The 57,671-nt window shown below is 64.2% G+C and carries 49 protein-coding genes (1 of these 49 only partly in view); 25 read left to right on the forward strand and 24 right to left on the reverse strand.

Translation table 11 applies throughout. The features are described from left to right. From MTR72_RS00535 to MTR72_RS00545, 3 genes are all read right to left on the reverse strand, one after another. Nucleotides 1–795: the 5' portion of a DUF2336 domain-containing protein gene (locus MTR72_RS00535; RefSeq protein WP_280965777.1), read on the reverse strand. The gene continues 330 nt to the left of window position 1, outside the view; only the first 795 of its 1,125 coding nucleotides appear in the window; it begins with the start codon at nucleotides 793–795; the stop codon falls past the left edge of the window. 227 nt (nucleotides 796–1,022) lie between these two features. Next, a complete protein-coding gene (locus MTR72_RS00540) occupies nucleotides 1,023–4,634 on the reverse strand; it encodes an AsmA family protein (RefSeq protein ID WP_341509945.1) in 3,612 nt (1,203 codons plus the stop codon). Between the two features lie 291 nt (nucleotides 4,635–4,925). Next, nucleotides 4,926–6,158, reverse strand: a complete 1,233-nt coding sequence (locus MTR72_RS00545; protein ID WP_341509946.1) for a cytochrome P450 — start codon at nucleotides 6,156–6,158, stop codon at nucleotides 4,926–4,928. Between the two features lie 133 nt (nucleotides 6,159–6,291). Between MTR72_RS00545 and MTR72_RS00550 the strand changes: the two genes are divergently transcribed. Beyond that, the gene (locus tag MTR72_RS00550; protein ID WP_341509947.1) at nucleotides 6,292–6,903 is read left to right on the forward strand and encodes a TetR/AcrR family transcriptional regulator; all 612 of its coding nucleotides are present in this window, start codon (nucleotides 6,292–6,294) and stop codon (nucleotides 6,901–6,903) included. Between the two features lie 81 nt (nucleotides 6,904–6,984). Here MTR72_RS00550 and MTR72_RS00555 read toward each other — a convergent pair whose 3' ends face one another. From MTR72_RS00555 to MTR72_RS00565, 3 genes are all read right to left on the reverse strand, one after another. Next, nucleotides 6,985–7,329, reverse strand: a complete 345-nt coding sequence (locus MTR72_RS00555) for an NIPSNAP family protein (protein WP_341509948.1) — start codon at nucleotides 7,327–7,329, stop codon at nucleotides 6,985–6,987. Nucleotides 7,330–7,505: 176 nt separating this feature from the next. Continuing rightward, nucleotides 7,506–8,945 carry an IS1182 family transposase gene (locus tag MTR72_RS00560; RefSeq protein ID WP_341509949.1) on the reverse strand — a complete coding sequence of 480 codons (1,440 nt, stop codon included), beginning with the start codon at nucleotides 8,943–8,945 and terminating at the stop codon, nucleotides 7,506–7,508. Between the two features lie 143 nt (nucleotides 8,946–9,088). Continuing rightward, nucleotides 9,089–10,660: a winged helix-turn-helix domain-containing tetratricopeptide repeat protein gene (locus tag MTR72_RS00565; protein WP_341510086.1), complete on the reverse strand. Its 1,572-nt coding sequence runs from the start codon at nucleotides 10,658–10,660 to the stop codon at nucleotides 9,089–9,091. Nucleotides 10,661–10,820: 160 nt separating this feature from the next. Here MTR72_RS00565 and MTR72_RS00570 point away from each other — a divergent pair, with 160 nt between their 5' ends. Continuing rightward, on the forward strand, nucleotides 10,821–11,810 hold the full coding sequence (locus MTR72_RS00570; RefSeq protein WP_341509950.1) for a Bug family tripartite tricarboxylate transporter substrate binding protein: 990 nt from the start codon (nucleotides 10,821–10,823) through the stop codon (nucleotides 11,808–11,810). Beyond that, entirely contained in the window at nucleotides 11,811–12,815 is a 1,005-nt protein-coding gene (locus tag MTR72_RS00575; RefSeq protein ID WP_341509951.1) for a methyltransferase, read from the forward strand. Nucleotides 12,816–13,005: 190 nt separating this feature from the next. Here the strand turns inward: MTR72_RS00575 and MTR72_RS00580 are convergent, their stop codons facing one another. The 4 genes from MTR72_RS00580 to MTR72_RS00595 all read right to left on the reverse strand — a co-directional run bounded on the left by MTR72_RS00580 (nucleotide 13,006) and on the right by MTR72_RS00595 (nucleotide 18,273). Next, nucleotides 13,006–14,304, reverse strand: a complete 1,299-nt coding sequence (locus MTR72_RS00580; RefSeq protein WP_341509952.1) for an MFS transporter — start codon at nucleotides 14,302–14,304, stop codon at nucleotides 13,006–13,008. Between the two features lie 86 nt (nucleotides 14,305–14,390). After that, entirely contained in the window at nucleotides 14,391–15,368 is a 978-nt protein-coding gene (locus MTR72_RS00585) for an NAD(P)-dependent oxidoreductase (RefSeq protein ID WP_341509953.1), read from the reverse strand. Between the two features lie 12 nt (nucleotides 15,369–15,380). After that, nucleotides 15,381–17,234, reverse strand: coding sequence for a TRAP transporter large permease (locus MTR72_RS00590; RefSeq protein WP_341509954.1), 1,854 nt, complete (start codon nucleotides 17,232–17,234; stop codon nucleotides 15,381–15,383). A 7-nt stretch (nucleotides 17,235–17,241) separates the two neighbouring features. Beyond that, a complete protein-coding gene (locus MTR72_RS00595; protein ID WP_341509955.1) occupies nucleotides 17,242–18,273 on the reverse strand; it encodes a TRAP transporter substrate-binding protein in 1,032 nt (343 codons plus the stop codon). Between the two features lie 527 nt (nucleotides 18,274–18,800). Here MTR72_RS00595 and MTR72_RS00600 point away from each other — a divergent pair. Beyond that, the gene (locus MTR72_RS00600; protein WP_341509956.1) at nucleotides 18,801–20,498 is read left to right on the forward strand and encodes a SulP family inorganic anion transporter; all 1,698 of its coding nucleotides are present in this window, start codon (nucleotides 18,801–18,803) and stop codon (nucleotides 20,496–20,498) included. On the opposite strand, the gene MTR72_RS00605 is transcribed toward MTR72_RS00600, so the two are convergent. From MTR72_RS00605 to MTR72_RS00615, 3 genes are all read right to left on the reverse strand, one after another. Then, nucleotides 20,477–20,851: a hypothetical protein gene (locus MTR72_RS00605; RefSeq protein ID WP_341509957.1), complete on the reverse strand. Its 375-nt coding sequence runs from the start codon at nucleotides 20,849–20,851 to the stop codon at nucleotides 20,477–20,479. The genes MTR72_RS00600 and MTR72_RS00605 overlap by 22 nt on opposite strands. A gap of 120 nt (nucleotides 20,852–20,971) precedes the next feature. Then, entirely contained in the window at nucleotides 20,972–22,276 is a 1,305-nt protein-coding gene (locus MTR72_RS00610; protein WP_341509958.1) for a Spy/CpxP family protein refolding chaperone, read from the reverse strand. 125 nt (nucleotides 22,277–22,401) lie between these two features. Continuing rightward, nucleotides 22,402–23,826, reverse strand: coding sequence for an FAD-binding oxidoreductase (locus MTR72_RS00615; RefSeq protein ID WP_341509959.1), 1,425 nt, complete (start codon nucleotides 23,824–23,826; stop codon nucleotides 22,402–22,404). A gap of 95 nt (nucleotides 23,827–23,921) precedes the next feature. Here MTR72_RS00615 and MTR72_RS00620 point away from each other — a divergent pair, with 95 nt between their 5' ends. Beyond that, nucleotides 23,922–24,428, forward strand: a complete 507-nt coding sequence (locus MTR72_RS00620; protein ID WP_341509960.1) for a thioesterase family protein — start codon at nucleotides 23,922–23,924, stop codon at nucleotides 24,426–24,428. 131 nt (nucleotides 24,429–24,559) lie between these two features. On the opposite strand, the gene MTR72_RS00625 is transcribed toward MTR72_RS00620, so the two are convergent. Continuing rightward, the gene (locus tag MTR72_RS00625; protein WP_280965793.1) at nucleotides 24,560–24,733 is read right to left on the reverse strand and encodes a DUF1328 domain-containing protein; all 174 of its coding nucleotides are present in this window, start codon (nucleotides 24,731–24,733) and stop codon (nucleotides 24,560–24,562) included. A gap of 236 nt (nucleotides 24,734–24,969) precedes the next feature. On the opposite strand from MTR72_RS00625, the gene MTR72_RS00630 reads away from it, so the two are divergent. The 8 genes from MTR72_RS00630 to MTR72_RS00665 all read left to right on the forward strand — a co-directional run bounded on the left by MTR72_RS00630 (nucleotide 24,970) and on the right by MTR72_RS00665 (nucleotide 33,220). After that, nucleotides 24,970–27,579 carry an ATP-dependent helicase gene (locus MTR72_RS00630; protein ID WP_341509961.1) on the forward strand — a complete coding sequence of 870 codons (2,610 nt, stop codon included), beginning with the start codon at nucleotides 24,970–24,972 and terminating at the stop codon, nucleotides 27,577–27,579. A 95-nt stretch (nucleotides 27,580–27,674) separates the two neighbouring features. Next, nucleotides 27,675–28,091, forward strand: a complete 417-nt coding sequence (locus tag MTR72_RS00635) for a hypothetical protein (RefSeq protein WP_280965797.1) — start codon at nucleotides 27,675–27,677, stop codon at nucleotides 28,089–28,091. Further along, on the forward strand, nucleotides 28,091–28,765 hold the full coding sequence (locus tag MTR72_RS00640; RefSeq protein ID WP_341509962.1) for an OmpA family protein: 675 nt from the start codon (nucleotides 28,091–28,093) through the stop codon (nucleotides 28,763–28,765). The genes MTR72_RS00635 and MTR72_RS00640 overlap by 1 nt, the downstream gene beginning before the upstream one ends. A 169-nt stretch (nucleotides 28,766–28,934) precedes the next feature. Then, nucleotides 28,935–29,453 (forward strand): Mpo1 family 2-hydroxy fatty acid dioxygenase, encoded by a 519-nt coding sequence (locus MTR72_RS00645; protein ID WP_280965799.1) that lies wholly within the window; start codon nucleotides 28,935–28,937, stop codon nucleotides 29,451–29,453. Between the two features lie 30 nt (nucleotides 29,454–29,483). Next, nucleotides 29,484–30,515 (forward strand): NAD-dependent epimerase/dehydratase family protein, encoded by a 1,032-nt coding sequence (locus MTR72_RS00650; protein ID WP_341509963.1) that lies wholly within the window; start codon nucleotides 29,484–29,486, stop codon nucleotides 30,513–30,515. Nucleotides 30,516–30,545: 30 nt separating this feature from the next. Continuing rightward, entirely contained in the window at nucleotides 30,546–31,172 is a 627-nt protein-coding gene (locus MTR72_RS00655) for a methyltransferase family protein (protein ID WP_280965801.1), read from the forward strand. A gap of 338 nt (nucleotides 31,173–31,510) precedes the next feature. Further along, on the forward strand, nucleotides 31,511–31,720 hold the full coding sequence (locus tag MTR72_RS00660) for a hypothetical protein (RefSeq protein WP_280965802.1): 210 nt from the start codon (nucleotides 31,511–31,513) through the stop codon (nucleotides 31,718–31,720). Between the two features lie 198 nt (nucleotides 31,721–31,918). Next, on the forward strand, nucleotides 31,919–33,220 hold the full coding sequence (locus tag MTR72_RS00665; protein WP_341509964.1) for a PQQ-dependent sugar dehydrogenase: 1,302 nt from the start codon (nucleotides 31,919–31,921) through the stop codon (nucleotides 33,218–33,220). A 3-nt stretch (nucleotides 33,221–33,223) separates the two neighbouring features. Here the strand turns inward: MTR72_RS00665 and MTR72_RS00670 are convergent, their stop codons facing one another. Together MTR72_RS00670 and MTR72_RS00675 are read right to left on the reverse strand one after the other, a co-directional pair. Beyond that, nucleotides 33,224–34,048: an aspartate dehydrogenase gene (locus MTR72_RS00670; RefSeq protein ID WP_341509965.1), complete on the reverse strand. Its 825-nt coding sequence runs from the start codon at nucleotides 34,046–34,048 to the stop codon at nucleotides 33,224–33,226. Nucleotides 34,049–34,086: 38 nt separating this feature from the next. Next, entirely contained in the window at nucleotides 34,087–35,004 is a 918-nt protein-coding gene (locus tag MTR72_RS00675) for a LysR family transcriptional regulator (RefSeq protein ID WP_341509966.1), read from the reverse strand. A 166-nt stretch (nucleotides 35,005–35,170) separates the two neighbouring features. On the opposite strand from MTR72_RS00675, the gene MTR72_RS00680 reads away from it, so the two are divergent. Next, complete coding sequence (locus tag MTR72_RS00680) at nucleotides 35,171–36,469, forward strand: MFS transporter (protein ID WP_341509967.1); 1,299 nt, start codon at nucleotides 35,171–35,173, stop codon at nucleotides 36,467–36,469. 21 nt (nucleotides 36,470–36,490) lie between these two features. After that, on the forward strand, nucleotides 36,491–37,564 hold the full coding sequence (locus tag MTR72_RS00685; RefSeq protein WP_341509968.1) for a tartrate dehydrogenase: 1,074 nt from the start codon (nucleotides 36,491–36,493) through the stop codon (nucleotides 37,562–37,564). A gap of 95 nt (nucleotides 37,565–37,659) precedes the next feature. On the opposite strand, the gene MTR72_RS00690 is transcribed toward MTR72_RS00685, so the two are convergent. The 3 genes from MTR72_RS00690 to MTR72_RS00700 form a co-directional block, all read right to left on the reverse strand. Continuing rightward, nucleotides 37,660–37,902 carry a PilZ domain-containing protein gene (locus MTR72_RS00690; protein ID WP_341509969.1) on the reverse strand — a complete coding sequence of 81 codons (243 nt, stop codon included), beginning with the start codon at nucleotides 37,900–37,902 and terminating at the stop codon, nucleotides 37,660–37,662. A 232-nt stretch (nucleotides 37,903–38,134) separates the two neighbouring features. Next, nucleotides 38,135–38,989 carry a tetratricopeptide repeat protein gene (locus MTR72_RS00695; protein ID WP_341509970.1) on the reverse strand — a complete coding sequence of 285 codons (855 nt, stop codon included), beginning with the start codon at nucleotides 38,987–38,989 and terminating at the stop codon, nucleotides 38,135–38,137. 48 nt (nucleotides 38,990–39,037) lie between these two features. After that, on the reverse strand, nucleotides 39,038–39,655 hold the full coding sequence (locus MTR72_RS00700; RefSeq protein WP_341510087.1) for a FecR family protein: 618 nt from the start codon (nucleotides 39,653–39,655) through the stop codon (nucleotides 39,038–39,040). Between the two features lie 452 nt (nucleotides 39,656–40,107). Here MTR72_RS00700 and MTR72_RS00705 point away from each other — a divergent pair, with 452 nt between their 5' ends. Continuing rightward, on the forward strand, nucleotides 40,108–44,193 hold the full coding sequence (locus MTR72_RS00705; RefSeq protein ID WP_341509971.1) for a VCBS domain-containing protein: 4,086 nt from the start codon (nucleotides 40,108–40,110) through the stop codon (nucleotides 44,191–44,193). Here the strand turns inward: MTR72_RS00705 and MTR72_RS00710 are convergent. Continuing rightward, nucleotides 44,183–45,145 (reverse strand): LysM peptidoglycan-binding domain-containing protein, encoded by a 963-nt coding sequence (locus MTR72_RS00710; RefSeq protein WP_341509972.1) that lies wholly within the window; start codon nucleotides 45,143–45,145, stop codon nucleotides 44,183–44,185. The genes MTR72_RS00705 and MTR72_RS00710 overlap by 11 nt on opposite strands. 163 nt (nucleotides 45,146–45,308) lie before the next feature. Then, nucleotides 45,309–45,932: a CGNR zinc finger domain-containing protein gene (locus MTR72_RS00715; RefSeq protein ID WP_341509973.1), complete on the reverse strand. Its 624-nt coding sequence runs from the start codon at nucleotides 45,930–45,932 to the stop codon at nucleotides 45,309–45,311. Between the two features lie 247 nt (nucleotides 45,933–46,179). On the opposite strand from MTR72_RS00715, the gene MTR72_RS00720 reads away from it, so the two are divergent. Both MTR72_RS00720 and MTR72_RS00725 read left to right on the forward strand, forming a co-directional pair. Then, the gene (locus tag MTR72_RS00720) at nucleotides 46,180–47,031 is read left to right on the forward strand and encodes an alpha/beta fold hydrolase (protein WP_341509974.1); all 852 of its coding nucleotides are present in this window, start codon (nucleotides 46,180–46,182) and stop codon (nucleotides 47,029–47,031) included. A 14-nt stretch (nucleotides 47,032–47,045) separates the two neighbouring features. After that, nucleotides 47,046–47,648, forward strand: a complete 603-nt coding sequence (locus MTR72_RS00725; protein ID WP_280965815.1) for a TMEM175 family protein — start codon at nucleotides 47,046–47,048, stop codon at nucleotides 47,646–47,648. A gap of 110 nt (nucleotides 47,649–47,758) precedes the next feature. Here MTR72_RS00725 and MTR72_RS00730 read toward each other — a convergent pair whose 3' ends face one another. Further along, nucleotides 47,759–48,475, reverse strand: coding sequence for a hypothetical protein (locus tag MTR72_RS00730; protein ID WP_280965816.1), 717 nt, complete (start codon nucleotides 48,473–48,475; stop codon nucleotides 47,759–47,761). A gap of 273 nt (nucleotides 48,476–48,748) precedes the next feature. On the opposite strand from MTR72_RS00730, the gene MTR72_RS00735 reads away from it, so the two are divergent. The 4 genes from MTR72_RS00735 (at nucleotide 48,749) to MTR72_RS00750 (ending at nucleotide 52,630) form a co-directional block, all read left to right on the forward strand. Further along, nucleotides 48,749–49,672, forward strand: coding sequence for an ABC transporter ATP-binding protein (locus tag MTR72_RS00735; RefSeq protein ID WP_341509975.1), 924 nt, complete (start codon nucleotides 48,749–48,751; stop codon nucleotides 49,670–49,672). After that, nucleotides 49,669–50,430, forward strand: coding sequence for an ABC transporter permease (locus MTR72_RS00740; RefSeq protein WP_341509976.1), 762 nt, complete (start codon nucleotides 49,669–49,671; stop codon nucleotides 50,428–50,430). The genes MTR72_RS00735 and MTR72_RS00740 overlap by 4 nt, the downstream gene beginning before the upstream one ends. Before the next feature lie 257 nt (nucleotides 50,431–50,687). Continuing rightward, on the forward strand, nucleotides 50,688–51,476 hold the full coding sequence (locus MTR72_RS00745; RefSeq protein WP_341509977.1) for a L,D-transpeptidase: 789 nt from the start codon (nucleotides 50,688–50,690) through the stop codon (nucleotides 51,474–51,476). Between the two features lie 161 nt (nucleotides 51,477–51,637). Next, on the forward strand, nucleotides 51,638–52,630 hold the full coding sequence (locus tag MTR72_RS00750; protein WP_341509978.1) for a glycerophosphodiester phosphodiesterase: 993 nt from the start codon (nucleotides 51,638–51,640) through the stop codon (nucleotides 52,628–52,630). Between the two features lie 174 nt (nucleotides 52,631–52,804). Here MTR72_RS00750 and MTR72_RS00755 read toward each other — a convergent pair whose 3' ends face one another. Next, complete coding sequence (locus tag MTR72_RS00755) at nucleotides 52,805–55,084, reverse strand: fused MFS/spermidine synthase (protein ID WP_341509979.1); 2,280 nt, start codon at nucleotides 55,082–55,084, stop codon at nucleotides 52,805–52,807. Between the two features lie 185 nt (nucleotides 55,085–55,269). On the opposite strand from MTR72_RS00755, the gene MTR72_RS00760 reads away from it, so the two are divergent. The 3 genes from MTR72_RS00760 (at nucleotide 55,270) to MTR72_RS00770 (ending at nucleotide 57,354) form a co-directional block, all read left to right on the forward strand. Beyond that, entirely contained in the window at nucleotides 55,270–56,880 is a 1,611-nt protein-coding gene (locus MTR72_RS00760; protein WP_341509980.1) for a phytoene desaturase family protein, read from the forward strand. Between the two features lie 47 nt (nucleotides 56,881–56,927). Continuing rightward, nucleotides 56,928–57,068: a hypothetical protein gene (locus tag MTR72_RS00765; RefSeq protein ID WP_341509981.1), complete on the forward strand. Its 141-nt coding sequence runs from the start codon at nucleotides 56,928–56,930 to the stop codon at nucleotides 57,066–57,068. A 124-nt stretch (nucleotides 57,069–57,192) separates the two neighbouring features. Beyond that, a complete protein-coding gene (locus MTR72_RS00770) occupies nucleotides 57,193–57,354 on the forward strand; it encodes a hypothetical protein (RefSeq protein WP_341509982.1) in 162 nt (53 codons plus the stop codon). A 2-nt stretch (nucleotides 57,355–57,356) separates the two neighbouring features. Here the strand turns inward: MTR72_RS00770 and MTR72_RS00775 are convergent, their stop codons facing one another. Further along, a complete protein-coding gene (locus MTR72_RS00775) occupies nucleotides 57,357–57,521 on the reverse strand; it encodes a Flp family type IVb pilin (RefSeq protein WP_280965823.1) in 165 nt (54 codons plus the stop codon). Nucleotides 57,522–57,671: the final 150 nt, after the last annotated feature.

Genomic DNA, 57,671 nt, shown 5'->3' on the forward strand with positions numbered 1-57,671 from the left:
CTGGCGCGCATAGCTCGAGATCGAGTCCTGGTTGAGATTGCCCTGCCGGTACTGCGTCGTCACCACGCGCTTGGCGACGAAATAGCTGCGCGAGGACGGACCGAACTTCGATTGCAGGTCGCCGGTGACCTCGGTCACCGAGCTCTGGATCTGCGCCATCATCTCGGGACGCTCGGTCTCGAGCCGACGGCGGACGTCCTCCGACGCCTTGGCGATGAGCTGCTGGAAGATGTGCCGCGGCACGTCCTTGCGCAGGCCAAGTTGTTCAGCAAGAATCGAATCTCCCTCGGCGCGCCTGACCATGTGGAGCAGGCCCGAACCCGAGAAACGCGCGCCCTCGTTCCTGGCGACGGAGGTCACGACCTCCCGATTGCCGCGCTTGACCAGCACGTCGGTCACGGCCTCGCCGATCGACTCGCGCTGCGAGATCGCCAGCAGGTGCGACTGGCCCTTGGTCATGGCGTTCTCGATCAGCATCTTCTCGTCGATGCGTGTCGAGTCGCGCAACACGGGGCCGGCCACCTCGATCTCGTCGTCGAAGGCGAGCTGCTCGATCACGTTGAGCGGCGCGTGATCGCACGCCGCCATCAACTCGGAGAGCTGCGTGCGCGCGGCGACCTCGATCTCGTCGGCGAGCCGTCCGATGACCTCGCCGAACATGCTGATCTCGTCGTCGCTGTAGCGGCCGGTGATCAAAAGATCGGTCGCGTGCCACAGCGCGCGCGCCCGGCTTTCGTCGGTGCCCCGCGCGATCGCGTCGTCCAGATCCTGCAGAAGCGATTTCGCCCCGTTCATTCGATGACCCCAATTCTTGGCGAGCCGTCTTGCCTCTTGGCAAGCCGCCGAATTCCTCTTCGAACGAGGCTAGCCGTCAAACGCGAGAATTCAGTAAAATCGGCAAAGCAGTTTTGCCGACCAATTTTCATTAAAATGCGAGGGAAATTCTTCACCGCCACGCAGGGTTCGTCACTTCTCCCGTAGGGAGAGGTGAACACCGCGGCGCGCGGACTGCACCTAACGCTTCAAGGATTTGACGGTGTCAGGACCAGCGGCGGCTTCGGCTTGGGTCTTGGCGGCGGCGGTCCCGGCGCCGGCCTTATCTCGATCGGCGGCGGCAGCGGCGCGACCTGCTGGCTCGCGAGCGGCGGGTTCGGCGCGGCGGGGGCTGCGTGCGGCACCTTGGGCGTCGGCGCGGCCCTCGCCTTCGGCGCAATGCGGCGCGGATCCGGGCCCGGCATTGGCACGTTGACCGGCGTCTGCTCGGGCGCCGCGTCCGGAGAGACCAGCGTGGGAAGCGCGGCGGTGGCCGGCGGCGGCTCGCCGCGTTCGATGGCATCCAGCCGCCGCGTCTCGCGATCGATCGTGCGTACCGCGAGCCACGAGGATAGTGGCGCGAGATCGACGGTGCGGCTCAGCTTGTCGGGAGGACCTGCCGCAAATAGCTGGATCTCCGGCGGAGCGCCGGAGAGCCCAATCATGATCGGTGTCAGGCTGGCGCGAATGTCGGCCTGGTCGGCCGGAATGTCGTAGCCGCCCGAGACGATGGCGCGGGCGTTCTTCGCCTCCAACGTCGTCGCACCGACGCGCAGGCGGCCATCGCGGATCGTGAACGGAATTTGCGCCGAGGCGACCGCGATCGGGCCGGCCGACAGCGCGGGCTCGACGAGCTGCCGGAGCCGGTTGTCATCGGTGACCTGGCCGCCGTCGCTGGCGCGGATGGCGATCTCGAAGGCGCGCGGATCGAGGCCGGTGATCTCGGCCGAGTTCAGCGTCACCGTGCCGTTGCCGGCCAGCGCGCCGGTCAGCGCCCCCACGCTGCGGCCCTGGCTCGTCAACGCCACCTGCACCGAGGCGCGCCCCTTCGGCAGCGCGAGGTTGCGATAGCGCAGCATCGTCGCATCGACATTGGTGAGCTCGAGCCGCGCGTTCACCGCAAGACCGTTGGGGCCGTTCCTGGCATCAAGGTTTGCAGACATCTCGCCGCCGCCGATGCTGCCCTTGAGGGCATCGAGCGAGAGCGCCTGGCCGTCGTGCCTGATCGTGCCACTGAACGGGCGCACCTCGATGCCGCCCGGCAAGCTCCCACGCAAGGCCTGGAAGGCAATGCGGCCGCGCCAGTTGCCGAGAAGCCCCGGGCTCAGCGGCTCGCCCGCATCATGAGCGGACGCGCCGAGGGCGACCGCGAGCGCGGGCACGAGATCGAGCGTATCGAGGCCGACCTCGCCGTCGAGGCTTCTGTCCTGGTCCAGCGTCATCGCCAGATGGCCGCGCAGGCGCGAGCCTCCGGCCGTGCTGTCGAGATCGTCGAAGGTCAGCTTGTTGCCGGACAGGCTGACGTGCGAGGACAGGGTGACGTTCTGCGCCGATTTTTCGGCCGGGCTGATCCCGAACAGCGGCGCCAGATTGGCGTTACGCACGCGCAGGCTCGCACTGCCGTTGGATGCCGACCAGTCGAAGCTGCCCTGCGCGTCCGCGTCCAGCCCGCCCGAGAGTTTTGCGCTGAATTGCAGCGGCTTCTGCCAGACGCCACTCAGGCGCCCCTCGAACTGCGATGCCCCGTCGCCCGCGGCCACAGCGCGATCGAGGCCGATCAGCGCGAGCAGCGTCGCGGCCTGCGGCGTCGACACTTTCGAGTCCAGCGTGAAATCGCTGTTGCGCAGCCTGTCGATGTCGATGCCGCTGACCGCCGCCGCCGGAGTCTGCGCGGCAAGCGTCGCGGTGGCCTTGAGTTGCGGCGCATCGAGGTCCAACACCGCGCGCGCGTCGGTCCGGTCGGCATGTTCGGCGTTCTTGTCGAGGCTGAGATTGAGCTTCAGCCGTGTGGCGCCCGGCAAGCCCTCGATGGCATCGAATCGCGCACGGACCACCGGCGCGACCGGCTCGACCAGCGCCGCGAGTTCGCGCAGCGAGTTGGCCGATGATGTCAGCGCAAGGCGGCCAGTCGCATGCGCGCGATCGAAATTGCCGCTCGCCTCCGTGGTCACGCCGCTGGCCTGGCCGAACCGGAGCTGCTCAAGCGTCAGCGAAGTCGGGCTGTAGCCGAGCTTCGCCGTGAACGGGCGCAGCTCCTGGCCGGCCGAGACGGCACGGCCGACATCGAGCGAAAGCCTGGCTTCCTCCGGCCATTCGCCTTGCGGGCCGGCCATCGCACGCACGAAGGCGGATGCCGCGTCGAGATCGAGCCGGTCGGCCTTGAGCTCCGCCTCGATCCGCGATCCCTTGTTCGCGCCGACTTGCGCGAAGGCGATCCGGCCCTCGACGGCGCCGCCTTCGATCTCGGCTTTCAGCTTTTCGATCGCGAGATGGTTGGCGGCGATCGTCACGTCGCCGTTAAGGCGCAGCGGCCTCGTGCTGCGCCGGTTGACGTCGCTGCGGCCCTGGAGCCAGGCCACCAGCACGTCGGGATCTGTGGATTCGACGCTGAGGCGGCCGCTGAAGCGATCGGAGCCCGGAGCGGCACCGTTCAGAGAAAGCTGCGTCATTCCGGGCGCGCGCAGGTCGAGCCGCCGGAAGGTCCAGGATTTTCCGTCGGTCTGCAGCTCGGCCGTGATGTTCTGGAGCGGACGTCCGCCCAGCGTGATCTGCTCGGAGTTGAATTCGATCTGCGCCGGGATCGGCGTCTGCGGGATCGCCGCGAGGCCGGCGCGCAGGACCGGGAGGATGCGCAGCGGCTCGGCATCGTCTTTCCCGGCCAGCTTGTCGGCATCGAGCTGGCGCGCCGAAAGCACCGCGCGCAGCAGTGGCGCCGCACCGAACCTGATATCGCCGACGCCGCCCATCTTCAGCGCATTGTCCTCTGCGCCGAAGCTTGCGTCGATCTGATCGAACTTCGCACCGGCCGGATCGGCCTTGAGCTTGGCGGTGAGCTTCCACGGCGTCGGCCCCGCCTCGCCCGGCTTCTTGGGCGCCGGCACGGCCAGCGTCAGCGCGCCGTCGAATTTCGGCAGCCGGTTCTCGAAGGCGAGCACGCCCTCGAGATCGGCCAGGATGGCGCGCTCGCCGGGATCAATGTTGAGATGGAGGCGGGTGGCGCTGCCGTCGGCACTCGGGCCTGAGGAGACGCGAAACGGATAGCGGGTGCGCCCGATTGTGAAATTGCCGTCGCCGCGCACCGAGCCTGCGAGCGAACGCACATCGCCGGAGAATGCGATGTCGTTCAATTCCAGGGTCGAGCGGCTGGCGGCATCATGCAGGGCGATGCGACCGGTGAGGTTGAGTCGCTCGATCGCGAGCGAAGCGAGGTTGAAGCTGCCGCTCGCGGTGGATGGCAGGTCGACCCGCCCCTTGGCATCGAGGCCGAGATCGACCGCCATGCCGTTGACCGTGAGCTCGGTGGCGCGCCATTCGCCGCGCATCAGGGAGCCGAGGCTGAACTCGACGTCGAGCTTGTCGGCACGTAGGCGGCCGAGATCGTTGTTACCGCCGAAGGTGACGGAGCGCAGGCGCAGCGTCGGCGCCGGCAGCAGCCGCGCATCCAGCTCGCCAGCCACGCGCACCGGTACGCCGATGATTCGGGTCGCCTCCGCCTCGAACTGGGGCCGGAACTGGTTCCAGTCGACGAAGTAAGGCCCGATCAGCGCGGCCAGCAGCGCAATGATGAAGGCAATCGCTAATCCGAGCAGCGTCGTCTGCACGGGTCTCCCCTCGGGCTAACCGGCGCCCGGGCCACCCCAAGCCTTACGTCACTGCCTAAACCCGCGCCGGAACAGCCCCTTATATAGGGGGAAGTGTGGCGAAGTCACAGCGACTGTTGCGCGCGGAGGTTAACGCCGGTGGGTGATCAGACCCTCATGGTGAGGAGGCGCGCAAAGCGCCGTCTCGAACCATAGAGGCCCCGCTACCGCCCGAGGCCATCCTTCGAGGCGCCCGCCCTGGGCGGGGCTCCTCAGGATGAGGAGTGCTCGTAGAACCAACACCGAAGGCTGTTACCAGCTCGCCGGCAGCTGCTTCAGGCCGCGCAGCACGAAGGTCGGCCGCCATTCCGGGTTCTCGACGTCATCGATCCGCAAATTCGGCAGCCGCCGCAGCAGCGTGGCGATGGCGATCTCGGCCTCGATGCGCGCCAATTGGGCGCCCAGGCAGAAATGGATGCCGCCGCCGAACGACAGCGGCTTGACGTTCGGCCGGGTGATGTCGAGCCGGTCGGGGCTATCTGGATAGACCGCCGGATCGTGGTTGGCCGAGCCGAGCAGGCACAGCACGGTCTCGCCCTTGGGAATCCGCACTCCGCCGAGGTCGTCGATATCCTCCAGCGTGACACGCCCGGTCATCTGCACCGACGAATCGTAGCGCAGGAATTCCTCGATCGCGTTGGTGATCAGCTCAGGCTTCGCCTTCAGCAGCGCGAGCTGATCCGGATTGCGATGCAGGGCCAGGAGGCCATTGCCGATCAGGTTGACGGTGGTCTCGTGACCGGCGCCGAACAGCAGGATGATGTTGGCGGTCAACTCCTCATTGGTGAGCTTGTGGCCGTCCTCCTCGGCCTGCACGAGCTGGGTGGTGAGATCGTCGCCGGGATTGCGGCGGCGCAGCTCGAACAATTGCTGGAAATACATCTGCGCCATCAGGTTGCCGGCGTTGCCCTGCTTGATCTCCTCCGGCGAGAGCGGCACGGGATCGAGCAGCCGGCCGCCATCGCGCGAGCTCTTGTAGAAGGCCTCGCGATGATCCTCGGGGATTCCGAGCATGTCGCAGATGATGGTGACCGGCAGGCGGAAGGCGAAATCCTCGATCAGGTCCATGCGGCCGTGATCGATCACCGCATCGATGGTCTGGTCGACGATCTCCTGGATGCGCGGCCGCATGTCCTCGACGCGGCGGGCGGTGAAGGCCTTCACCACCAGGCCGCGCAGGCGGGTGTGATCGGGCGGATCCGCCTGCAGCATCCAGTGGCTCATGCTGCGGAAGACCGGCTCCTCCATGATCTGCTCGCCATAGCGCCGCTTGGAGCGCTCGACATAGTCCTTGCCGAAGCGCTTGTCGCGCATCACGAGGCTCACCTCGGCATGGCGGCTGGCGACGAAGGAGCCGAACGACGACACGTGGACCGGATCGGTCGTCCGCAGCCGCTGATAATGCGGATAGGGATTCCGGATGAACTCCGGCGACAGCGGATTGAACAGCGGCCCGCCACTTGCGGGTTGCACATGCTCGTTCATGGTGACCTCAAATCGGTTGCCGCATGAAACGAATACGCCGGCCGCCTTCCCCGAGATGCTCGGCGTAACCATCCCTGAGTCTTCAATTCGATACATTGTTGTATCGAGTTGCATTCTCGCCTAACCTGAGCCGATGTCAAGGGTGCGAACGAGGCCAACCAGGGACGACACGCGCGACAAGCTGTTCGAGGCGGCCGCCCGCGTGTTCGAGCAGGAGGGCATCGGCGGGGCCAGCATCGAGGCGATCGCGGCTGCGGCCGGCTTTACCCGCGGGGCGTTCTATTCAAACTTCAAGAGCAAGGACGAGCTGATCATCGCGATGATCGAGGACCATGTCGAGCAGTCGATCCGGCGCAATCTCGACATCCTCGCTGAGCATACCGATCTCGATGATTTCATCGCGGCACTCAAGGCGATGGACCGCAGCCGGCAGGACCCGCTCGGCCGCTCGCCGCTCCTGCACATGGAGATGATCCTCTACGTCGCGCGCGCCGAGAAACGCCGCCCCGAGCTCGCCAAGCGCCTGCGCGCACGGCGCAAGCTGATCGCCGACATCGTCGAGGCCACGCTGAAGGGCGGCGGCAGGAACGCGACGCTCAACCCGTCATGGACGGCCTCCGTCGTGCTGGCGCTGGAAGACGGCTTCCGCCTGCACCGGCTGATCGATCCCGACACCACGCCAGCCGATAGCTTTTTGCGCGCCATTACGGATTTGAGGCGCAGAACGGGATTATCGCCGGACTAGGGTGTGTTCCCAATAGAATTGTCGAGCCAGCTTTACCTCGAAAGCTGACGTTCAAGCGACGTGGGCACAGCAGCATATTCATCACAAACCCGCGTCCGGCTTCGGGCGCGCTCCGGCGCCGCTTTCAAGGAGCGGTCTAAGAAAAGACCTGTCATGTCTCAGGAAGCATTTGGTTTCTCGGTAGTATGCAATCGCCCTCTGGCAATCAGGATCGCTGGCCGCCTTGGAGCGGTAGGCTTCGTAGTCGGCAAGCGAAGGAAATGAAAACAATGCGATCGCGACGTAGTCCCCGCCTTCATGCGGTAAGAAATAGCCGTGATGCGTGCCGCCGAATTTTTCAACGAGTGGCAGCCACATCTTGGCGTAGGTCTCGAATTCTTTCGCTTTGAAGGGTTCGATCTCATAGCGGAGATAGCAGGTTATCATTCTCAGTCTCCTCATGACGGCCGATTGTACGCCTGCCGTCCCATCACACCATCAGAAGTCAGATCCGTAGATTCCTCGGGCGCGGGCCACAACCGAGCGGGCGTCCGGTCGGGGTCTTGGCCGTGTAAAAACGGTCTTAGAGGAGGTCGGATCTGAGAGCCAAAAGCGGGGTTATCTCAGGCCGCGATCGCAGCGATCAACGGCTTGATCCCGACGATGTTCATGACCCGTGTCAGATTGTAGGCCAGGACCGAAAGCGCCATCTCGGCGGCTACTTTTGGGAGCGTTTTCGTCAGGAAGTGTGTCGCCCCCATGCGGGCCTTCATGGTGCCGAATGGGTGCTCGACCGTCTCTCGACGCTGGCGCATCGCCTCTGGGTTTGCGTCGAGGCGTTGCTGCACAGCTTCGAGCAGATGCTCGTGCTCCCACCGTGTAATCCGCCGCTCTGACCCCGGCGTGCATTGGGACTTGAGTGAACAGCTTTGACAGGCCGTGGTCCAGTAGCGCCGCAGCATCTTGCCGTCTTCTTCGTTTGTATAGCGATATGGCAGCTGCTCCCCAGCCGGGCAGCGATAGGCATCCTCCTCTGGCAAATAGGCAAAATCCTGTTTGCCGAAGCGTCCGTGCGCCTTGGCACCCGATGTCAGCGGCTTGGGCAGAGTTACCGTGATGCCAGTTTCGTGGCACGCAAGGATCTCAGGGCTGTTGAAGTAGCCGCGATCAGCCACGGCTTCGAGCGTCTCGGTCTTTAGAACGGCCTTCGCCTGCTTGGCCATGTTGGCCAGTTGCGCCCGATCTGAGCCGCTGTTCGTCACCTCGTGCGCCACAATCAGATGGTGCTCGGTATCGACAGCGACCTGCACGTTGTAGCCGACAACGCCGGAGCCGCGGCCGCTCGTCGCCATCGAGCGGCTGTCGGGATCGGTCAGCGAGATTTGCTGGTCCGGCGAAGCAAGCATTTGCTGCTCGTAGACAGCAAGCTTGCCCATTTCCTCCTTCAGCTTTGTCAGCTTCTCGGTAAGCCTCGTCACCTTCGTGGCCAGCGCCTCGCTCGGCTCCTGCCGGTCGGCCGTGTCAAGTTGGCTTAGATAGCGCGCGACGCTCTCCTCCAGCTGAGCACGCCGCCGCTCGACCTTCGCCCGTGTGAAGTTCTTGTCCCGGTTGTTCACGGCCTTGAACTTGCTCCCATCGATCGCGACGCTCGCCGTCGCCAGCAGGCCCATCTCACGGCAGAGTTCGACAAAACGGGCACAGACCTTGCGCAGTGCGAGGCCGTTGTCCTTGCGGAAGTCGGCGATGGTCTTGTGATCGGGAGCGAGCCGACCCAGCAGCCACATCACCTCGACATTGCGCCCGGCTTCTCGTTCGAGCCGCCGACTCGACTGCACCCGGTTCAGATAGCCATAGATGTAAAGCTTCAGCAGAACCGAGGGATGGTACGACGGCCGACCAGTCGCCGCCGGCTCCACTCCCTCAAAGCCCATCTCGGCCAGATCGAGCGCATCGACAAATACGTCGATCACACGAACAGGATTGCTCTCGTCAATGAAATCATCGAGGCATTCGGGCAACAGCGTCCATTGCCCACGATCCGCCCCCGCAACGAAGCGCATCATCAATTCCCCCACAGAATCACGGGAGAATCATAACAGCAGCACAGCGTTTTCACACAGCCAGGGTCACAACCGGCCGACGGAAAATCGCTGATGCGAAGTAGTGCCCTCAACTACCAGACTAGCTGCAGGCGACGGGTCGATTTTCATTCCGGCAGTCCGGCTTGGCGCAATCCTTCCTCGTATCGGGAAACGTTCTCGGACTTTTGATAAGGCCCCAACCCGTCTTTCAAATTGGAAAGAACCAGCGTGGGATTTAGCTCTCGCAGCCTGGCCAATAATTGCCGGGCCTGCCCCATGTGTCCAGCCATCGCGTTGCTTGCGGCAGCGATGCGCAGCGCAGGTTGGAAGTTTGGATTGTCCTGCAATGCCATTGCAGCCCAGCCTGCCGCTTCTTCGTAACGGCCGGCAAAGAAATGTGCATGCGCGACGCCGCTTCGCATCCCGCCGATCCGTGGATCTAGGGGATCCAGGCGCATAGCACGCGCGAAGCGTTCGATCGCAGCTTCGGGCTCTCCGAGCCAACTTTTCACCCATCCGCCGAAACGCCACGCCTCCGCCAGATTGGAATTCAGCACAAGCGCCCGTTCCATCAAGTCGGCGGCTGCGCCGAGATCGTGAACGACAAACGCTAACGCCCATCCGCTCGCGGCCAGCGCGATCGCATCGTCTCTGCCCAGTTCGATCGCTTTCCGAGTGAGCCGCACGACCTCGGCTATCTCGTTCGGAGTGACTACAATCCAACCATCAGCCTTAAGGCGGGCGAAGCAGGAGGCGGCACGCCCGTAGGCACATGCGAAGTCTGGATCAAGCTCGATTGCACGATAGAATAGGCCTAGCGCCTCTTCGTTCGCTTGCTGGCTGGCAAACTGGTACAGCTTGGCCATCCCGCGCAAATAGAAGGCGTAAGCATCCAAACTCTCTGTCCGTTTACGCTTGGTGTGCTCGATCTCCGCCTTTTCCACGGCCGGTGCAATGGCGGCAACAACGCTCTCGGTCACTCGATCCTGCAGATCGAAGATGTCGTCAAATCCGCCATCGATTCGATTTGCCCAGAGATGTCCCCCGGTTCCGGTATCGAGAAGCTGCGCCGTGATCCGTATGTGGTTTGCTGCTTTGCGGACGCTTCCTTCCAGAACATAGCGTACCCCAAGCTCGCGCCCGACCTGCTTCACATCGACCGCACGCCCCTTGTAAGTGAAGCTGGAGTTCCGAGCAATGACGACCAATGCCTTGAAGTGAGATAGCGCCGTTATGATGTCATCGACCATTCCGTCAGCAAGATATTCCTGCTCCGGATCGGCGCTCAGGTTGACGAAGGGGAGAACGGCGATTGAAGCCTTATCGGGCCTGAGAGCCGGCCGAGGCGGTTCTATCGGGCGACCGGCGATGATTGGATCTGCGCCCTCTGCCTCCTGCACGCGTCCGATGAAGCGGTAGCCCTTCCGCGGCAGTGTCTTGATGAGGCGCTGCTCATCGCCGGAATCGCCGATCGCGTTCCGAGCAGCATTCAACCGGGTCGTCAGCGCGGCATCAGATACGATACGGCCGTTCCAGACAGCCTTGATAATCTCTTCCTTGCTGAGGACGCGTTCCCTGTTGCAAATCAAAAAGTCGAGCAGATCGAATACTCGCGGCGGGACGGAAACTAAGTCCGTCCCGCGGTGCAGTTCGCGTCGTTCAGCGTCAAACACGAACTCATCAAAGAAATAGCGCAAGCTGCCATGATCCGGGTTACGTGCGAGGGTGCTGGTGCCGAAAGATAATCCAACGGTGAACAAATAGTAAGCCGGAGGTTAAGCGCGCACGGACGTGGCCTGGTACGGTCTTCGCGTGAGAATTCAAATCGTTGAGCACAGGTCGCTGAAGGGGGATGCCATGAGCATTTTCAGTCGCTCGGCCGCTGTCATCAGTATCCTTCTGGGCGCCATCTTTTCGTGGAGTTCTGCTGTCATTGCCGCCGACTGGCCGCATCGAACTGTTCGTTTAATTCTGCCCGTGCCGGCGGGAGCCGCGGCGGATTTCACCGCCCGGCTCTTTGCCGAACGACTCTCCCAACGCTGGGGACAGCCCGTCATCGTGGAAAACCGGCCAGGAGCCGACGGGATTGTCGGTGTCTCTGCCTTTCTCGGCACCGATGACGACCATACCCTGCTGTATGCAATCTCGGCGGTTTTTACCGTCCATCCAATTACGCAACAAAAGTTGCCCTATGATCCGGTTCGCGACCTCGTCCCGATCTCCCCGACTTCGGATGTTGTCCTTGCAATCGCGGCCTCCGAAAAGAGTTCAATCCGCTCGCTCGATGACCTGGTTCGAACGGCTCGCGCTCAACCGGGCAGGCTGAACTGGGCCGCTTCGCCTGGTCTTCCGCCCTTCATTGCAGGCAGGTTCTTCAAGCGTTCGAAACTGGATCTCGCTTTTGTCTCCTATCGCGACATTGGTCCTGCTCTCCAGGATCTTGGCGAGGGCCGCATAGATGTATTCGTTCACGCGCTGGGTGTGATCATGCCGCAGGTGCAGTCAGGCAGAGCGCGGCTCCTTGCAGTCGCCAGCGACGTTCGCGTGCCGATTGCTCCTGATGTGCCGACCGTAACCGAAGCCGGATTCCCCGAGCTTCGAATGGATGGCGTGGTGGGATTTTACGGCAAACGTGGAATGCCCGACACACTGCGCGATCGGATTGCATCTGATGTCCGCGCCGTCGCGAGCGATCCCGGCGTTGGTGAAAGACTGGCTGCCGTTGGACAGACCGCCCGTCCGGGCACCGCGGCCGAGTTCGCCGGTTTGCTGGATCAATACCGTCGACGCCTTGCCGATCTCGCGAAAACCATAGATTTCGAAGCGCCAATGACGGAGGCCCGTTAAATGACATCCTGCCCTCGACTGGATCTGCTCGACCTGATCAATGGTTTTCAGGTTACGCAGGCGATCCATGTCGCGTCAGCCCTGCGAGTCGCCGATCATCTAAGCGGCGGGGCTCGTTCTGCCGGCGAACTCGCGGCGCTGACAAAAAGCCATCCCGATTCTCTATACCGATTGTTGCGCGCGCTCGCGGCGGTGGGTGTTTTTCTGGAAGAGGAAGGCCGAAGGTTCAGGCTCACTCCCATGGGCGATTGTTTGCGTACGGATTCGGTCACGCCGCTCGGGGCGTGGGCGGAAGTCGTCGGAAGCCCCTATTTCTGGCAAACTTGGGGCCACCTGTTGCATAGCGTCCAAACCGGCGAGAACGCATTTCAAAATCTAAATGGCAAGAACGTGTGGCAATTCCGCGCCGAGCACCCCGAATACGGTGCAACGTTCGATCGAGCGATGACTCAACTTTCGCGTGGCAGCGCCGAAGCGGCGATCCGCGCTTATGATTTCTCCTCGTTTCGTCATATCATTGATGTCGGCGGCGGGCAGGGTTTGATGTTGGCCGAGATCCTGCTCGCTCACCGTGACATGCGCGGCACGCTGTTCGATCAGCCGGACGTCGTAGCGGGAGCAAAGGCTATCTTGATGGAACGTGGCGTCATCGAGCGATGCAATGTCGTCGGCGGAAGTTTCTTCGAAACCGTGCCTGAAGGCGCTGATGCTTATCTTATGCGAGTGGTAATTCACGATTGGGAAGACGACGAAGCCATCGCTATATTGAAAGTGTGCCGGCGCGCAATGCGGGAAAGTGCAAAATTGCTTCTCATCGAGCGGCTCGTCGCGCCCCCAAATGAAATGCCGGCGACCAAGTTCAGCGATCTCAATATGCTGGTCTCGCCGGGCGGACGAGAGCGAACGCGCGAGGAATTTTCAGAGCTCTTTGGCAAGTCCGGCTTCGAGTTGACGCTCGTTTTTCCGGCGGGCGTCCACAACGTGATTGAGGCTCGCCCGCGCTAAGCCTCCGGCATCGCCCATCCGCGTCGGGCGGGAAGAACCAAAAAATTCTGGTTTCGCATCCAGCTTTCGAGGACCGCAGACGTCCGCATCGAGTCCAAAAGCGGCGGTAGACGCAAGCGCGCGTCGATGACCGATTTACCGCTGAGAACTGACGTGACAACGACCTGAACGTGAGCCACAAGGCGACGTATCAAGTGCCGGTTTCCGCTTGAATCCTGTGCAGCCGGCCGGCCACGGCCCGTACCTTGCGCGGCGCAGCCTGCCAGATCGCGAGCGCCGACAATCCGCTCACGAAGATCGCGATGGCGAAGGCGAGCGTGTAGTCGCCGGCGCGATCATAGAGGAGCCCGGTCAGCCAGGGCCCCGCTGCGCCGCCTGCCAGCGCCGCCAGCATGATCGTGCCGAAGATGCTGCCCTGGTGCCTGCCCTGAAAAATCTCGAACACCACCGCGCCCATGACCGAGGTGAGGCCGTAGCCGAGTGCGCCTTGCGTGAACACCATCAGATAGATGAGCCACAATGAGGGCTGGAATTTCAGCGCCATCAACGCCGCAAAGCAGATCGCAAAACCCGCGCAGCTTATCGCCCAAACCCATTCCCTCCCGACCCGGTCGGAGAGATGGCCGAGCAGGATCTGGCCGGGAATGCCGAGCAGGCTGACGACCCCGAGCGCCCACACCGCGACGTTCGCGCTGAAGCCGATGTCGAGCAGGAATTTGGTCTGGTGCACCTGCACCGCGTACCAGATGTACAGGCCGCAGAAATAGCCGAGCGCGATCCACCAGAAGCGCGCGGTCGCAAGCGCACGCTTGAGCGTCCAGTCCGTGTCGGCCCAGGCAGGATCGACGATGTTGGAGACGGGCTTTGCCGCGCCCTCGGCCGGCGCACCATCGCCGTCGGGTTGAAGACCAATGTCCTCAGGGCGCTTGCGCAGCAACAGGTTGATCGGCGCCAGCACGATCAGGATGAGCAGGCCCATCACGGTGCAGGCGGTGCGCCAGCCGGTCTGCTCGATCAGATGCTGTACCCATGGCAGCAGCGTCACCGAGCCGATGCCGACGCCGGCAAAGGCGCTGCCGATGGCGAAGCCGCGCTTGCGAATGAACCAGTTCGGCAGGAACAGCGATTGGCCGGAATAGCCGAGGCAGACGCTGCCGGCGCCGACCATGACGCCGATGGTGACATAGAGATGCCAGGGCTCGCTCGTGAGTGGCGCGAGCAACATCCCGCCGCCCATCAGCGCAACGCCGAGCTCCATTACCGCGCGCGGACCGGCGCGGTCCATCAACCGGCCGATCAGCGGGCTGACAAAACCCGAGATCACGAAGCCGAAGGAGAAGGCGCCCGCCGTGACGCCGCGCTCCCAGCCGAATTCGGAGATGATCGGCGGAAAGAACAGCGAGAACGCGGTGCGCGCGTTGACGCCGATCGCCATGGTGACGAAGGTCACGGCGACCACGATCCAGCCGTAGAAGAACGGAAGCCGCATGTTGCGTTTGTTTCATCCCTAGACGATCCTTCCGACCATCTGGGGATGCCAGGGTCAAGCGCTATTCGCGCATGCCCGTTGGGCGATCACGGCCGCCTCGTCCAGCGGTCGGCATTGACGGCGCCGATGGGTATCTCACCTTTGATGATCGCGTCGACCTGCCGTACCGTTTCCAGCGACTGATATTCGATCGCCTGCGGCGTCAGCCCACCGACATGGGGCGTCGCGATGACGTTGGCAAGCGCGGCCAGCTCCGGCGTCGGCATCTGGTCTGGCGCGCGGCCGACATCCATCGCCGCGCCGGCGATGCTGTTCTCGCGCAGCGCTCGCGCAAGCGCGGCCTCGTCGACGAGATTGCCGCGCGAGAGATTGATGAACACGGCATGCCTCTGCATGCGCGCCAGCGCCGCCTCCCCGATCAAGTTCTCGGTCTCTTCGTTCGCGATAGCGAGGCAGACGACATAGTCCGACGCAGACAGGAGCTCGTCGAGCCCGACCTGCCGGATGGCGCTGTCGCTGACGGTCACGAAGGGATCCGACACCAGGATCTCCATCTGCAGCACCTTGGCGATCTCGGCGAGATAGCGTCCGATGCTGCCATAGCCGATGATGCCGATCCTGCTGCCGGCGAGCTGGCGGCCCATCCGCGCCTCCGGCTTGCGGCCGGCCTGATAATCCGCCGTCGTCCGCGACACGCCGCGCGATAGATCGACCATGAAGCCGAGCGCCAGCTCGGCGACCGCCTGCACAAAGCCGGGGCCGGCGCGGGTCACGAGCACGCCGGCCTCCGATGCAGCCTCGACGTTGACGTTGCGGATGTCGACGGCACAGCGGACGAAGGCGGAGAGGTGCGGCAATTGCGGGAAGATCTCGCCGCGGCCTTCGGTCATGCGGTCGGCCACGATGATGTCGGCGTCTTTCGCGGCGCGAACGAGGCCAGCAGCATCGAGCGGCTGGTCGCCCTCGTGCAGGATCACCTCGGCAATCGCTTGCAAGCCGCTCAGGCTGCGCGCGCCATAATAGTTCCGGCGCATCTCCGGCGTGTGAGCCAACAGGACTTTCACGGCAACGCTCCTTCAGTAGCCGAACGCGCGCGGCAGCGCCGTGCTGAGCCATGGCACGAATGCGATCACCAGCAGGCAGAGCATCAAGAGCCCAAGATATCCCAAGATCGGCTTCACCGTCTGTTCGATCGGCACGTTCCCGATCAGGCAGGCGCCGTAAAGGCCAAGCCCCAGCGGCGGCGCGAACAGGCCGATGCCCATGGCGATCACCAGCACGACGCCGAAATGCAGGGGATCGATGCCGAGCTGCACCGCGACCGGCAGCAGCAGCGGGCCGAAGATGATGAGCGCAGCGGCGCCTTCCAGCACCGAGCCCATCACGATCAGCACCGCGATCGCCAGCAGGATGAAGAGCCAGACGCCGCTGGTCTTGGACAAGCCAAGCATGAAATCGCCGACGGCATGCGGCACCTGCTGCAGGGTCAGCGTGAAGGCGAGCGATTGCGCGGCGGCGACGATGAACAGCACCAGGCCCGCGCGCGTCGCCGCCTGGACGAAACTGTGCGCGGCCGATTTCAGGCTGAGCTCGCGGAACACCAGACTGCCGACGACGAGGGCATAGGCCACCGCAAAAGCGGAGATCTCAGTGGCGGTGGCAAAGCCGCTCTTGAAGCCGAAGAAGATCATGAAGATCAGGCCGAACGAGGCGATCGCGCCGGTCCAGAGGCCGGACACCGGCATCTGCGGCTCGGCCTCCTCGGACGCGGCCGGCCGCTTGCCGAAGATGACGGAGACGACGATCAGCACCAGCGCCATCAGCGCCGACGGCAACAGGCCGGCGACGAACAGGCCACCGATCGACAGGTTCGCGACGAAGCCCAGGATGATCAGGTTGATGCAGGGCGGAATGGTCTCGGCCATGACCGCGGACGCCGCGAGCAGCGCCACTGCACCGCCGGGATTCTGCCTCGAGCGGCGCGCCGCCGGGATCAGCACCGATCCCACCGCGGCGACGTCGGCCATCTTCGAGCCCGAGATGCCCGAGAACAACACCATCGAGGCCACCATCACGACGTTCAGCCCGCCGCGCATGCGCCCCACAGCACGCTGCAGCAGCTCGATCAGCCGCACCGACATGCCGTTGGCTTCCATGAGATAGCCGACGAGGATGAAGAACGGGATCGCCAGCAGCACGAAATTGTCGATGCCGCGCGCCATCTGCTGAGCGAAGATGACGCCGGGCAGCGCGCCCTCCACCCAGATGAAGATCAGCGCGGCGAGCGCCAGCGCGAAGCCGATCGGCAATCCGCCGAACAGCGTCACGAAAAATCCGATCAGCATCAGCGTGCCCGCTGACGGCACGGACGACGGCGACAGAAAGTCCCAGGCGAGGTAGAGGCCCGTTGCCACAGCGATCGCAACGAGGCCCCTCCCGATATCGGGGAGCGGCCGCGCGCAGAGAAGATCGATCGCGAACACCGTCATGAACAGCGCGCCGACGCCCATCGGATAGAACGTCAGCTCCAGCGGCAGGCCGGAGCCGGTGGTCTGGCCCGCCGTCAGCGAGCCCAGCTTGACCGCGTTATAGGCAACGTAGCCGGAGATCAGCACGATCAGGAGCGCGCTCGCGGCATCGACCAGGGTGCGCAGCCGCAACGGCAGCATGTCGCGGAAGAAGGACACGCCGACATTCTCGCCGCGCGCCAGCGCGCTCGCCGCGCCGAAGAAGGCCGATCCGACCATCAACCCGCGCGCGACGTCGTCAGACCATTCGACCGGCGCATTGAAGAAGAAACGCAGCAGCACGGAGCCGCAGACCACGACGAGATCGGCCACCAGGAAGATGGCCGCGATCGCATCGCTCACGCGAAGAAGTAAGCTGATGCTCCCGTGGCGGCCGCCCGAGAGGGACGCGGCGCCTGTCATCGCTGCCTCAGGCCTGGGTCGCGCGGATCATGTCGATGACCGGCTTGGCCTCGGGCCGCGCCTTGATGAAGTTCTCGGTCTGCGGCATGACGCGCTTCCTAAACGCCTCACGATCGCATTCGGCCACCGTCACGCCCTTGTCGGTGAGCGCTGCCAGCGCTTCCTTCTCCACCGCAAGCCCGTGCGCGCGCGTATCGGCTGCGGCCTTCCTGGCGGCGTCGAGAAAACCCTCACGCAGCTTCGGATCCATGCGATTGAAGGTCATGTCACTGAAATAGATCGCGAGCGGCGAGAAGTTGTGCTGCGTCAGCGCATAGAACTTCGCCGTTTCGAAGAACTTGCTGGCGAGGATGGTCGGCGGATCGTGCTCGAGCCCGTCCAGCACGCCAGCCTGCAACGCCGTGTAGATCTCGCCGAACGCCAGCGGCGTCGCGGCCGCGCCCATCAAGCGGAGACATTCGGTGATGACGGGATTGGGCAGCGTCCTGATCTTCAGGCCGGCGAGATCCTCGGGCGTCTTGACCGGCTTCTTCGCCAGCACGCTGCGCGAGCCGAAATTATAGGCCCAGGCAATGATCCGGATGTTGCCGCCCTTGAGCAGCGCGTCTTCGATCGGCTTGGCCGCGCCGGCATCGAACGCCTTGGTCTGCTGCGGGAAGCTGTTGAAGAGGTAGCCGAGATCGAAGGTGCCGACGAGCGGCACCAGATTGGCCGAGATCGACGAGCCCGACACCATGAGGTCGATGACGCCGAGCTTCACCGAATTGATGACGTCGATTTCCTGACCGAGTTGGTTGTCGGGGAAGAACGAAACGTCGATCTGCTCGCCGAGCCCGTTCGCCTTCAGGTTCTTGACCAGATTGTCATAGTAGACGCGGCCATTGGCAAATTTGGGATCGTTCGGCAGCGAGGAAGAGCATTTCAGCTTCATCGTCGCGGCTTCGGCGCGGCCGATGATCGCGGGAGAGAGTGCGAGGCCGGCGGTCAGCGCCGTCGACGATTTGATGAACGCGCGACGGCTCACAGGCACGATTGTCATGGTAGCTGTCTCTCCCAAGTCGTTTTTTGTTCGCGCCCTCGATCGTTGTCGCGGCGTGTTGCCTGGACTGTATGGCCAAAGCGACGGCGCAGGCAAGGGTAGCGCCTGTTGTCGCGGAACGGCGCGACCTGCACATCATTGGATCGGATGTGCGATGAAACGACTATGGTTTGCCGGATTCTCGACGACGATCCGGCTGCGCCTGACGTTCGAAGCATCGCGCCCGCACATCAATCCAATTGATGCATGGATCAATGCGCAATTCACATGGATGGCGTGCGGACGATGCTTGAGCCCGGCAGGTCCCCTGCCCCATTTTGTCGCGCCGCCTTGATGCGTGACCCAGCGCACAGACCGGGACGTGGCGGCGGCGACTGACCTCCGCTACCGATCGAATGAATGTCCGCAGGCCCGTGGCGCCTCGCGGACATTCCTGTTGATGGAGCAGCGTCTCTCTGCCGCCTTGCGATCCGGAAATGCTGTAGTCTGATCGTCCGGCCCAAGCATTTTCCGGGGACTGCACGTCGATGCCGCACGACGCTCTCACCAAGACATCATGGCCGCTGTTCGGCTCGCTCGCCTCCTATTCCTTGCCGGGCGATCTGATGGCGGGGTTGACGCTCGCCGCCATCGCGATCCCCGAGCAGATGGCCACCGCGCGGCTCGGCGGCTTCGCACCGCAGATCGGCTTCTTCGCCTTCATGGCGGGCTCGCTCGGCTTCGCCCTGCTTGGCGGCAACCGCTTCCTGTCCTGCGGCGCGGACTCCACGATCACGCCGATCTTTGCCGGCGGGCTCGCGGCCCTCGCCGCCACCGGCTCGCCGGAATACCAAGGACTCGCGATCGCGCTGGCGCTGATGGTCGGCGCCATGCTGCTCGCGGGCGGCGCCTTCCGCCTCGGCGGCATCGCCAACCTGCTGTCGGTGCCGGTGATGGTCGGTTTTCTCGCCGGCATCTCCGTCCACATCATCGTCTCGCAGCTCCCGGGTGTGCTCGGCGTCGAGGCCCCGAGCGGACCGACCCTCGATCGCATCGGCGTGCTGGCCGGCGAGCTCGGCCGGACCAATCCCTACACGCTTTGCATCGGCTTCGGTGTGCTGGCCGTGGTCTTCGCCTCCGAGAAAGTGAGCACGAAGATTCCCGGCGCGTTGATCGGCCTTGCCGGCGCGACGCTGGCCGTGGTCGGGCTCGGCCTCGAGAGCAAAGGCGTCAATGTCGTCGGCACAGTGCCGGGCACGCTGCCGCGGCCGACCTTGCCCGAGCTCGCGCCGGAGCTGTGGGTACGCCTGGTGCCGCTTGCCTTTGTCATCACCGTTGTGGTGATGGTGCAGACTGCAGCCACGACGCGATCATTCCCGTCCGATCCCGACAAGCCCGCCGATGTCGATCGCGATTTTCTCGGCGCGGGCGCCGGCAGCGTGCTGGCGGGCCTGTGCAGCGCGTTTCCGGTCAATGCCAGCCCGCCACGGACAGGGATCGTCGCGGAGACCGGCGGGCAATCGCAGCTCGCCGGCCTTGCCGCGGCGGCAATCGTGCTGGCGCTGCTCGCCTTTGGCACCGGATTGTTGCGGCACGTGCCGGACGCAGCGCTCGGCGGCATCCTGTTGTTCGTCGCGCTACGGATCATCCGCGCGAAGCAGATCGTCACGATCTATCGGCAGTCCTTCAGCGAGTTCCTGCTGATCGTTGCCACCGCCGCGCTGATCATCGTGCTGCCGATCCAGCAGGGCGCGTCTCTCGGCATCGTGCTGTCGCTGTTGCACGGCATCTGGAGCACGACCCGCGCGAGGCTCGTCGAGTTCGAGCGCGTGCCGGGCACCACGATCTGGTGGCCGGCCCATCCGCACATCACCGGCGAACGCATTGCCGGCGTCGCAGTGATCGGGCTGCAGGCGCCGCTGTCGTTCCTGAACGCGCCCGGCTTCCGCAACGACGTGACCAAGGTCCTCAGCACCTCGGCGCCGCGGCTCCTGGTGCTGGAGGCGAGCGGCATGGTCGAGATCGATTTCACCGCCGCGCAGATCCTGCTCGACGTCTTCAAGCTGTGTCACGAGCAGAACGTCACGGTCGCGCTGGCGCGGCTCGAGTCGGTGCGCGCACAGGACGCCTTCGAACGCTTCAAGCTGTTCGAGGCGTTGCCGAAGGAGCACGTGTTCCACAGCGTGGACGAGGCCGTCCGCAAGCTGGCCCATACAGGCTCGCGTCAGTCCGACAGCACAGGATAGTCGCGCTGCACGGCCTCCCGGATCCAGCCCGACTGGATCGCGCGCGACAGGATCCGTGCGGTCTTGGCATCGTTGGCCTTCATGCAGAGAGCGACGATGCGACTGACCGCGTCGTCGCGCATCAGATCGTCGGAAATCTTCATCGCGATTTCCATGGCGGCACGCGCCGCCCGTTCATAGCGCTCGCCTTCACCCTTGTCGGCGCGCGTCCCGGAGCCTCCGAGCGCCTCTGCGCTCGCGGTCGCAGCCTGGCAGATGGCGCGGATCCGCTCGGCGGCCGCGATATCGCCGATCGGCCCCTCGATCGCTTCGTCCCAGACGTCCTCCGGCTTCTTCCTTGCGAACCACTTCATCACCCCGCCACCCGTGGTCTTCCTGCCACCGCATGTTGTGCTTCTGCGCCACCCAGCATAGAGAAGCGCAGTGAGATCGGCGAGGCGGTTTTTTCCGCCACGCCTTGTTGCTCAACGCGCTCAGGACGTCCGGCGTGGCCCGATCGCCTCGAACTGCGCCTTCTGCTCGTCGTTCAACGTGGCATAGAAATCCTCGAGCGCAGCGCGCACCGATTTGACGCCATCCAGCATCACATCGAGCCGCTTGTGGACCGCGGCCATGCGCGCCGGCGGCGTCATCACGTCGCTCGGCTGGCACGCCGCCTTGAGCGCATCATTGACCCTGGCACTGGTATCCTGAAGCACTTGCAGAGCGGCACGCTGGGTCTCACTGGGATGGAGCCGCGCGTCGATCTCGGCGCCTGGCCAATCGAGCCCGACAGGCGCACCGCAATTCTGCACCAGCGACGCATCGGCGTTGCTGGAAGCGACTGCGCGGCGCTGGTCCTCGGCCAACGCATTGAAACGGGCCTTTTGCTCGTCGGTGAGCGAACCGTAGAATTTGTCGAGCGCGGGTTGCACCAGCTCGACGGCCTTCACCATCGCATCGACACGCTGCTGCATCGCCGCCAAACGACCGGGCGCCGTCGCCGCGACTTGCGTCGGGCATGACACGCGGATGATTGCTGCCGCCTGGATCGAGGCATTGCCGAGGTCGTCGAGATTCGCGCCCTGTGCATCCGTCGGCTGCACCGCCGCTGCGATCTGATCGATCGGCAGGCCGGTGATCTCGCGACGGTCGCTGCCGCAAAGCTGATCGAGCGGAATGCTCCTGGCCCGTCGCCGTCCGGAGGGACGTTGCGGCAGGTAGGTCGCAAGACCGTCATAGCCATAGGGGCCGAAGATGCCGGCATAGATGTCCGGATAGCCGTAGCCCCAGAAGCCCAGACCGTCGCCCCAGATGGTGTAGTCGTAGAGATCGTTGTAGGCGAAGGGCCAGAACAGCGGTCCGACCCAGCCATAGAAGCCGCCGGGGTGCTGCCACCATCCGTTGCCCGCACCGTGCCAGCCGACCAGCGCGGCCGCGGCCGCAATCTGGGCTCGCGCCGCCGGATTGCCGATCAGGCGGCCGTTCCGAAATGCGCCGGCGTGCAGCTTCAGCGCGCGAAGGTTGGCGGGACGCACGGCGGCACCGCGGATCTGGCCGAAATTCGGACCGCCATGCCGCGCGACGGCTCCGAACCTTCCCCCGCCGTGATGCCAGCCGCCGACATGCGCATGGCCGAAGCCATGACCGCCGAAGTGCCCGCCACCATGATGACCGCCGCCACGACCACCGCCGTGACCACCGCCGTGACCACCGCCATGTCCGCCTTTTGCCACTGCTGCGCCTGCCAGCATGCAAGCCAGTGCCACCGCAGCAATTCCAACGACTGGTCGCAACATCTTAGGCTCCCACAGATCCGCACCAGTGAGGCACCGGAACGTGTCGGGATTTGGAACCGGCCGGCCGATCGAAGGTTCCAGTGCCGGCCGCGTCGCGCGGCCGGTCGCAGCGCAACAGGGCGGTGCTAGGCCTCCGGCACGATCTTGCCGGGGTTGAAGATATTCTGCGGATCGAGCGCCTTCTTCAGCGACCGCATCGCATCCAGCGCCTCCGGACCAAGTTCGGCCTTGAGGTACTTCTGCTTGCCCTGGCCGATGCCGTGCTCGCCGGTGCAGGTGCCGTCCATCGCCTGCGCGCGCTCGACCAGGCGATGCATGAACTCCTCGCCGCGCGCCATCTCGTCGGGATCGTTGACGTCGCAGACCAGCGAGCAATGGAAATTGCCGTCACCGACATGGCCGACGATCGGCGATAGGAGGTTAAGCCGCTTGAGGTCGTCCTCGGTCTCGCTGACGCAGTCGGCAAGGCGCGAGATCGGCACGCAGACGTCGGTCGCGACCACGCCGACGCTATCGCCCGTCCGCAGCGCCTTCACTGACCAGTAGGCATCGTGCCGCGCCTGCCACAGCTTGGTGCGATCCTCGGGCTTGGTGGTCCAGGAGAAGTCGCCGCCGCCGCATTCCTTCGCGATCTCGCCGAAGGCCTTGGACTGCTCGGCGACCTCGATCTCGCTGCCATGGAATTCCATGAGCAGCAGCGGCGTCTCCGGCAGCGTCAGCTTCGAATAGGCGTTGCAGGCCTTCACCTGCGCCGCATTGAGAAGCTCGATGCGGGCCACGGGAATGCCGGTCTGGATCGCCAGGATCACCGCCTGGCAGGCGCCATGCACGGTTTCGAACGAGACCGCGCCGGCCGCGATCATCTCGGGAATGCCGCGCAGGCGGATGGTCAACTCCGAGATGATGCCGAGCGTGCCTTCGGCACCGACGAAGAGATGCGTCAGGTCATAGCCGGCCGAGGACTTCTTCGCGCGCGTGCCGGTCGTGATGATCTCGCCATCGCCGCGCACGACTTTCAGCGCCAGTACGCTTTCGCGCATGGTGCCGTAGCGCACCGCATTGGTGCCGGAAGCGCGCGTCGAGGCCATGCCGCCGAGGGAGGCATCGGCGCCGGGATCGATCGGGAAGAACAGGCCCTGATCGCGCAGATGCTCGTTGAGCGCCTTGCGGGTGACGCCGGGCTGGATCACGCAATCGAGGTCCTCGGCATGCACCGCGAGCACCTTGTTCATGTCGCGCAGGTCGACGCAGATGCCGCCCGCCGGCGCATTGACCTGGCCTTCGAGCGAGGTGCCGGTGCCGAAGGCGATGACCGGCACGCGATTTTTGGCGCAGATCCGCACCACGTCCTGGATGTCGGCGGTCTCCTGCGCCATCACGACGCCGTCCGGCGGCTGGTTGGCGATCCATGTCGTGGTGTGGCCGTGCTGCTCGCGTACGGCCTGCGAGGTGACGAGCCGGTTGCCGAAGCGTGCGGCAAGCTGCTCAAGCGCGCTCGCAAGGGCTTTCGGCTCCGGCCGCGGCGGATTATTGGTGATGGTCGTACCCACGGACATTCCTCCCGACAGAAGAAACCGTGGCAAAGGACATATGACCGGTCAAGTCAAGGGACCGGACGCATGGCAGGAAGAAATTGGAAGGAAACATGCCGGAGAGTGCCGCCGCAGCGCCGAACGCCGAACCGTTCCGCGCCTCGATCATGCAGATCGAGCCGCAATGGATCGACTATAACGGCCATCTCAACATGGCCTATTACAACGTGATGTTCGACCGGGCGATCGACCAGATGTGGCTGAAGCTCGGGATCGGGCCGACCTACATGAAGGAGCGCAACGGCTCGACCTTCACCGCCGAATGCCATGTGAGGTACTTGCGCGAGATCCATCTCGGCGATCCCGTGCAGGTTTCGGTCTGGCTCCTGGAAGCCGACGACAAGCGCCTGCACACATTCGAGGAGCTGCGGCACGCGACCGAGGGCTGGCTGTCGGCGACCTCCGAGAACATGTCGCTCCACATCGACATGGGCTCGCGAAAAGTAGCACCATTCCCGCCTGACATCCGTGAGCGCATCGAAGCCGTCGTCAGGGCCCACAGCGCCATAGAGCGCCCCGAGGGCATCGGCCGGAACGTGGCGATGCCCTCGAAGCGGTGAGCGAGCTGGCCCGCTGTATCTCCTCATCCTGAGGAGCCTGCGAAGCGGGCGTCTCGAAGGATGTGGGCCACAGGCCGGGCCTCATGGTTCGAGACGCGCTTCGCGCTCCTCACCATGAGGGGCCCGTGACGCTAGACCCTGGTGCGGCCGCGGGCCAATCCGACGACGGCCGAGACCAGGAACAGCACGACCGCGATGAAGAAGATGACCTTGGCGATCTCGATCGAGGCGCCAGCGATTCCGCCGAAGCCCAGAATACCGGCGATCAGCGCGATAATCAGAAACGTCACAACCCAGCCAAGCATGGTCCAAACCTCTGTCTGTTTGCAATCGACGCGGCTGACCACCGCGCCTTACCTGTCCAGACAATCTCGACCGCGAAATGATGGTTCCGGCCCACTCAGGGTGGAAATTCGAGGCCCCCGCAGGAACAAATCTCGCTCCTGCGTACGTGGAAAACCTCTCCCCACCGCCCCATATAGGCGGTAATCCCTGTTATGAAGGCTCCCTTCCGTCACCCCGCGGTGCCATCGTGGGGCCAATGATTCGCATGACCGAGCCGAGCAAGATCACGTCCCACAGCGTTCCCGACCACCAGCCCGCGGCCGGCGGCATTGCCGCACGCGCGCGGGCTTCGGTGGGGCCAAAGTACCTCTCAGGTCTCAATCCCGAGCAGCGCGAGGCGGTGGAGACGCTGGACGGCCCGGTGCTGGTGCTGGCCGGCGCGGGCACCGGCAAGACGCGGGTTCTGACCACGCGTATCGCCCACATCCTGAGCCAGGGCCGCGCGCGCCCTGGCGAGATCCTCTCGGTCACCTTCACCAACAAGGCCGCCCGCGAGATGAAGCACCGGCTCGGCCAGATGCTCGGCCATGCCGTCGAAGGCATGCCGTGGCTCGGCACCTTCCATTCGATCGGTGGCCGCATCCTGCGCACCCACGCCGAGCTGGCGCAGCTCAAGTCGAACTTCACCGTGCTCGACGTCGACGACCAGGTGCGGCTCTTGAAGCAGCTCCTGCAAGCCGAGAACATCGACGACAAGCGCTGGCCGGCGCGCATGCTGGCCGGCCTGATCGACGGCTGGAAGAACCGCGGCCTGATGCCGTCGCAGGTGCCGAGCGGCGAAGCCGCGATGTTCGCCAACGGCAAGGGCGGCAAGCTCTATGCGAGCTATCAGGAGCGGCTGAAGATTTTGAACGCGGCCGATTTCGGCGATCTTCTGCTGGAGAACATCCGCATCTTCCGCGAGCACCCGGATATCCTCCGCCAGTACCAGCAGCGTTTCAAATTCATCCTGGTCGACGAATATCAGGACACCAACGTCGCGCAGTATCTGTGGCTGCGGCTATTGTCGCAGGCATCTTCATCTTTCACCTCTCCCCGCTTGCGGGGAGAGGTCGATTTGCAAAGCAAATCGGGTGAGGGGGACTCTCCGCAGACTGAGCTCTTGGAGACGGCCCCTCACCCCGACGCTCTCGGCGCGAGCGAAGCTCGTCGCGACCCCGTGCAGGACGGGGAGAGGGAGAAGCCCCCCACCAAAAACATCTGCTGCGTCGGCGACGACGACCAGTCGATCTATGGCTGGCGCGGCGCCGAGGTCGACAACATCCTACGCTTCGAGCACGACTTTCCCGGCGCCAAGGTCATCCGCCTCGAACGCAACTACCGCTCGACCGGCCACATCCTCGCAGCCGCCTCGCATCTGATCGCGCACAATGAGGGCCGGCTCGGCAAGACGCTGCGCACCGAGGATCAGGACGGCGAGAAGGTCACGGTGACGGGCTCGTGGGATTCGGAAGAGGAAGCGCGCGGCATCGGCGAGGAGATCGAGCAGCTCCAGCGCATCGGCGAGAGGCTTAACGAGATCGCGATCCTCGTGCGCGCCTCCTACCAGATGCGCGAGTTCGAAGACCGCTTCGTCACGCTCGGCCTGCCCTATCGCGTGATCGGCGGCCCGCGCTTCTACGAGCGGGCCGAAATCCGTGACGCGCTGGCTTATTTGCGCGTGATCAACTCGCCCGCCGACGACCTCGCCTTCGAGCGCATCGTCAACACGCCCAAGCGCGGGCTCGGCGATGCCACCGTGCAGATGCTGCACGACCACGCCCGCAAGCGCCGCATTCCGCTGTTCGAGGCGGCGCGCGCCGTGGTCGAGACCGACGAGCTGAAGCCGAAGGCGCGTGGCTCCCTGCGCGACCTCGTCACCCAGTTCGACCGCTGGCGCGCCCAGCGCGAGGTCACCGCGCACACCGATCTCGCCCAGATCGTGCTCGACGAGAGCGGTTACACCGAGATGTGGCAGAAGGACCGCTCGGCGGACGCCGCGGGCCGGCTGGAGAACCTGAAAGAGCTGGTGCGCTCGATGGAGGAGTTCGAGAACCTGCAAGGGTTCCTCGAGCACATCGCGCTGGTGATGGACCGCGACGGCGAGGCCGAGGAGGACGCGGTATCGCTGATGACGCTGCATTCGGCCAAGGGGCTCGAATTCGACAACGTTTTCCTGCCCGGCTGGGAGGAAGGCCTGTTCCCGAGCCAGCGCACGCTGGACGAGCAGGGCCGCGCGGGCCTCGAGGAAGAGCGCCGCCTCGGCCATGTCGGCCTGACCCGCGCAAGGCGTCGTGCAAAGATCTATTTTGCGACCAACCGCCGGATCCATGGCACCTGGTCGACCACGATCCCGTCGCGCTTCCTCGACGAATTGCCGGCAGCAAACGTCGAGATCACGGAATCCAAGGGCGGTTCGGCCTGGGGCGGCACCGGCGGCTATGGCGCCTCGCGCTTCGACGACATGGAGGCGTTCGGCTCCAGCTACTCGACGCCGGGCTGGCAGCGCGCCCAGGCCAACCGCAACCGGGGCCAGGGCGGCCGAGGCGGCGGCGGGCGCGGCGGCTTCGAGGAAGAGACCTCGTCGTTTTCGTCCTCGCCCGACTTCGGCAGCTTCTCCTCCCGCCGCCGCGGACCCCTGACGATCGAGGGCGAACTGGTCGCCAAATCCACCGGCACGACCTCGGAATTCTCGCTCTCCGACCGCGTCTTCCACCAGAAATTCGGCTACGGCCACGTCACCAAGATCGACGGCAACAAGCTCACCATCGCCTTCGACAAGGCCGGCGAGAAGAAGGTCGTCGACAGCTTTGTGCAGCGGGCGTGAGCTGCCCCTGCCGTGTTGCGGCGGCGTAACGCCGCCGGCTTTCTTCGATCCACGCCCCTTGACCATCGCGAACTTCCCCGTATCAGATGCTAACCATGGTCCGGGGCTCCATCACACTCATCGTGCTGGCATTAGGGATGCCGTCGCTTGCGGCGGCGGAGACCATGAGCTTTGGCGATTCGATCGGGATGCTGGCCAAGAGCTGCGGCGCGGAAATCGTCGCCAATTGCCGCGGCGTCAATCCGGACTCGACCCGGCTGAAGGAGTGCCTGTCGCGCAACCGCGACGTGCTGTCGCCGCAGTGCCAGAGCGACTACCTCAAAGCCTTCGATGCCATCCAGAAGCGTGTCGCCGCGCGCGTCACGGTGGCAAACGCCTGCCAGCGCGAGATCGTCAAGGTCTGCGGCGGCTCGACCAAGGAGACCAGCAAGTCGATCCCCTGCCTGGTCTCGACGCCGAAGGGCATCAGCAACAATTGCCTGAAGGCCGTGGACGACGCGGGGTATCGGTGATGCGCGCAAACAGGTCGTGCAACACCGGAATTGGCATCGCGCTCGGCCTGGCCTTGCTCGCAGGTGCCGCCGGCGCGCAGACGGCGCCGACGCGCGACGATATCGTCGGCAAGCTCAACCATTTCGAAGAGGCCGCGGATGTCGATATTCCTGCGCTGAAGCAGCAGGTGATGGAGCGCGCGAAGACGCGCATCAAGAACGATCCGGGTCCCGTGAACCGGCCGCTGATCGCGCCCGACCTCGCGAAGCAGCCTGCCTTCAACGCGCAGATCCAGTTCGACGCCGACACGCCGATCATCCAGCCGGAGTCCTACCAGACCGTCGGCCGCATCGCGGACGCGCTGGTTCACGCGTCGCTGCTGCCCTACACGTTCCTGATCGTCGGCCACGTCGAATCCAATCAGAAGACACGGGAAGCGAATGCGATCCTCAGCCAACGCCGCGCCGATGCGATCCGTGACGTCTTGGTGAACACGTTCAAGATCTCGACCAAACGGCTGCAGCCGATCGGGCTCGGCGAGGAGCAGTTTCTCGACCGCGCAAGGCCGACCTCGGCGGTCAACGGGCAATTGCAGATTCTCACCTTCGCCAAGCTGCCTGAGAACGAGCCGGCACGGCCCGCGGCCGCCGCGGCGACGCCTGCGACGAAAAAGCCGGCCAAGAAACACCACTAGAGCGCGTCCCGCTGCCTCACGGAACCCCTTGAAGTCCGGACCGTTTTGAAGCCTGTCCCAAGGCGCGACAGCGCGGTCTTGCGCGACAAAAGCGCCGGTTTGTGCACTGCCCGGTCAGGTGGTATAGGCTCATTTCGTCCTTCCCCGCCCTTATGCGCATGAGACCGAGATGGCTGGCTATTTTCAACGCCAACTGGCCGATTACGTCGAATATCACCGCGATCCCTGGAACTGCGCGATGCACGTGGTCGGCATTCTCCTGCTGTTCACCGGCGCGGTGCTGCCGCTGACCCTCGTGCAGATTCCCGTGTTCGGCGTCGAGGTGAGCCTGGCGGTGATCCTGGCCCTGCCGGTGCTGGTATACTGGCTGATGCTCGATGCCGGGATCGGGCTCGGCATTCTCGCCGCCGCGGTGGTGCTGCTTTCGGTCGCAACCACGATCGGCAATCAGGTCTCAACCGTCATGATGTGGTCGATTTTTGCCGTGCTGATCGTGCTCGGCGTCGGCGCGCAGATCGTCGGCCACAAGGTTTTTGAAGAGCGAAAGCCGTCGATGGCCGATCATCCGACTCATTTCCTGCTTGGACCTATGTTCGTCATGGCAAAATTGTTTATTGCATTGGGCTTTCGTCGCGACCTTGCCGCGATTCTCGCGCCTCTTTCGACCAATTCACTTTCAACCCGATAGCTTCCAGAAGCGGAACAGCAAACCTTCTTCATGGCTCTCGTACTGGTTACCGGTGGCAGCGGTTTCATCGGACAACATCTCGTAGAGGCGCTCCGCGGCCGCGGCCAGCGGGTACGCGTGCTCGATCTCCGGCCGCCGGCAACGGCAAGCTCTGACGTCGACTACGCCCACGGCTCGGTGCTGGATGGCGCCGCGGTCGATGCCGCACTCACGGGTGTCGATCAGGTCTATCATCTGGCCGGCCTGCCCGGGATGTGGGTCGCCAACAAGCAGGACTTCCACGACGTCAATTGCCGCGGCACCGAAGTGGTGCTGGCGGCCGCGCGGAAGCGCGGCGTGTCCCGCTTCCTGCACTGCTCGACCGAATCGATCCTGTTTCCCTATTCGAACCTCAACGGCGTTGCGGCCGAAGAGGCGCTGCAGCCGGCCGATGCAATGCCCGGCGCCTATACACGGTCAAAGTCGCTCGCCGAGCATCACGCCGCCAAGGCCGCGGCCGAAGGCTTCCCGCTCGTCATCGGCACGCCGACCATGCCGATCGGCGCCGCCGACCACAATCTGACGCCGCCGACGGCGATGCTGTGGTACTTCCTCCAGAAGAAGGTGCAGCCGCACCTCAACTTCCTGGTCAACCTCGTCGACGTCCGCGACGTCGCCACGGGCCTCGTGCTGACGATGGAGCGCGGCCGCTCCGGCCAGCGCTACATCCTCGGCGGCGATTGCGTGCGCCTCGGCCAGATCCTGCGCATGATGTCCGCGATGAGCGGCCGCCGGCAGCTTCCGATCGCGGTTCCCGGCAAGCTCGCCGAGGCCTCCGCCACCATGCTCGAATACATCTCCGATCGCATCACGCACCGGCCGCCCAATGGCACCGCCGAGGGCGTGCGCATCGCGCTCGCCGCGAGCGACCTCTCGATCGGCAAGGCGCGCACCGAACTCGGCTATTCGCCGCGCCCGATCGAACCGGTCCTGCGCGAAACCATCACCCATCTGCTCGCACGCGGCGGCCGGCACGCGTCCGGCGCTATCGAACACCACGCGCTCAGCTCGCGCGCGAGCTGAGCGGCCGCCCAACCCAAAGAACCTTTCCGCATGTCCTTTGATTTCAGCAAGCTTCTCTCTGTCGCCTGGGGTGGCTGGACCACGACCTGGCCGACGCAACTGCTCGCCTTGATCTGGCTCGCCTGGCTCGCAAGCTGGGTCGGCGCCTCGTTCTGGCAGGGCCGCACACAGAAGCAGGTGATGACGCTGGAGTCCGGCCGCTATCGTATCCCGATCCTGGTCGGCGGCATCCTGTTTACGCCGTGGACGGCGGAAGTGCTGAACGAGAAGCCGCTGTGGGTGTTCAGCAATACCGGTGTCTACATCACGGCTCTCGTGGTGCTCGCGGGCATCTCCTTCACGTGGTGGGGACGTCTGCACCTCGGCAAGTTCTGGTCGAACACCATCACCCACAAGGAAGACCACCGCGTCATCGACACCGGACCGTATGGCATCGTCCGTCATCCGATCTACACCGGCTTGATCGCCGGCATGCTCGCGACCGGCATCGCGGTCGGCACGGTCACCGCGATTCTCGGCGCGATCCTGATCTCGCTCGGCATGTGGCAGAAGGGACGGATGGAAGAGGTGTTCCTGTCGAAGGAGCTCGGCGAAGACGCCTACGGCGCCTATTGCCGCCGCGTTCCGATGATCATTCCGTTCCTGTCGCCGCGCTGAGGCGGGCGAACTCTTCAGCGCTGTCGCCGCGAGCATAGCACGCGGCCGCATCCTCCAATGTCCGTCCTAGCGAAAGCCAGGACCCATAATCACCGGCGGATGTTGTGATGGATGATGGCGGCCATCTCCCGCCCAGACAACACTGACCGGGGTAATGGGTCCTGGCTTTCGTCAGGACGACGGTGGGGAAGCAGTGTGCGCAACGGCTTTGGCGTCGTCGTTGCGAGCATGGATCGCCAACATAACTCCGCATAATCACGGTGCATTTTCCTGCCCGGAACCGCCCCCGCACCACGCCGTTATCGCCCGAACGACGCAATTCGACTGAGCGTTGAACCATGTCGGATGCCTACGATTATTTCCGCGCGCACGCGATCGCCGCCGCCCGCAAGGCGCGGAGCTTGCCGCCCGGGCGGACGAAGCAAAAGCAGCGTACGGTCGCGCGCGTCTATCACCTCTTGTCCAAGGAGGCCGCGCTCGGGCCCAACGTCCAGCATCTCGACGATTTCCGCGCGGCGCGGCGCCTGGAGCGGCAGATCGGCCGGTGATCCCCAGCGGCGTCACGCCCGCCCGCTTTGATCTCTCCCATGCAAATTCGATCGGCTGCCATTCCGTCGCGACGGACGCCCGCGAGGCACCCCACAGGTTGACGTTTGGGCCGCCACCACGTTGGATGCGCGCGCAAAGCGCGCGGGCATTGGGCAATCCGGCGTTGGACAATGCCGCACGTTCGACAGGGGATTTCTATGACCTTTTCCAGCATTTTCGCGCAGTTCGTTGCGCTGGTCGGCGGCATCGCGCTGCAATGGCGACGCCTGTCCGGCGCGGCGCCGACGCCGGCCTGGGGAGAGAAGCCGGCGATCCCCGAAGCCAAGCCGCAAGGCGCGATCCCGACGTTGAAGATGCCGACCGCGCGCGGCTGGCGCGAGGGACACAAGCCGACCGTTGCGCCAGGGCTGAAAGTCAATGCGTTCGCGACAGGCCTCGACCATCCGCGCTGGATCGAGGTGCTGCCCAACGGCGACGTCCTCATTGCCGAGGCGACGCAGATCGCGGGCCCGCCGCGCACCGTGTTTCACTATGCCATGCAGGCGACGATGCGGCGCGCCGCGGCGCTCGGCGTCAGTGCCAACCGCATCACGCTGCTGCGCGACAAGGACGGCGATGGCGTCGCCGAGCAGCGCGGTGCCTTCATGGAGAATCTGAGCCAGCCGTTCGGCATGGCGCTGGTCGGCGACACCTTCTATGTCGGCAACACCGACGGCGTGATGGCCTTTCCCTATGTCGCGGGCGCCGACCGCATCACCGCACCGGGCAAGCGGCTCACCACGTTCAAGCCGAGCGGGCACTGGACACGGAGCCTGCTCGCGAGTCCCGACGGCAAGAAGCTCTATGCCGGCGTCGGCTCGCTCAGCAATATCGCCGAACTCGGCATGGAGGTCGAGGAAGGCCGCGCCGCGGTCTACGAACTCGATCTCGTCGCCGGCACGCATCGCATCTTCGCCAGCGGCCTGCGCAATCCGGTCGGCCTTGCCTGGGAGCCAACAACGTCCGTGCTCTGGACCGTCGTCAACGAGCGCGACGGCCTCGGCGACGAGACGCCGCCGGACTATCTCACCTCGGTCCACGACGGCGGCTTCTACGGTTGGCCCTATTGCTACTGGGGCAAGACGGTGGACGATCGCGTGCCGCAGGATCCGGCGCTGGTCGCCAAGGCGATCACGCCGGACTATGCGCTCGGCGGCCACACCGCGTCGCTCGGCCTGTGCTGGATGCCGGCCGGCACGCTGCCGGGCTTCCCGGACGGCATGGTGATCGGCCAGCACGGCTCGTGGAATCGCAGCACGCTGTCCGGCTACAAGGTCGTGTTCATCCCGTTCGCGAACGGCCGCCCGTCCGGCCCGGCGCGCGACATCCTCTCAGGCTTCCTGTCGCCCGACGAGAAGGAGTCGTATGGCCGCCCGGTCGGCGTGGCGATCGGGCCCGACAAGTCGCTGCTGATGGCCGACGACGTCGGCAACGTGATCTGGCGCGTCACCGGCGCGTGAGCCTCACGTCCCGACGCAGAGCGTGGCGCGCTGCTTGCGGAGCAGCGCGATCACGGACAGCGCCGTGATCAGCCCGGTCTTGGGATTCTCGGACGGGATGTTCTCGATGGACATCGCGAAGCGCGCGGAATCGGACTCGACCTCGATGCGATGAACGTTGCGCGTCACGGTCGGGTCGGCCCAGATCTGCACCAAGGTGCGGTCGGGCCCGACGCCTGCGAGCGACAGCGCGACCGCGACATTGAGGTTGGCCGGAAAGCCCTTGGCCGCCTCGCGTGCCGTGCCCTCGAACAGTTTGAGCGGCTCCCGCAGATTGTCGATGTCGATATTGTTCTCGACGATGAACGGGGCGCCCTTCAGACCGTCGATCGGCTTGCGGGTGACCATCTTCACCGAATGAATGGTGCCGATAGCAGCGGCGTTGACCGCGTCGAGCCCGATCAGCGCGCCCGTCGGCACGATGATGCGCCCGCCATTGGCGCGGGCGACATCGATGAGGTCGGCATTGTCGAGCAGCGCGCCGACGCTGACGACGACCGCGGCCCTGCCGCGCTTCACCGCCGGCTCGACGATGGCCCGCAGATTCCGACTCGGTGCACACTCGACCACGATGTCGGCGGCATCGCCAAGCTCTTCGATCGGTACGACCCGCGGCGGGCGGCGCAGACCGTTGAGGAAGGCCTGATACTTGGCGGGATCGCGCACCGCGACGGCCGACAGCGTCAGCCCCTCGATGCCCTGATCGAGCGCGGTCGCGATCTTGGTGCCGATCGAGCCCAGTCCCGCGATCGCAATCCGCAAATCGTTCGAAGCTCTCTGTTCGGTCATCGCGTCCCACCCTCTCACCAAGCCGAAGTCATAGCTCCTCAGGCCTCCCGCGCATAGCTGCGCAGGCGTGCCTCAAGCACCGACAGCATCGCATCGCGCGCGGGATCGCGCGAGCCACGCAGCCATGCAGCCGCGAGCGGCAGCCGGCCGACGGGGCCGCTCTGCCGCGGCCGCAGCGGCACGAAACGCACGCCCGACACCGCCATCCGCGTCGTCCAGCGCGGCACGATGGCGACGCCAAGGCGCGTTGCTACCAGATTGATGATGGTCTGCTTCTCGTCGGCGACCTGCACGATCCGCGGTGTCAGGCCGGCCTGCTCGAACAATTTTGTGGTGAGATCGTAGCTGTGCGGCCGCGAGCGGCGGTCCGGCACCAGCATCGGCTCGTCGGCGATCTCGGACAGCACAATCGACTTGCGCCCGGCGAGCGCGTGCCGCTGCGGGAACGCCACGATCGCCGTCTCCTGCAGAAGATGGCGGAATTCGAGCCGCTTGTCCGGCCGGTCGGGCGGCCGGACAAAGGCGAGGTCGAGTGCGCCGGTCAAAATCTTCGGCAGCAGCCGGACGGTCTTGTCTTCGAGCAACTGTACCGCGACCTCCGGATGCTTAGCGCGAAAGTCGCGCAAGAGCGGCGGCAGCAGTCCGGCCGCGGCGCTGTCGATGGCGCCGACCCGCAGCCGCCGCGCGGTCCGCTCGCGCGAGCGGTTGCGCAAACTGCTCTCGACGGCCTCGACGCGCGCAAGGATGGCACGCGCGTCGCGCAGCAGGCTTGCGCCGTCCTCGGTGAGCGACACCGCACGCGTGGTCCGGGCGAACAGCCGCGTTCCCAGATCCTCCTCGAGCAGCCTGATCTGGCGACCGAGCGCAGAAGGCAGCATCTGGAGATGCTGCGCCGCCCGGCCGAAATGAAGCTGCTCCGCCGCCGCCACGAAGCATCGAAGCTGATGCAATTCCATTCGCCGGTCCGTGCTCCCGATTCCCCGTCGCCTGATCGGATTATATCATTTTTTTGTATAAACCAGCGTCAATTGAGTCCGCCGCTTGCCTCCGCCTAGGCTCACTGCCGGCGTGGACCATGGGTCCGCCAGCATAACCATAATTCTACACCTCAAGGAGGCCAGGGTGGCGAGCGAGCTTCAGACGCGCGTGCTGCGCAAGATCACGTTGCGCATCGTTCCCTTCATCATGCTGCTCTACTTCGTGGCCTTCATCGACCGCGTCAATATCGGCTTCGCCTCGCTGACGATGAACAAGGATATCGGGCTGTCGCCGGCCGTCTACGGCTTCGGCGCCGGCATCTTCTTCTGGGGCTATTTCCTGTTCGAAGTGCCCTCCAACATCATCCTGCACCGGGTCGGCGCGCGGATCTGGATCGCGCGAGTGATGATCACCTGGGGGCTGGTGTCGGCCGCGATGGCCTTCGTACAGGGTGCGACGAGCTTCTACGTGCTGCGCTTCCTGCTCGGCGTCGCCGAAGCCGGCTTCTTTCCCGGCATCATCCTCTATCTCTCCTACTGGTTCCCGGCGCGCCAGCGCGCCGCAGTGACCGCGCTGTTCATGGCCGCCGCGCCGCTCTCGACCGTGCTGGGATCGCCGATCTCCGGCGCGCTCCTGGAGATGGACGGCCTGCTAGGCTTCAAGGGCTGGCAATGGCTGTTCGTGCTGGAGGCGCTGCCCGCGGTGCTGCTCGGCTGCGTCGTGCTGGTGTTCCTGACCGACCGCCCGGAGAAGGCAAAATGGCTCGCGGGCGACGAGCGCCGGTGGCTGGTCGAGGCCATGAATGCGGAGACCACGAGCAAGGCCGCGACCGCAAGCCACAGCGTCTGGCGCGGGCTCGCCGATCCCCGCGTGCTGGCGCTGTCGCTGATCTATTTCGGCACCTCGGCCGGCCTCTACACGCTCGGCGTCTGGGCGCCGCAGATCATCAAGCAGTTCGGCCTGTCCTCGCTCCAGGTCGGCTTCCTCAACGCGGTGCCGGCGACCGCCGCCGTCGTCGCCATGATCCTGTGGGCGCGGCATTCGGACCGGACCGGCGAACGCACCTGGCACGTCGTATGGGCCTGCCTGCTCGCTGCTGCTGGCCTCGCCTTCGCCGGCCTTGCGACCGGCGTCGCCACCGTGCTGATCGCGCTGGCGCTGGTCAATATCGGCATCTCCTCGGCAAAGCCGCCGCTCTGGAGCATGCCGACGATGTTCCTGTCCGGCTCGGCGGCCGCGGCCGGCATCGCCACCATCAACTCGATCGGCAATCTCGGCGGTTTCGTCGGGCCCGCCATGATCGGCTGGATCAAGGACCAGACCGGCAGTTTCGTCGGCGGGCTCTACTTCGTCGGCGGGCTGCTCGTTCTCTCCGCCGTGCTCACCCTGCTATTGTCGCGCGCACAAGCCGCACGCGTCGAACCCGTCACGCAATCCCACTGATCATCCAAACGGAGTATTCCCATGCGCACCCATTCGATTGCAGCAATCCCCGCCGACGGGATCGGCCCCGAGGTCATCTCCGCCGGCGTCCGCGTGCTGGAGGCGCTGGCAAAACGCAGCGGCGACCTCGCCTTCAATGTCAAGACCTTCGACTGGGGCTCGGACTATTACAAGAAGCACGGCGTGATGATGCCGGCCGACGGCCTCACTGAACTCAAGAAGTTCGACGCGATCTATTTCGGCGCGGTCGGCGCGCCCGACGTGCCCGATCACATCACGCTGTGGGGCCTGCGCCTGCCGATCTGCCAGGGCTTCGACCAGTACGCCAATGTGCGGCCGACCAAGATCCTGCCCGGTGTCGCCTCGCCGCTGCGCAATGTCGGCGTCGGCGATCTCGACTGGGTGATCGTGCGCGAGAATTCGGAAGGCGAATATGCCGGCATGGGCGGCCGCGCTCACAAGGGCCTGCCCGAGGAGGTCGGCACCGAAGTCGCGGTGTTCACCCGCGTCGGCGTCACCCGCATCATGCGCTATGCGTTCCAGCTCGCGCAGTCGCGTCCGCGCAAGCTCCTCACGGTGGTGACCAAGTCGAACGCGCAGCGTCACGGCATGGTGATGTGGGACGAGATCGCCGCCGAGGTGGCAGGCGAATTCCCCGATGTCACCTGGGACAAGGTGCTGGTCGACGCCATGACCGTGCGCATGACGCTGCATCCGAAGAGCCTCGACACGATCGTGGCGACCAATCTCCACGCCGACATCCTCTCCGACCTCGCCGGCGCGCTCGCAGGCAGCCTCGGCGTGGCGCCCACCGGCAACATCGATCCGCAGCGCCGCTTCCCCTCGATGTTCGAGCCGATCCACGGCTCGGCCTTCGACATCACCGGCAAGGGCATCGCCAACCCCGTGGCGACGTTTTGGACCGGTGCACAGATGCTCGAACATCTCGGCGAGAAGGATGCCGCGCGCCGGCTGATGGCCGCCGTCGAGCGCGTCTGCGCCGCCGGTGTGCTGACGCCGGATGTCGGCGGCAAGGCGACGACCAAGGAGGTGACCGACGCCGTCATCGACGCGATCCACGGCTCGAACGTCTAGCAGGCGCAGGAGAGCGGGCGACCCGAGAACTCAGAACACCTCTCCCGTAGGGAGAGGTGCACCACGGAGAGCCGCGAGCATAATTTCATCACGCTTTAATCCACGAACTCGACGCCAATGCGATTTCCGCTGGACCAGATCACGCGACAATCTCTGATGATGCGATCTCTCTCCAGCATCAACTTGAAGCGGGGTCTGACATAGAGCCTGTCGGGCATCTCGATGGCGGCGCCATGATCGGACAGATTGACCACGTGGCATCGCATGCTGGATCCATCGCCGGCGATATAGGCAGTCTCGCTAACCGGCGTGCGCTGCTGTCTGCGTCGCTCTTCCACGGCTACGTCCCGCCCATTGCCAATACGACACGAGGTATTTGGTTACTTACAAAATTGACCGTCCGGGGGCGCTCGAGGACCGGCATTGGAGACAAATCCAACCGGCCCTGGCCTGCCCGAAGAACACGCGGATGAATTGCGTGTTGGCATCAATGATGCGCGCGAAACATTCAGAAAGCGCTAACGAGGCTCTCGGGAGGCGCGACGACCTCGGTCGTCCCCCGACCTGGCCTCACTGCACGCCATAGCGGGCGAAGTCGTCGCCGACCTTGGCCTCGATCATCTTCGCGGCCGCGAGGTCGCTGTCGCCACCCGCTTTGTCACCCTGCCTGAGCTTGGCAAGCCCGCGTCCGTAAAGCGCGCTTGCCAGTTTTGGCTCGACGCGCAACGCCGAATTGTAATCATCGATGGCGGCGGCGGCTCGACCCCTCTTCAAATGGATCAGCGCACGCGAGTCGTATGCCGCGGCGTTGTTCGAATCCGCCTGAAGCACCCTATTGCAGTCGTCGAGCCCGGCCGCCAGATCGCCCAGGATGGCTCGGGTCCAGCAACGTCCGCTCCAGGCAAGCGTCGAATTGGGGTCGAGACGAATGGCCTCGTCGAAATCCCGCGCGGCACGATCATACCGGCCCATTTTCAGGTAGGCTTCCGCGCGATTGGCGAAGGCGCTGCCATAGTCCGGGTTGAGCTTGATTGCCTGATCGAACGCCTTGACCGCGTCGTCATAGGCTCCCTTCCTCAAATAGGCCACGCCGCGGTTGTTCACCGGCTTGACGTAGCCTGAAGCGAGCTCGATCGCCTGATCGAAATCCCTGATCGCACGGTCGTACTCCGCCGTCGCGATGTAAGCATTGCCACGATTGTTGTACGCCACAGCGAGCGCGTCCGGCTTGGCATCACCCGAACTGATGAGCACCGTACAGCCGACAATACGGGCCTGAAGCGGGATGCGGTCCGCGCCGTTGCACTGCTCGATACTCTTGAGGTGGCTATTCTTCTGCAGCTCTTGCGCCATCGCCGGTGAACTGAGCAGCAGCAGAACGAGACCGGACGCGACGCTGTCGATGATAGCGAGCCTTGTCGTCATGTCCCTGTCAGGCCCCAGTGGAAATGAACGGAGCACCGCAAAATCGCTTCAGCATCCTCGGCAGATGTTCAGCTTGCGATTGACCTCCTCTTCGGGCTGCCGCGTTGTGGTCGTGACCCGCTTCTTGAGCAGTTTGCTCTTGCCCTCCTCGATGAGAGTCGAGAACTTGACGGCACCATCATCCGAAATCTCGATGTGCGGCGTCGTGCCTCGAATTCCCATGGTCGCGACAGGCGTATCGACCTTCATATCGCCCGTCTTGGCGACCTGGCCGGCAATAAACGTGACCGTGCCCTTGGAAACGTTGAAAAACGTCGAATTGGCCTTCCCCGCCGGCTCGTACACGTATTCGTCCAAGGTCATGCGAGCGTTGCTCGACAGATTGAATGACGAACCGTCGGTGAAGTTGATGTTGATCCGGCTGTCGGCCCCGGTTCGCACCACATCACCCAGATAGACGATATCGCCAACCTTGGTTTGAGCGGCCTGATCGGGAAGGTTGGCCTGCACGACGACCGCACCTGCGTGCTCGATCGTGACCGAGCCCGTCGCGGCTACGACCTTGCCGATGGGTTTTAGCGCAACATCCTGGACGCTGGGCTTCGCGGGACTGACTTGCGCCTGAGCAACCAGAACATTCGCGAATGCCCAAACGAAACCAGTCACCAAAGCCGCAATCGTGCGTCTGCACATGACCCGCCCTTTCAGCGAAGATCTCGTTCGCGTGGCCTCTTTGAATCCTGGCTAAGCCAGCACGTCGTGCATCGTCTGCATCTACGACCCAGATCGGTCCTGCCGACCAGTCCCCCAGATGGGGTACCTCTTTTTTGCCTTCGATCTTAGGCCCTGGTCATTTGCCTGGCCATCAAAAGTAGGCCACATTTTGCCCAGCTCAATCGTCAACTGTTTTTGAGATACAATGCACGCTCGCGTCGAGATGTTGCATCTCCCTGAACCTGCTATTCTTTTGACCATACACATAAAGATCGTTTTGCTTCATCAGACGTTTCGGCGTGCAGGCCCAAGGTTGCCAACGTCAACACATTTCCCCGTGGCGTAGGCAAAACCAACAAGCACCGCGCTGAGCCTGAATTGTACGACAGGCGAGGCTACAGCCAATGTTAGTTGCGTCCGGCGTTGAGGCCAGGGATGGGGTCGCCGCGGTCCTGCCTCACCAGATCATCGGTATCGTTCAGACAGCGATTGGTTACGCCACTCTCACGCGTGACGGCGGCATAGCAACTCAAGTCAGCGTTGGCGACCCAGTCTGTCATTCTGACATAATCGAGGCTGCCGCAGATGGGCAGGTCGGAATTCTGCTTATCGATGACACCGTCTTCAATGTCTCCAGCGGAGCTCGCATCGAGCTGAGCGAATGCGTCTGCCAATCCGACGGCACCGCACGCTCGATCGTGCTGTCGGTCGACAGAGGGAGCTTTGCCTTCGCTGCCGGCCGGTTGGCAGAAAACGGCACTCTGACGGTCGACACGCCCCTTGGAAGCGTTCGCGCCCGCTCCTATTCGAGCGGGTTCGGGATTTTGACGCTTGCCGCGCTGACTTTCTCGATGATGCCGGACGCAAACGCCGCCGACCCGGACGCCACGTTCTTGGATGACGACAAGATCACCTACAAGGACATGCAGCACGGCGTCTTCGAACTCATCACCAAGGAGGCGGTGCCGCGACACATCATCGTTGAGGATCCCGGCGAGACCGTCATCCTGAACAAGATCGGCTCTTCGGTCAGCGTGAGCCAGGTTGCCAACAGCGCTGCGCGAATGGAGGAGTTGCAGGCGGCTCAACAGGACGTGCTCGCCAACCTCACGCACGGGCCAACAGGATCGGGCACACCTCCTTTCGTCGAGTCGCTTCCGGTCGAGCCGATCAATTTTGTTCCGGAGGATGAACCTGCAGCGCCGAACGTGCTTCCGCCTCTGCCGTCTTTCGTCATTCCGATCCTTGCGACCCCCCTCGTACGGCCGCCGCCGACTCTAGCCGTGCCGGCTGGGCCCATCGAAATCGACACCATCACCTTCGACCAGTTCTCGGCGACGACCGGGACTTTCACAGCCAGCAGTGCCGCGATCGGCGCCGTACTGACGTACGGCCTCAGCGGAGGGACATCCGGCAACACGACACTGAACGGCGTGACATACAATCTTTCGCAGACCGGTCCCTACGGCACCCTTTACTTGAACAGCGCATCGGGCGCCTACGCTTTCGTTCCGAACAACGATGCAATCAATGCCCTGCAGTCGCCAACGACCACGGGCTTCGTCATCACGGTTTCGGACGGCTCGCTCTCGGTGAGTCAGACCTTCACGATCGACATCAACGGCGCCAATGACGCGGCCATTATCTCAGGCAACGCCGGTGGCGCGGTGGCGGAGGCAGGCGGTGCCGCCAATGCGGCGCCTGGCACGCCAACGGCAACCGGCACGCTCACGGATACGGACGTCGACAACCCGGCCAACACCTTCACGGCGGTCGTCTCACCGACCAAAAGCACGGGCGGCTACGGCACCTTTACGATGACAACGGCCGGCGCCTGGACCTACAATGTCGACAACACCAATCATGCGGTGCAGGCTCTGAATGTCGGCGACACCCTGACCGATACCTTTACGGTGACCAGCATCGACGGAACGCCGAAGGTCGTGACGATCACGATCCAGGGCAGCAACGACGCCGCCGTCATCTCCGGCGCCACGGTCGGTTCAGTTGTCGAAGCCAGCAGCGCGTCGCACGGTCCGTCGGTCGCGACGGGTACACTTGTCGATACGGATGTCGACAATCCCCCCAACACCTTCGTGGCGATTGGCTCGCCGACGGCAAGCGCAGGTGGCTATGGCAGCTTTACGATCACGGCGGACGGCGCGTGGACCTATACGCTCGATAACGCCAACTGCAAGGTGCAGGCGCTCAACATTGGCGACACGCTGACCGACAGCTTCACGGTGAACACGATCGACGGCACCCCACAGGTGGTGACGATCACCATCAACGGCAGCAACGATCCGGCCGTCATTTACGGATGCAAGACCGGCGTAGTGATCGAGGCCGGATGTGTCGCCAATCAGATGCCTGGCCGCCCGACCGCAACCGGCACGCTGACCGACATCGATCCCGACAATCCGCCGAACACCTTCACCGCGGTGAGCTCTCCAAAGCCGAGCGCGGGCGGCTTCGGTACCTTCACGATGACGGCGTCGGGTGTGTGGACCTACACGCTCGACAACAACAACAGCACGGTGCAGGCTCTCAATGTCTGTGATACGCTGACCGACAAATTCACCGTGACGACCATCGACGGCACGCCGCAGGTGGTGACGATCACGATCCGTGGCACGAATGACGCCGCCGTCATCTTTGGTGACACGACAGGCTCGGTGCTCGAAGCCGGCTGCATCTCACCCGGCAAGCCGGTGGCAACCGGCGCTCTCAGCGATACCGACGTCGACAATCCGTCCAACACCTTCACCGCGGTGACCTGCCCCACTGCAAGCGACTGCGGCTACGGCACCTTCACGATGACGGCAGCCGGCGTATGGACCTATACGCTCGACAACAGCAACTGCGTTGTCGACGCCCTCGATGACGGCGATACGCTCACCGACCACTTCACGGTGACGACCATCGATGGCACCAGGCAAGAGGTGACGATCACCATCCATGGCGCCAGCGACGGCGGCCGCAATGATTTCGACAATCTGGCCACAGGGCATTCCCTCGTATCAGATTCCCCGTCCGTCCAGGGAGCTCTTCAAGGCGACAACATCGCCGGTGATGGCAATATAGCCCAGACCGTCTATGGGGACACCGGCGACGAGCCCCTTAACGGCACCGGCGTGAATGGCGGATCGAGCAACGATGCGATCAAGGGCAACAACGCGGATGACGTTGTCTACGGCCCTGCACGACACACTATCGACGGCAATACCAACAACGACAGCATCATCGGCCGGCCCGGCGCGGACAAGCTCATCGGCAGCAATGGCAATGACGTCTTCGTTTTTCAGGCGGCCGCAGATTCCAGAGGAGGCCGGTCCGATACCATCAGTGGTTTCGTATCGGGATCCGACAAGATCGATTTGACGGCTGTCGGCGCGCTCGGATTCGTGGTCCTGGCATTGAACTCAACACACACGCCTGTGCCGGCGCACACCATCGCCTGGCTTTACGACAGCTCGGCCAATGAAACGGTCGTGTTTGTCAATCCGACTGATCAATCTCTTCATGTCGGCGACTCCAGCCTCTTGGAAATTCATCTCCAGGGCATCGCGACCATCGCGTCGTCGGATTTCATCGTGGACTCGAATGCAGCGTCGGCCATAGCTATGGGCGATGCCATTGACCCGACTGCAACGACGCAAGCTGACGCGACCACCGTTACGGTCAGCACGTCCGACGCTCCCGCTGGCACGACGGATAGTAGCGGCGCTGTCGCCTTCGACGGAAGCTCGACCGCTCAGGCAGCCAGCGTGCATCGTGTTCTCAGTGCCGAGCAAGGTCAGGTCGGGTCGAGCGACCATCCCACCTCTTCCAACTCAGACGGAATTGCGAAGCAACCCATCCTGCTGGAGCCGGCGAACGTCTCGCCGTCGATGAACGCCAGCTTTGTCTTCGAGCAAACTGGGACCACCGACAGCAGCCATCCAAAGGGGAACGGTCCGGCTGGCACAGAGGTTGGAAGTCATTCGATATTGGATGTTTCTTTCGGTACGCCGAGTGCCTTGCCTGCAGCCGACCAACACGCCGACAGCGGCAAGGCTGCCGAGGCTGATGGCTCTACGAGCGCTCCCGATACGGAGAGCGCGCTTGATCCCGGCCCCTCGAACTGGTTCGAGAACGGCGGCTGCGATCATTGGTTCTCCCGTCAAGCAAACGAACACAGCCATGACCGCGCCGATGCGCCTGGCCTGCTCGAGACGCAACTGCATTCCAAGGCTCATGGAGGGTTCGGTTCAGAAGCAAACCCGCACGAACCACGAAATTCCTTTAACTTCCTCAATCCGGGTCGCGAGAAATCGAGCATCACGTTCGTGAACGAATTCCCAGCGTCGCACCATGATCACGAACATACGGCGGCCGCTAGGGGACATGACGCGGCGCCAGATCTCGAGGCTTCGTACCCGGACGGCAACGGCCACCACGCAGGCGGTTGGGTCAACCATCCTGTGCCGCACCACGATCTCATCGTGTGACGTTGGTCTTCTTTTGTTGTCCGTCCGGTGTCGCCATGGCGGCGGTAGGATCGACCGGCACCAGATGGCGCGGGACGATGATAGACTGCCCGGGCGTGAGCGGCGCATTGTCCGGCAGCGAATTGCTTTGCGCGATCGACCATAGCGGCACGCGATGGGTCGCGGCGATGCTTTCCATGGTGTCGCCGGAACGCACGGGCAGACGCACGCCGGAGTCCCAGAGCTCGACGAGCGTATTGGCGGGCACGAGATAGCGCAGCGGCACGGCATCGACCTGGGTCTGCGGCGAGATGCGCGGCAACTGCGTCACCATGTCGACGATCTGGCGATGAATGTCGTCCGACTTCTCGATGTTAATGTGCGTGACGCGGCTGTTCTCCTTCAGGTCGAAGCTCGCATAATGGCCGCGATAGCCCGGCTCGGCGACAACGTCGCCGCCACCGAGCACACTGTCGGAGAGAAAGATGTTGATGAAGCGCTCGACATTGAGCGGCACGTTGCCGGTCGCATGCGCGGGATCGATGGTGACGACGAGGCTGATCGGGATGTTCTCCTTGGCCGCCATCTCGGAGATGACGATCGAGCACAGCCCACCCATGGAATGACCGATCAGCACGATCGGGGCCGGCTTGTCCTTGTAATTGGAGATGACCCGGTTGCCGACCATCCGGCAGAGGGTGAATTCATAGACGTCGGCCGAGAAGCCGGCGCTGGTCAATTTCTCACCGAGCCGGTCCATGCCGGTCGAGAAGATCGGGCCCATGGCGCCGCGGAACAGGTAGACCTTTGGCGCGGGCAGCTCCACTGCGGGAGGCGGCGGAGCAGGAGGCGACGGCGCGACCGTCGCAATCGCAGCACGCTTCGGCTTGGCGGGCGAAGCCGCGGCCGCACCCGCAGTCAAGGCGAGCAGCGCGAGCGCTGCCAGCACAACCATTCGCCTTGGATCAATCATAATTCCCCACCACGAGAGGCAGAGGCCTCCCTCGCGGCTTAGTGACCACCGATTTGGCGGTTTTTGGGGCGCGGAGACGTGCCGAAAGCGCCCACCCTGCCCCGATCCAAGCGCGTGGCCGGATCTTACCGAGTGATGCGGCTTTGTGTCAGCCGGTCTGCCGCTACTGCCTGTTCTTGAGGCGACTGCGATGCGCGGCCTGCTTGGCGCGGTTGCCGCAGATCGCCATGCTGCACCACCGCCGCGCGCGCCGGCGGGTGTGGTCGGCAAATAGCATCGTGCAGCTATGCCCCTTGCACGCCTTCACGTTGGCGAAATCCTCCTCGCACACGAACTTGGCCAGCGCCTCGCCAATCGGCAGCAGCAGGGATTCCGACGAGCGCCAGCGCCGCGTCATCCGCAGCGCGAGGCCGCGATGGCCGTCGTCATGTCGAGGTTCGATCCGGCTGAACGCTTCGTCGCGCTCCAGCAGGCAGTTCAGCGGACCAAGTTCCTGCAGCGCCTCCGCCGTGAGCGGTGCGCCAGCATGCTTGCGAACGAAAGTCCTGAACCACTCGCGCAAGGCGCGGGCCTGATCGGCGACCTTGTCCAGTTCGCCCGGCATCGCGCGCCCCTTCAGTGCGTCCAGCTCAGCCGTCGGCACCAGCTTGGCCTGCGCCAACCAGTCGACAAGGCCATCGCCGTTCTCGATCCAGTCGACGGGCGTATCGACCGGCGTCGCGACCGAATTCAGGAAATCGAGGCCGAGCGAGTCGGCAATGAACATGGCGGGCGGTCTGTTTGGCATGCGCGGCTTCCGGCCAGAAGGAGCATCTCATGAGTAACCTGTAAGAATGCTATTGACAAGTTACTAACGCTCTCAATAACCTAGTCACTACCTTTAAACAGGTTACGTGGCAGGAGATGAAAATGGCGCCCACAATCATCGCCGCGGTCATTGCGAGGCGGTCCGCTCCCTGAGCGGCAATTTAGCGCTCCCTGTGCGCCGGGCGCCTTCGTGAGGCAGCCCCATCAACTATCCAAAGGAGGATGTCATGACCCGCACCAGATATCGCACGGCCGACGTCGACGGCTTCAAGGTGTTCTATCGCGAGGCCGGCCCTGCCGGCGCGCCAAAGCTTCTGCTGCTGCACGGTTTCCCGAGTGCGGGCCACATGTTCCGCGACCTGATCCCGCTGCTCGCAGACAAATATCACATCGTCGCGCCCGATCTTCCCGGCTTCGGCCAGTCCGACATGCCGTCCCGCGAGACTTTCCGTTACACCTTCGACAACATCGCGCGCGTGATCGAGCGCTTCACCGAAATCATCGGCTTCGATCGCTTCGCGGTCTACGTGTTCGACTACGGCGCGCCGACGGGCTTTCGGCTTGCGCTGCGCCATCCTGAGCGGATCACGGCCATCATCTCGCAGAACGGCAACGCCTATGAAGACGGCCTCAGCGACGGCTGGACTCCGATCAAGGCCTATTGGCAGGATCCCTCGCCGGCCAACCGCGACGCGCTGCGGGCACTCCTCACGCCGGAAATGACGCGCTGGCAGTACACGCACGGCGTTGCCGATGCGACCGCGGTGTCCCCGGATGGCCAGAATCTCGACAATTTCTATCTGGCGCGCCCGGGCTCGGACGACGTGCAGCTCGATCTGTTCGGCGACTACAAGAGCAATGTCGCGCTCTATCCGTCATTTCAAAGCTACTTCCGTACGCACAAGCCGCCGTTCCTGGCGGTCTGGGGCAAGAACGACCCGTTCTTCATCCCGCCAGGCGCCGAGGCCTTCAAGCGCGACAATCCTAACGCCGTGGTCCAGTTCTTCGACACCGGCCATTTCGCACTGGAAACGCATGCGCCCGAGATCGCAAAGAGCATTCGCGATTTTCTGACGTAACGGGAGCGGCGGCCATGGCACATGCGAGACGGAGTCCGGAACGGCTGAGCGCATTCTCGGACGGCGTGTTCGCCGTCCTGATCACGGTGCTGGTGCTCGAGCTTCGTCCGCCGGAAATTCCGACCTTCGCGGCGCTGCTGGCGCTGTGGCCGACCTGGCTTTCCTATGCCGTGAGCTACGTCTTCATCGCGATCGTATGGGCCAATCACCACCATCTGATGCGCTATGCCAGCGAGGCGACGCCGCGGCTGATGTGGTTCAACTTCGCGCATTTGTTCTCGGTGTCGCTCTTGCCGCTCTCCACCGCCTGGATGGCCGTGAGCGAGCTCGCGCCGCAGCCGGTCGCGTTCTACGCCGCGGTGTTCTTCCTGGTGAACGCGACCTATGTCGCTCTGATCTGGGACCTCGTCGGGCGGGCGCCCGCGGGCGAGGTCCCAGCGAGAGAGCGCAGGATCATGCGCATCCGCTCGGTGATCACGCTCGGTGTCTTCGCGGCGGCCGCCGGTGTGGCCCTGCGATTCCCGATCCTCGGGCTCGCAATGTGTTGCTGTTGTCTGCTCGTCTATCTCAAGCCCGAAGCACCGGGAGCCGAGGACGATGCGCGCAGCGAGCGCTGACCGATGTCACGAGAGTGATCACGCACAAAACAAGGCCGCCGTCGACTTGCATGTCGACGGCGGCATCTCGAACTCAGGCCTATAAGAAAGCAGGTCTCGGCTAACGGCCTTCAGTTCCGCGCCGGCGCGGCGGCCGCAGCGGAGCGCGCGGGCCTCGGCGCACCGGGCTCGGCGACCGGTGCAGCCGGCGCGCGCGAGCGCATGATCGCGGCATCGATCTCGGCGATCACGCGGCGCTGGATCGCCTCGTTCTTGTCGATCGTGATGTGACCGACGCCGGTGCCGCGCACGTCGACATTGTCGAGCTTGCCGCGGAAGCCGTTCGCGGCCCGCACCGGCTCGCCGGGACCATCGCCGATATAGATGTTGATGTAGCGCTCGGCGCCGGTCGTCAGCCTGGTCTTGAACACGGAGTCGAGGCCGATCGCGAGCTTCACCGGGACGCCGAGCTGGTTGAGCTTGGCGATCATGTCCGGCAGCGCGGTTGCACCCGAGGAATGCCCGACCAGGATGATGGTCTTGAGCCGGCCGGACTTGTAGGCGGCCGCCGCCTCATCGGCGAGCGAAGACCAGGACACGAAATTGGCGACCGTCACCGGGATGCCCTGCGCCTGGAGGCGGGCACCGATCGTGTCGAGCCCGAGCGAGAAGATGTTGAGCACGCCGCGCAGCAGGTAGACATGCGTCGTCGCGGCCGCCGAGGACGGCGCGGCCTTGGCGGTGGTCGGGCTCATGGCAACAGCGGACAGCAGGAGCAGGCACATCGCCCACACCCGGATGGCGGACAACTGGCTGGCGCCGGCTGCGTAACGGCCGTTCGGTCTCATCGATCTTTTCCCTGGGGACACACGCTTCGCGATTGGCCGGAATCGTAGCCACGCAGTGCTCGCAGACGCAACAAAGAGCCGCGTGAGCGACAATCTTAGCCGCAGCGCGTGACTGTTGCGCAACAGTTGCCCGGAACCTGCCCCGGAAGGGCCTGTTTTGAGACCATTTTTCTCCGGGGAATTGCGGCCGCGCAAGCGCGTTCCTATTTCAGGGCTCCGCTGACCTGCCCCCCGGCGGGTTCCAGCCTCCCTTCCCCCAGCCATCCGGCCGTCATGTCCTCCATTATCTCCGTCGCCAACCTGTCGAAAACCTATGGGTCCGGCTTCAAGGCGCTGAAAAACGTCAATCTCGATATCAAGCGCGGTGAGATCTTCGCCCTGCTCGGTCCCAACGGCGCCGGCAAGACCACGCTGATCTCCATCATCTGCGGCATCGCCAATCCGAGCGAGGGCAAGGTCACCGTCGGCGGCGAGGATATCCAGACCTCCTACCGCAAGGCGCGCTCGCTGATCGGCCTCGTGCCGCAGGAGCTGCATACCGATGCCTTTGAGAGCGTGTGGGCGACCGTGAGCTTCTCCCGCGGCCTGTTCGGCAAGCCGAAGAACCCGGCCCATATCGAGAAGATTCTGAAGGACCTCTCGCTGTGGGAGAAGAAGGACAACAAGATCCTCACCCTCTCCGGCGGCATGAAGCGGCGTGTGATGATCGCAAAGGCGCTGTCGCACGAGCCGCAAATCCTGTTCCTGGACGAGCCCACCGCCGGCGTCGACGTCGAGCTGCGCAAGGGCATGTGGGAGGTCGTGCGCACCCTTCAGCAATCCGGCGTCACCATCATCCTCACCACGCATTACATCGAGGAAGCCGAGGAGATGGCCGACCGTATCGGCGTCATCAACAAGGGCGAGATCGTGCTGGTCGAGGACAAGGCGACCTTGATGCAGAAGCTCGGCAAGAAACGGCTGACGCTGCACCTGCAAGGCAAGCTCGGCGCGCTGCCGGAGAGCCTCAGCCATTACAAGCTCGACCTCTGCGACAGCGGCGCGACGCTGGTCTACGACTACGACACCAAGGGCGAGCGCACCGGCATCACCAGCCTGCTCAGCGACCTGCGCACCGCCGGCATCCGCTTCAACGATCTCGACACGACGCAATCGTCGCTCGAGGACATCTTCGTCGACCTCGTGAGGACGTCATGAACTATCGCGCCATCCGCGCCATCTATCTGTTCGAAATGGCGCGCACCTGGCGCACGCTGCTGCAAAGCATCGTCTCGCCGGTCGTTTCGACCTCGCTCTATTTCGTGGTGTTCGGCGCCGCGATCGGCTCGCGCATCAGCGAGGTCCAGGGCGTGAGCTACGGCACCTTCATCGTGCCGGGCCTCGTGATGCTGTCGGTGCTGACGCAGAGCATCGCGAATGCCTCGTTCGGCATCTACTTCCCGAAATTCGTCGGTACGATCTACGAGATCCTGTCGGCGCCGATCTCCTATTTCGAGATCGTGCTCGGCTATGTCGGCGCCGCCGCGACCAAATCGATCATCCTCGGCCTGATCATCCTCGCGACCGCCGGGTTGTTCGTGCCGCTGCACATCCAGCACCCGATCTGGATGCTGGCCTTCCTGGTGCTGACGGCGATCACCTTCAGCCTGTTCGGCTTCATCATCGGCATCTGGGCCGACGGGTTCGAGAAGCTGCAGATGATCCCGATGCTGGTGGTGACGCCGCTGACTTTCCTCGGCGGCAGCTTCTACTCCGTCAACATGCTGCCGCCGGCCTGGCACACCGTGGCGCTGCTCAACCCCGTGGTCTATCTGATCTCCGGCTTCCGCTGGAGCTTCTACGAGATCGCCGACGTCAGCGTGTCGGTCAGCATGGGCATGACGCTGGCATTCCTGGTGATCTGTCTCGCCATCATCTGGTGGATCTTCCGCACGGGTTATCGGCTGAAGAATTAGGCTTGTTCAATGCTAGATGCGGCCAAATGGTTGCGCATTTATGACGAATTGTCGTCGAGCTGAATGCGCTGGCCCGCTCGCGAAAATGTCAGCACCGCCGGCAGCGGTGTGGCGCAATGTGGCCTTGCTTACGCCCGGCGCCACGTTAACGATGCATGGGGCAGCCCGCTGGAACCAAAGCCGGATTGCAGGCATAGTGCACGCCGGGGACGGAAAGCTGCGACGCCTGCGTGAACAGGCCGGAGGCCGAGAGTCAGATGCGTTCCTTTTTCATTGTTTTCACTTCCCTGATGCTTTTGAGCACGGGCACCGCGCAGGCGAAGGTCGCCATCACCATCGACAAGGACAATCAGCAGATGACCGTCGCCGTCGACGGCGTCGAGCGCTACCATTGGCCGGTGTCGACCGGCATCCCCTCGCGCGAGACGCCGAGCGGCGCATTCCGCGCCTTCCGCATGGAAGAGGACCACTACTCCAAGGAATTCGACGACGCGCCGATGCCGCACTCGATCTTCTTCACCAAGATCGGGCACGCCATCCATGGCACCGATTCCGTCAGCCGGCTCGGCACGCCCGCCTCGCATGGCTGCGTGCGGCTGTCGCGCCAGAATGCCTCGACGCTCTATGCGCTCGTGCAGGAGCAGGGCGTGCTCAACACCACGGTGACGCTGACCGGCTCTGCCACGGTTGCGCTGGCGCGCAATCCGCGCGGCCGCAATGCCGTTGCGCGCGCCTCGCAGCCGGCCGGCGATCAGTACACCGCCGCCGGCGAGCCCGTCGATCTGACGCCGCAGGCACCGCCGCGCCGCTACATGCCGCAGGACGACAACTACATCTATCCGGCCGATGGCAGCGATACCGGCGCGCGCTATCCGGCGCCGCGCTCGACCCGCCAAGTCTACGATACGCAGGTCTACCAGCAGCAACCGCAGCAGTACTACGGCCAGGGTTACGGCCAAAACTACGGCCAACAGGGCTATTACTATCAGCAGCAGCCGCGCCAGTATTATCAGCCGCGCAGCGGCTACAACTACTATCAGAACTGACGCCATTTGAACGCGACGCGGCCTCGCCGCGTTCGACGATTTTCCGCGCAGTATCTCCGGCCGCCACCAGAGCGGCGACGCCGTGACGACCGTACAGACTGGGCCGAACGCGCCAAAAAAGCGCTGGGATCTCGCCCTTTGCTCTTGCCCGGGAAAACATGATGCCATCACGTGCGGTGACCATAGTCGCGTTCACGATTCTGTTGATAGGCCGCGCGATGGCATCTGACCTTTCGTTCGACATCGAGGCGCATCGCGGCGGGCGGGCGCTGATGCCGGAGAATACCCTGCCGGCCTTCGCCAATGCGCTGTCGATGGGCGTCGACACGCTGGAGCTCGACGTCGGTGTCACCGCTGACGGCGAGGTCGTTGTGTCGCATGAGCGCGGGCTCAATCCGGACCTTGCGCGCGATGCCAGTGGCGCCTACGTCGCTTCCCCCGGCACGCCCTTCCTGAAATTGCGGCTGGAAGAGGTCAAAAGATACGACGTGGGCCGGATCAGGCCGGACAGCGCCTATGCCAGGCAATTCCCCGACCAGCACGCCGTGCCCGGCACGCGCATTCCCACGCTGAACGAGGTCTTCGCACTGGTGCGCAAGTCGGGCAACGGCCGCGTGCGCTTCAACATCGAGACCAAGATCGATCCGGACCATCCGGACGAGTCGCTGGGTCCGCAGGCCTTCGTCAGCAGGCTGCTCGGGCTGATCGCGACCGAGGGATTTTCCGATCGTGTCATGATCCAGTCGTTCGACTGGCGGACCTTGCAGCTCGTCCAGCAGCAGGCGCCCAAGATTCCGACCGTCTATCTCACGCTTCAGCGTGGCTCCGCGCCGACCATCGCGCTCGACAAGGCAACGAGCTGGACGGCGGGCTTCAGTCCTGCCGATCATGCCGGCTCGCTACCGCGGACCATCAAGGCTGCGAGCGGGGCGATCTGGTCGCCCTATTTCGGCGACGTGACTGCGGCACTGATCACTGAGGCCCACGCGCTCGGCTTGCGGGTCGTGGTGTGGACGGTCAACAAGCCCGAGGACATCGCGCGAATGATCGAGATCGGCGTCGACGGCATCATCTCGGATCGTCCCGACCTGGTGCGACGGGTTGCCGGCGAGAAGGGCATTGCGCTGCCGGCGGGGACGCCGGTCGAGCCGTAAGTCTCAAACGATCTCGTGTCCCGGACGCGGCGCGGCATGCCGGGCGATGCGAAGCATCGTCCCGTATGACGCGACGCAGAGCCGCGACCCAGAAATATGGCCCCCGGCTCTGCAGCGCACCGCAACACATTGCGCTGCGTCCGGGGCACGAGATTCTCTACTGTCCTGACAGCCCTACTCCCCATTCCTCAGGCGCCGATAGAGCGCACCGAGGATGTTGGAATAGTCGTCGGTCCAGACGCGCACGTTGTCGTCGGCATCGGTCTCCTCCCACTGCTTGGAGGCGGCGAGCTTGCCGACGTCCGCCTCCTCGCGTGCGGAGATGACGACGTCGGTCGAGAAGATGTAGTCCGCGTCGCGCCCGGAATCCTCGTTGTAGACCCAGCTCTTCAAGTCGTTGGCATCGGCGATACCGACCACGACGGGCTCGAGATCGAGATGCCGGTTGGAGACGTGCATCACCACGGCGCCGTGCGGGGCGAGCTTGTCCTTGTAGATCTTCATCGCCTCCGCGGTGGCGAGATGGATCGGGATCGCGTCCGACGAATAGGCATCGACGATGATGAGGTCGTAGGCGCCGTCCGGCTCCTTCGCGAAGGTGAGGCGCGCATCGCCGATCACCGGCTTCAGGTCCGGCGCGCAACTCGAGATGTAGCGGAAATTCTTCGGATCACGCGCGGCGTCGACCATGGACTGGTCAATCTCGAAAAACTTCCAGCTCTCCCCTCGCTCCGCAGCGCAAGCGAGCGTGCCCGATCCGACGCCGATCGCGGCGACCTTCAGCGGCGCGCCCTTGCGCTCGCGGATCGCGGTGATGGCCTGACCGATGCCGCCGTCCTTATGGTAATAGGTGATCGGCTCCGGGCGGCCCGTGACCGGCGCGCCGTCATTGTTGCGGAAGCGCTCGGCGCCGTGAATCGTGGTGCCGTGCATCAGCACGTGGAAATAGCCGCCGGGCGTCACAACGATCTTGTGCACGCCGAAGAAGCTGCGCACCGTGACGACACGGCCCTCATCCGCCGGATAGATCCGCGCCAGCGCCAGCGCGAGCACGACGGTGGCAAAGATCTTCCAGCGGCCGGCATTGAGCGTGAGCGCCAGCAACGCGGCGAGCACACCGACGGCGCCGGCAACCCAGACGCGGTGATCCTCGAACCAGGTCGAGAGGTCGCCCGTCGTCCAGGATGGGGCAATCAGCGCCACCGCGAGTGCGATGAGCACCAGCCAATACCATTTGACGAGGCCCGCGAGTCGCTCGTCTGCCGAGGGTCGGCACAGCGCGGCAAGCGCGACCAGGATCGGATATTCAGCGATCCACGAGAAGGTGAACGGCGCAAGCAGGCCCGCGAACAGGCCACCGACCATGCCGCCGAACGACAGCGCGACGTAGAAACCAGTGAGATATCTTGCCGCCGGTCGCGTCCGCGCCAGCTCGCCATGACAGGCCATGGCGATGACGAAGAAGCAGAGCTGATGGCCGCCGAGCGTGAGCAGCAGATTCTGCTCGCCGCCGAAGGCCAGCAGCAGGATGACGCCGGCAATCGCGACCGGTTGGAGCATCAGCATCCATTTGTGCGGCAGCAGCGGCCGCGACTGAAACACCAGCACCCAGGTCAACAGATAGAGCGACAGCGGCAACACCCACAAAAGCGGCGCCGCCGCAACGTCGGTGGAGATGTGCGCGGTCACGGCGATGAGCAGGCCCGAGGGCACCGCGGCGAGGAAGACCCAGCGCAGCCGCGTCGCGAGGCTCGGTGCCGGCGCATTGGTGTCCCCGGTTTGCACGGCGACTGCGGTCAGTCTCGGCGAACGCAACAGCAGCACGCCGCAGCCGGCGATCAGGAGGATCAAAAGGCCGTAGCCGCCGGTCCAGAGCCGGTTCTGCGCATGCAGCGTGAACATCGGCTCCAGCAGGAACGGATAGGACAGCAGCGCGAGGAAGCTGCCGATGTTGGAGGAGGCATAGAGGAAGTAGGGATCGTGCGCATCGGGATGACCGGTGCGGACGAACCAGGCCTGCAGCAGCGGGTTGTTGGCCGCGAGCGCGAAGAACGGAAGACCGATCGAGACCGCGAACAGGCCGAGCAGCCAGAACGCATAGCCTGAACTGGGCGGCTCGCCATAGGCGGTAGCGATGCCGAGCGGCAGCGTGGCGAAGGCCGCGATCAGCAGTATCAGATGCACCACCACCGGAATGATGCGGTTCCTGACCTGCATCAACAGATGCGCATAGGCGTAGCCCGCAAGCAGCAGCGACTGGAAGAACACCATCGCCACCGACCACACGGCCGGCGAGCCGCCGAGCCGCGGCAGCACCATCTTGGTGAACAGCGGCTGCACCGAAAACAGCAGCAGAGCGCTGACGAAGATCGCGGCCGTATAGACCGTCAGCAACAGGCGGTTGCGCGACGAAGACGGCTGCTCCATGGCAGCGGGTTGCACGATCGAATCCATGCGGGCTCCGGCTTCACCCCGGCGGGCGCCGGGCGCGCGCAATGGAGCACAAGGGCCCTGAACGAGCAATAAAGGCTGTCGTGATGTTGCGGCGGGCCATGCCTGATATACACCTGATATACAGGTGTCATTCCGGCACGCGCGAAAGCGCAAACCCAGAATGGCCGTGGAACAAGTTGAACCTCATGACCGAAACCGACGTCGTCATCATCGGCGCTGGCCATAACGGCCTCACCTGCGCGGCCTATCTCGCGATGGCGGGCCTGCGCGTATGCGTAGTCGAACGCCGCAAGGTGGTCGGCGGCGCAGCGGTCACGGAGGAGTTTCATCCGGGTTTCCGTAACTCGGTTGCAGCCTACACCGTGAGCCTGCTCAATCCGCAGGTGATCCGCGACTTGAAGCTCGCCGAAAGGGGCCTGCGCGTCGTCGAGCGGCGCGCGCAGAATTTTCTGCCCGCGCCCGATGGCCACTATCTCCTCACCGGCGAGGGAAGGACGAAAAGCGCGGTCGCGCGGCTCAGCGCCCATGATGCCGACGCGCTCGACGGCTTCTCGCGCGAGCTGGAGGACATCGCCGACGTGTTGCGGCAGTTCGTGCTGCGTGCGCCGCCGAACCTGCTCGCCAGCTTTGGTGTTGGCGCGATCCGCGAGGCCATGAACGCGGTCCAGAGCGCCAACATCCTGCGTGGGCTGACGCTGGAACAGAGCCGCAGCCTGCTCGACCTCTTCACCCGCTCGGCCGGCGAGATGCTGGACGAGCGGTTCGAGCACGATCTCGTCAAGGCGCTGTTCGGCTTCGATGCGATCGTCGGCAACTACGCGAGCCCTTACGCGGCGGGATCGGCCTATGTGATGCTGCATCACGCCTTCGGCGAAGTGAACGGAAAGAAGGGCGTCTGGGGCCACGCCATCGGCGGGATGGGCGCGATCACGCAGGCGATGGCGCGCGCCGCGCGCGACCACGGCGTCACGATCGAGACGGACGCCGGCGTGCGCGAGGTGATCGTCGAGCGCGACCGCGCGGCCGGCGTGATCTTGGAAAATGGTGAGACGATCCGCGCGAAATATGTCGCGGCCAACGTCAATCCAAAGCTGCTCTATACGCGGCTGGTCGCGGCGCAGGCCCTGCCCGCCGACTTCCTCGCGCGCATTCGCCACTGGAAGAACGGCTCCGGCACCTTCCGCATGAACGTGGCGCTGGACCACCTGCCCTCCTTCACCGCGCTGCCGGGCGAGGGTGATCATCTCACCTCGGGCATTATCATCGCGCCGAGCCTCGGCTACATGGACAGCGCCTATCTCGATGCGCGCGCACAGGGCTGGAGCCGGGAGCCGATCGTCGAGATGCTGATCCCCTCGACACTCGACGACACCCTTGCGCCCACGGGCAAGCACGTCGCGAGCCTGTTCTGCCAGCACGTCGCTCCGGAACTGCCCGACGGCAAGTCCTGGGACGATCACCGCGAGGAAGTCGCCGATCTCATGATCGCGACGGTGGACAAATATGCCCCTGGCTTTGCGGCCAGCGTGCTCGGCCGCCAGATTCTCTCGCCGCTCGATCTCGAACGGCAGTTCGGCCTGCTCGGCGGCGACATCTTTCACGGCGCGCTGACGCTGAACCAGCTTTTCTCGGCGCGGCCGATGCTGGGCCACGCTGATTACCGCGGGCCGCTAAAGGGGCTGTATCACTGCGGCTCCGGCGCACACCCCGGCGGCGGCGTCACCGGCGCCCCCGGGCACAATGCGGCGCGGGTGATCCTAAGGGATCATCGCTCGCTGTTCGGAAACCGTGGATAAGACTGTGGATGAGCTGTGGACGGGCTGTCGACCGAGGAAAATCACGCATGGATGAGGATGGCATCAAGACCATTCACCAGAGGACGCCGGAATCGGCGGCCATGTTGGCAAACGTCGGACGGGCGATGGTGTGGCTGCATGTCGGAGGAAATCCGGCGCGGGTCATTCGTTCGATCGGCGACGACTGAAGGAACATCCGCCAGGGGGCGTGAGCGGAAATTCCAAACTGAGACACGACCGGTGAGACAGTGGATGCCTGTGCGCGGCGGAGGAAAATGCCGTGGAAAACCCTGGGATAAGCGGCGGGAAAGGATGGTCGACAGCATCCGAGGAATAGGCGGACGGTTTGTGGACATCGCTGTGAAAGCCGCCGCCGAAAGCGACTACGCCCGCCAGGGGGCAATCCCCTTGCGGGCGTTGGTCAAAAAAGCCGTCTATGAAGAATGTAGCCGCCGCTGGGAAATGGAAGGCTGAAATTACTTCAAGGAGCTGCTAATCGCACCGAACTTCTCGTTCAGGGTGGTGCCCAGGCTGTTCACCACGGTGATGATCGCCAGCGCGATACCGGCTGCGATCAGGCCGTATTCGATCGCGGTCGCCCCGGATTCATCGGACCAGAACTTCTGAACCAAACGCTTCAAGACTCGCCTCCGTTTCCATTTAAAGCTGTGTTGGTTGCCTCCAACATCCGGAAAGCTACGGGATACAACCTACGGTCAGGTTAATCCGAGAACTGCAAGTTATGCGGAAAATTGGGAACAAAAACTCTAAAAATTGAATCCAGCGGAACC

The sequence above is a fragment of the Bradyrhizobium sp. ISRA442 genome, from assembly GCF_038085055.1.
GTDB lineage: Bacteria > Pseudomonadota > Alphaproteobacteria > Rhizobiales > Xanthobacteraceae > Bradyrhizobium.

Bases quoted from the DNA above. Each gene is read 5' to 3' on its own strand.
- MTR72_RS00620 (WP_341509960.1), top strand. From the start codon at position 23,922: ATGCCGGAGAGTGCCGCCGCAGCGCCGAACGCCGAACCGTTCCGCGCC.
- MTR72_RS00695 (WP_341509970.1), bottom strand. From the start codon at position 38,989: ATGACGACAAGGCTCGCTATCATCGACAGCGTCGCGTCCGGTCTCGTT.
- MTR72_RS00550 (WP_341509947.1), top strand. From the start codon at position 6,292: ATGTCAAGGGTGCGAACGAGGCCAACCAGGGACGACACGCGCGACAAG.
- MTR72_RS00740 (WP_341509976.1), top strand. From the start codon at position 49,669: ATGAACTATCGCGCCATCCGCGCCATCTATCTGTTCGAAATGGCGCGC.
- MTR72_RS00590 (WP_341509954.1), bottom strand. From the start codon at position 17,234: ATGACAGGCGCCGCGTCCCTCTCGGGCGGCCGCCACGGGAGCATCAGC.
- MTR72_RS00650 (WP_341509963.1), top strand. From the start codon at position 29,484: ATGGCTCTCGTACTGGTTACCGGTGGCAGCGGTTTCATCGGACAACAT.
- MTR72_RS00605 (WP_341509957.1), bottom strand. From the start codon at position 20,851: ATGAAGTGGTTCGCAAGGAAGAAGCCGGAGGACGTCTGGGACGAAGCG.
- MTR72_RS00760 (WP_341509980.1), top strand. From the start codon at position 55,270: ATGACCGAAACCGACGTCGTCATCATCGGCGCTGGCCATAACGGCCTC.
- MTR72_RS00610 (WP_341509958.1), bottom strand. From the start codon at position 22,276: ATGTTGCGACCAGTCGTTGGAATTGCTGCGGTGGCACTGGCTTGCATG.
- MTR72_RS00665 (WP_341509964.1), top strand. From the start codon at position 31,919: ATGACCTTTTCCAGCATTTTCGCGCAGTTCGTTGCGCTGGTCGGCGGC.
- MTR72_RS00745 (WP_341509977.1), top strand. From the start codon at position 50,688: ATGCGTTCCTTTTTCATTGTTTTCACTTCCCTGATGCTTTTGAGCACG.
- MTR72_RS00595 (WP_341509955.1), bottom strand. From the start codon at position 18,273: ATGACAATCGTGCCTGTGAGCCGTCGCGCGTTCATCAAATCGTCGACG.
- MTR72_RS00660 (WP_280965802.1), top strand. From the start codon at position 31,511: ATGTCGGATGCCTACGATTATTTCCGCGCGCACGCGATCGCCGCCGCC.
- MTR72_RS00730 (WP_280965816.1), bottom strand. From the start codon at position 48,475: ATGAGACCGAACGGCCGTTACGCAGCCGGCGCCAGCCAGTTGTCCGCC.
- MTR72_RS00625 (WP_280965793.1), bottom strand. From the start codon at position 24,733: ATGCTTGGCTGGGTTGTGACGTTTCTGATTATCGCGCTGATCGCCGGT.
- MTR72_RS00645 (WP_280965799.1), top strand. From the start codon at position 28,935: ATGGCTGGCTATTTTCAACGCCAACTGGCCGATTACGTCGAATATCAC.
- MTR72_RS00580 (WP_341509952.1), bottom strand. From the start codon at position 14,304: ATGCGGCTTCCGTTCTTCTACGGCTGGATCGTGGTCGCCGTGACCTTC.
- MTR72_RS00555 (WP_341509948.1), bottom strand. From the start codon at position 7,329: ATGATAACCTGCTATCTCCGCTATGAGATCGAACCCTTCAAAGCGAAA.
- MTR72_RS00570 (WP_341509950.1), top strand. From the start codon at position 10,821: ATGAGCATTTTCAGTCGCTCGGCCGCTGTCATCAGTATCCTTCTGGGC.
- MTR72_RS00545 (WP_341509946.1), bottom strand. From the start codon at position 6,158: ATGAACGAGCATGTGCAACCCGCAAGTGGCGGGCCGCTGTTCAATCCG.
- MTR72_RS00705 (WP_341509971.1), top strand. From the start codon at position 40,108: ATGTTAGTTGCGTCCGGCGTTGAGGCCAGGGATGGGGTCGCCGCGGTC.
- MTR72_RS00575 (WP_341509951.1), top strand. From the start codon at position 11,811: ATGACATCCTGCCCTCGACTGGATCTGCTCGACCTGATCAATGGTTTT.
- MTR72_RS00640 (WP_341509962.1), top strand. From the start codon at position 28,091: ATGCGCGCAAACAGGTCGTGCAACACCGGAATTGGCATCGCGCTCGGC.
- MTR72_RS00635 (WP_280965797.1), top strand. From the start codon at position 27,675: ATGGTCCGGGGCTCCATCACACTCATCGTGCTGGCATTAGGGATGCCG.
- MTR72_RS00715 (WP_341509973.1), bottom strand. From the start codon at position 45,932: ATGCCAAACAGACCGCCCGCCATGTTCATTGCCGACTCGCTCGGCCTC.
- MTR72_RS00720 (WP_341509974.1), top strand. From the start codon at position 46,180: ATGACCCGCACCAGATATCGCACGGCCGACGTCGACGGCTTCAAGGTG.
- MTR72_RS00735 (WP_341509975.1), top strand. From the start codon at position 48,749: ATGTCCTCCATTATCTCCGTCGCCAACCTGTCGAAAACCTATGGGTCC.
- MTR72_RS00710 (WP_341509972.1), bottom strand. From the start codon at position 45,145: ATGATTGATCCAAGGCGAATGGTTGTGCTGGCAGCGCTCGCGCTGCTC.
- MTR72_RS00560 (WP_341509949.1), bottom strand. From the start codon at position 8,945: ATGATGCGCTTCGTTGCGGGGGCGGATCGTGGGCAATGGACGCTGTTG.
- MTR72_RS00600 (WP_341509956.1), top strand. From the start codon at position 18,801: ATGCCGCACGACGCTCTCACCAAGACATCATGGCCGCTGTTCGGCTCG.
- MTR72_RS00765 (WP_341509981.1), top strand. From the start codon at position 56,928: ATGGATGAGGATGGCATCAAGACCATTCACCAGAGGACGCCGGAATCG.
- MTR72_RS00755 (WP_341509979.1), bottom strand. From the start codon at position 55,084: ATGGATTCGATCGTGCAACCCGCTGCCATGGAGCAGCCGTCTTCGTCG.
- MTR72_RS00670 (WP_341509965.1), bottom strand. From the start codon at position 34,048: ATGACCGAACAGAGAGCTTCGAACGATTTGCGGATTGCGATCGCGGGA.
- MTR72_RS00685 (WP_341509968.1), top strand. From the start codon at position 36,491: ATGCGCACCCATTCGATTGCAGCAATCCCCGCCGACGGGATCGGCCCC.
- MTR72_RS00675 (WP_341509966.1), bottom strand. From the start codon at position 35,004: ATGGAATTGCATCAGCTTCGATGCTTCGTGGCGGCGGCGGAGCAGCTT.
- MTR72_RS00770 (WP_341509982.1), top strand. From the start codon at position 57,193: ATGGTCGACAGCATCCGAGGAATAGGCGGACGGTTTGTGGACATCGCT.
- MTR72_RS00725 (WP_280965815.1), top strand. From the start codon at position 47,046: ATGGCACATGCGAGACGGAGTCCGGAACGGCTGAGCGCATTCTCGGAC.
- MTR72_RS00655 (WP_280965801.1), top strand. From the start codon at position 30,546: ATGTCCTTTGATTTCAGCAAGCTTCTCTCTGTCGCCTGGGGTGGCTGG.
- MTR72_RS00750 (WP_341509978.1), top strand. From the start codon at position 51,638: ATGCCATCACGTGCGGTGACCATAGTCGCGTTCACGATTCTGTTGATA.
- MTR72_RS00630 (WP_341509961.1), top strand. From the start codon at position 24,970: ATGATTCGCATGACCGAGCCGAGCAAGATCACGTCCCACAGCGTTCCC.